Source organism: Kosakonia sp. MUSA4 (assembly GCF_013085925.1).
GTDB classification, from domain to species: Bacteria; Pseudomonadota; Gammaproteobacteria; order Enterobacterales; family Enterobacteriaceae; genus Kosakonia; species Kosakonia sacchari_B.
The window spans coordinates 1,720,308-1,777,978 of record NZ_CP025697.1; the positions used below are offsets into that span (position 1 = coordinate 1,720,308).

General features: G+C 54.4%; 51 protein-coding genes and 1 tRNA gene (2 of these 52 cut by a window edge). 29 read left to right on the top strand and 23 right to left on the bottom strand.

Annotation, left to right across the window (positions count from 1 at the left end):
- From msbA to C0557_RS08125, 6 genes are all read left to right on the top strand, one after another.
- On the top strand, window positions 1–240 hold the final stretch of the coding sequence (gene msbA / locus C0557_RS08100) for a lipid A ABC transporter ATP-binding protein/permease MsbA (RefSeq protein ID WP_208658095.1). It extends 1,509 nt beyond the left edge of the window; 240 of the gene's 1,749 nt are visible here — the last part of the coding sequence; the start codon falls outside the window, past its left edge; the stop codon is at window positions 238–240.
- Window positions 237–1,214, top strand: coding sequence for a tetraacyldisaccharide 4'-kinase (gene lpxK, locus C0557_RS08105; RefSeq protein ID WP_208658096.1), 978 nt, complete (start codon window positions 237–239; stop codon window positions 1,212–1,214). Before msbA ends, lpxK begins: the two co-directional genes overlap by 4 nt.
- A gap of 45 nt (window positions 1,215–1,259) precedes the next feature.
- Window positions 1,260–2,489, top strand: a complete 1,230-nt coding sequence (locus tag C0557_RS08110; RefSeq protein WP_208658097.1) for a winged helix-turn-helix domain-containing protein — start codon at window positions 1,260–1,262, stop codon at window positions 2,487–2,489.
- Between the two features lie 53 nt (window positions 2,490–2,542).
- Window positions 2,543–2,725, top strand: coding sequence for a protein YcaR (gene ycaR / locus C0557_RS08115; RefSeq protein ID WP_007374147.1), 183 nt, complete (start codon window positions 2,543–2,545; stop codon window positions 2,723–2,725).
- Window positions 2,722–3,468, top strand: coding sequence for a 3-deoxy-manno-octulosonate cytidylyltransferase (kdsB, locus tag C0557_RS08120; RefSeq protein ID WP_208658098.1), 747 nt, complete (start codon window positions 2,722–2,724; stop codon window positions 3,466–3,468). Before ycaR ends, kdsB begins: the two co-directional genes overlap by 4 nt.
- A 135-nt stretch (window positions 3,469–3,603) precedes the next feature.
- A complete protein-coding gene (locus C0557_RS08125) occupies window positions 3,604–4,497 on the top strand; it encodes a YcbJ family phosphotransferase (protein ID WP_208658099.1) in 894 nt (297 codons plus the stop codon).
- Here the strand turns inward: C0557_RS08125 and elyC are convergent.
- Window positions 4,474–5,253, bottom strand: coding sequence for an envelope biogenesis factor ElyC (elyC, locus tag C0557_RS08130; protein ID WP_208658100.1), 780 nt, complete (start codon window positions 5,251–5,253; stop codon window positions 4,474–4,476). The two genes, C0557_RS08125 and elyC, sit on opposite strands and share 24 nt — an antisense overlap.
- A gap of 118 nt (window positions 5,254–5,371) precedes the next feature.
- Between elyC and cmoM the strand changes: the two genes are divergently transcribed.
- The 7 genes from cmoM (at window position 5,372) to C0557_RS08165 (ending at window position 16,002) form a co-directional block, all read left to right on the top strand.
- A complete protein-coding gene (cmoM, locus tag C0557_RS08135) occupies window positions 5,372–6,166 on the top strand; it encodes a tRNA uridine 5-oxyacetic acid(34) methyltransferase CmoM (protein ID WP_208658101.1) in 795 nt (264 codons plus the stop codon).
- Window positions 6,159–7,481 (top strand): chromosome partition protein MukF, encoded by a 1,323-nt coding sequence (gene mukF, locus C0557_RS08140; RefSeq protein ID WP_074775630.1) that lies wholly within the window; start codon window positions 6,159–6,161, stop codon window positions 7,479–7,481. The genes cmoM and mukF overlap by 8 nt, the downstream gene beginning before the upstream one ends.
- Window positions 7,462–8,166: a chromosome partition protein MukE gene (mukE, locus tag C0557_RS08145; protein ID WP_043954037.1), complete on the top strand. Its 705-nt coding sequence runs from the start codon at window positions 7,462–7,464 to the stop codon at window positions 8,164–8,166. Before mukF ends, mukE begins: the two co-directional genes overlap by 20 nt.
- On the top strand, window positions 8,166–12,614 hold the full coding sequence (gene mukB, locus C0557_RS08150; RefSeq protein WP_208658102.1) for a chromosome partition protein MukB: 4,449 nt from the start codon (window positions 8,166–8,168) through the stop codon (window positions 12,612–12,614). Before mukE ends, mukB begins: the two co-directional genes overlap by 1 nt.
- 184 nt (window positions 12,615–12,798) lie before the next feature.
- Window positions 12,799–14,601, top strand: a complete 1,803-nt coding sequence (gene ldtD / locus C0557_RS08155) for a L,D-transpeptidase (RefSeq protein WP_208658103.1) — start codon at window positions 12,799–12,801, stop codon at window positions 14,599–14,601.
- A 188-nt stretch (window positions 14,602–14,789) separates the two neighbouring features.
- Window positions 14,790–15,338: a YcbK family protein gene (locus tag C0557_RS08160; protein WP_208658104.1), complete on the top strand. Its 549-nt coding sequence runs from the start codon at window positions 14,790–14,792 to the stop codon at window positions 15,336–15,338.
- 16 nt (window positions 15,339–15,354) lie between these two features.
- Window positions 15,355–16,002 carry an MBL fold metallo-hydrolase gene (locus tag C0557_RS08165; protein ID WP_208658105.1) on the top strand — a complete coding sequence of 216 codons (648 nt, stop codon included), beginning with the start codon at window positions 15,355–15,357 and terminating at the stop codon, window positions 16,000–16,002.
- A 45-nt stretch (window positions 16,003–16,047) separates the two neighbouring features.
- Here the strand turns inward: C0557_RS08165 and C0557_RS08170 are convergent, their stop codons facing one another.
- The 4 genes from C0557_RS08170 to pncB all read right to left on the bottom strand — a co-directional run bounded on the left by C0557_RS08170 (window position 16,048) and on the right by pncB (window position 21,900).
- Window positions 16,048–17,238, bottom strand: coding sequence for an amino acid aminotransferase (locus C0557_RS08170; protein ID WP_064567477.1), 1,191 nt, complete (start codon window positions 17,236–17,238; stop codon window positions 16,048–16,050).
- A 187-nt stretch (window positions 17,239–17,425) separates the two neighbouring features.
- The gene (locus tag C0557_RS08175; protein WP_305798050.1) at window positions 17,426–18,535 is read right to left on the bottom strand and encodes a porin; all 1,110 of its coding nucleotides are present in this window, start codon (window positions 18,533–18,535) and stop codon (window positions 17,426–17,428) included.
- 601 nt (window positions 18,536–19,136) lie between these two features.
- A complete protein-coding gene (gene asnS / locus C0557_RS08180; protein ID WP_074775642.1) occupies window positions 19,137–20,537 on the bottom strand; it encodes an asparagine--tRNA ligase in 1,401 nt (466 codons plus the stop codon).
- Between the two features lie 160 nt (window positions 20,538–20,697).
- Window positions 20,698–21,900 (bottom strand): nicotinate phosphoribosyltransferase, encoded by a 1,203-nt coding sequence (pncB, locus tag C0557_RS08185; RefSeq protein WP_208658106.1) that lies wholly within the window; start codon window positions 21,898–21,900, stop codon window positions 20,698–20,700.
- 264 nt (window positions 21,901–22,164) lie between these two features.
- Between pncB and pepN the strand changes: the two genes are divergently transcribed.
- Complete coding sequence (pepN, locus tag C0557_RS08190) at window positions 22,165–24,777, top strand: aminopeptidase N (protein ID WP_074775645.1); 2,613 nt, start codon at window positions 22,165–22,167, stop codon at window positions 24,775–24,777.
- 95 nt (window positions 24,778–24,872) lie between these two features.
- Here the strand turns inward: pepN and ssuB are convergent, their stop codons facing one another.
- The 5 genes from ssuB to ssuE are packed head-to-tail and all read right to left on the bottom strand — an operon-like array spanning window position 24,873 to window position 29,111.
- Complete coding sequence (gene ssuB / locus C0557_RS08195) at window positions 24,873–25,649, bottom strand: aliphatic sulfonates ABC transporter ATP-binding protein (protein WP_208658107.1); 777 nt, start codon at window positions 25,647–25,649, stop codon at window positions 24,873–24,875.
- A complete protein-coding gene (ssuC, locus tag C0557_RS08200) occupies window positions 25,646–26,434 on the bottom strand; it encodes an aliphatic sulfonate ABC transporter permease SsuC (protein WP_208658108.1) in 789 nt (262 codons plus the stop codon). Before ssuC ends, ssuB begins: the two co-directional genes overlap by 4 nt.
- 7 nt (window positions 26,435–26,441) lie before the next feature.
- Window positions 26,442–27,587: an FMNH2-dependent alkanesulfonate monooxygenase gene (ssuD, locus tag C0557_RS08205; RefSeq protein ID WP_208658109.1), complete on the bottom strand. Its 1,146-nt coding sequence runs from the start codon at window positions 27,585–27,587 to the stop codon at window positions 26,442–26,444.
- Window positions 27,584–28,543 carry a sulfonate ABC transporter substrate-binding protein gene (locus tag C0557_RS08210; RefSeq protein ID WP_208658110.1) on the bottom strand — a complete coding sequence of 320 codons (960 nt, stop codon included), beginning with the start codon at window positions 28,541–28,543 and terminating at the stop codon, window positions 27,584–27,586. The genes ssuD and C0557_RS08210 overlap by 4 nt, the downstream gene beginning before the upstream one ends.
- Window positions 28,536–29,111, bottom strand: a complete 576-nt coding sequence (gene ssuE / locus C0557_RS08215) for an NADPH-dependent FMN reductase (protein ID WP_007374170.1) — start codon at window positions 29,109–29,111, stop codon at window positions 28,536–28,538. The genes C0557_RS08210 and ssuE overlap by 8 nt, the downstream gene beginning before the upstream one ends.
- Before the next feature lie 247 nt (window positions 29,112–29,358).
- Between ssuE and pyrD the strand changes: the two genes are divergently transcribed.
- Window positions 29,359–30,369 (top strand): quinone-dependent dihydroorotate dehydrogenase, encoded by a 1,011-nt coding sequence (gene pyrD, locus C0557_RS08220; RefSeq protein WP_007374172.1) that lies wholly within the window; start codon window positions 29,359–29,361, stop codon window positions 30,367–30,369.
- 166 nt (window positions 30,370–30,535) lie between these two features.
- Complete coding sequence (gene zapC / locus C0557_RS08225) at window positions 30,536–31,078, top strand: cell division protein ZapC (protein ID WP_074775653.1); 543 nt, start codon at window positions 30,536–30,538, stop codon at window positions 31,076–31,078.
- Here the strand turns inward: zapC and C0557_RS08230 are convergent.
- Complete coding sequence (locus C0557_RS08230; protein ID WP_208658111.1) at window positions 31,075–32,184, bottom strand: YcbX family protein; 1,110 nt, start codon at window positions 32,182–32,184, stop codon at window positions 31,075–31,077. The two genes, zapC and C0557_RS08230, sit on opposite strands and share 4 nt — an antisense overlap.
- A gap of 100 nt (window positions 32,185–32,284) precedes the next feature.
- Between C0557_RS08230 and rlmKL the strand changes: the two genes are divergently transcribed.
- The 6 genes from rlmKL to rmf all read left to right on the top strand — a co-directional run bounded on the left by rlmKL (window position 32,285) and on the right by rmf (window position 40,214).
- The gene (gene rlmKL / locus C0557_RS08235) at window positions 32,285–34,393 is read left to right on the top strand and encodes a bifunctional 23S rRNA (guanine(2069)-N(7))-methyltransferase RlmK/23S rRNA (guanine(2445)-N(2))-methyltransferase RlmL (RefSeq protein WP_208658112.1); all 2,109 of its coding nucleotides are present in this window, start codon (window positions 32,285–32,287) and stop codon (window positions 34,391–34,393) included.
- 12 nt (window positions 34,394–34,405) lie between these two features.
- Window positions 34,406–36,313, top strand: coding sequence for an ABC transporter ATP-binding protein (locus tag C0557_RS08240; protein WP_208658113.1), 1,908 nt, complete (start codon window positions 34,406–34,408; stop codon window positions 36,311–36,313).
- Window positions 36,314–36,324: 11 nt separating this feature from the next.
- Window positions 36,325–37,593, top strand: coding sequence for a membrane integrity-associated transporter subunit PqiA (gene pqiA / locus C0557_RS08245; RefSeq protein ID WP_208658114.1), 1,269 nt, complete (start codon window positions 36,325–36,327; stop codon window positions 37,591–37,593).
- The gene (gene pqiB / locus C0557_RS08250) at window positions 37,583–39,223 is read left to right on the top strand and encodes an intermembrane transport protein PqiB (protein WP_208658115.1); all 1,641 of its coding nucleotides are present in this window, start codon (window positions 37,583–37,585) and stop codon (window positions 39,221–39,223) included. Before pqiA ends, pqiB begins: the two co-directional genes overlap by 11 nt.
- Window positions 39,220–39,792, top strand: a complete 573-nt coding sequence (pqiC, locus tag C0557_RS08255) for a membrane integrity-associated transporter subunit PqiC (RefSeq protein WP_208658116.1) — start codon at window positions 39,220–39,222, stop codon at window positions 39,790–39,792. The genes pqiB and pqiC overlap by 4 nt, the downstream gene beginning before the upstream one ends.
- Before the next feature lie 254 nt (window positions 39,793–40,046).
- Entirely contained in the window at window positions 40,047–40,214 is a 168-nt protein-coding gene (gene rmf, locus C0557_RS08260; protein WP_017456222.1) for a ribosome modulation factor, read from the top strand.
- 69 nt (window positions 40,215–40,283) lie between these two features.
- Here the strand turns inward: rmf and fabA are convergent, their stop codons facing one another.
- Both fabA and C0557_RS08270 read right to left on the bottom strand, forming a co-directional pair.
- Window positions 40,284–40,802 carry a bifunctional 3-hydroxydecanoyl-ACP dehydratase/trans-2-decenoyl-ACP isomerase gene (gene fabA / locus C0557_RS08265; protein ID WP_074775667.1) on the bottom strand — a complete coding sequence of 173 codons (519 nt, stop codon included), beginning with the start codon at window positions 40,800–40,802 and terminating at the stop codon, window positions 40,284–40,286.
- 69 nt (window positions 40,803–40,871) lie between these two features.
- Entirely contained in the window at window positions 40,872–42,632 is a 1,761-nt protein-coding gene (locus tag C0557_RS08270) for a Lon protease family protein (protein WP_208658117.1), read from the bottom strand.
- Between the two features lie 182 nt (window positions 42,633–42,814).
- Here C0557_RS08270 and matP point away from each other — a divergent pair, with 182 nt between their 5' ends.
- The gene (gene matP, locus C0557_RS08275; RefSeq protein ID WP_007374182.1) at window positions 42,815–43,267 is read left to right on the top strand and encodes a macrodomain Ter protein MatP; all 453 of its coding nucleotides are present in this window, start codon (window positions 42,815–42,817) and stop codon (window positions 43,265–43,267) included.
- A 77-nt stretch (window positions 43,268–43,344) separates the two neighbouring features.
- Here matP and ompA read toward each other — a convergent pair whose 3' ends face one another.
- On the bottom strand, window positions 43,345–44,394 hold the full coding sequence (ompA, locus tag C0557_RS08280; RefSeq protein ID WP_074775671.1) for a porin OmpA: 1,050 nt from the start codon (window positions 44,392–44,394) through the stop codon (window positions 43,345–43,347).
- Between the two features lie 366 nt (window positions 44,395–44,760).
- On the bottom strand, window positions 44,761–45,270 hold the full coding sequence (gene sulA / locus C0557_RS08285; RefSeq protein ID WP_074775673.1) for an SOS-induced cell division inhibitor SulA: 510 nt from the start codon (window positions 45,268–45,270) through the stop codon (window positions 44,761–44,763).
- Between the two features lie 217 nt (window positions 45,271–45,487).
- Here sulA and C0557_RS08290 point away from each other — a divergent pair, with 217 nt between their 5' ends.
- Complete coding sequence (locus C0557_RS08290) at window positions 45,488–46,108, top strand: TfoX/Sxy family DNA transformation protein (RefSeq protein ID WP_074775675.1); 621 nt, start codon at window positions 45,488–45,490, stop codon at window positions 46,106–46,108.
- Here the strand turns inward: C0557_RS08290 and yccS are convergent.
- On the bottom strand, window positions 46,102–48,231 hold the full coding sequence (gene yccS, locus C0557_RS08295) for a YccS family putative transporter (protein WP_208658118.1): 2,130 nt from the start codon (window positions 48,229–48,231) through the stop codon (window positions 46,102–46,104). The two genes, C0557_RS08290 and yccS, sit on opposite strands and share 7 nt — an antisense overlap.
- Before the next feature lie 17 nt (window positions 48,232–48,248).
- Entirely contained in the window at window positions 48,249–48,695 is a 447-nt protein-coding gene (locus C0557_RS08300; protein ID WP_074775679.1) for a YccF domain-containing protein, read from the bottom strand.
- 122 nt (window positions 48,696–48,817) lie between these two features.
- Between C0557_RS08300 and helD the strand changes: the two genes are divergently transcribed.
- Window positions 48,818–50,872: a DNA helicase IV gene (gene helD, locus C0557_RS08305; RefSeq protein WP_208658119.1), complete on the top strand. Its 2,055-nt coding sequence runs from the start codon at window positions 48,818–48,820 to the stop codon at window positions 50,870–50,872.
- A 26-nt stretch (window positions 50,873–50,898) separates the two neighbouring features.
- Here the strand turns inward: helD and mgsA are convergent, their stop codons facing one another.
- Window positions 50,899–51,357, bottom strand: coding sequence for a methylglyoxal synthase (gene mgsA / locus C0557_RS08310; protein ID WP_074775683.1), 459 nt, complete (start codon window positions 51,355–51,357; stop codon window positions 50,899–50,901).
- A 136-nt stretch (window positions 51,358–51,493) separates the two neighbouring features.
- Here mgsA and C0557_RS08315 point away from each other — a divergent pair, with 136 nt between their 5' ends.
- Complete coding sequence (locus tag C0557_RS08315; protein ID WP_064567431.1) at window positions 51,494–51,907, top strand: CoA-binding protein; 414 nt, start codon at window positions 51,494–51,496, stop codon at window positions 51,905–51,907.
- A 29-nt stretch (window positions 51,908–51,936) separates the two neighbouring features.
- Here C0557_RS08315 and hspQ read toward each other — a convergent pair whose 3' ends face one another.
- Together hspQ and rlmI are read right to left on the bottom strand one after the other, a co-directional pair.
- Entirely contained in the window at window positions 51,937–52,254 is a 318-nt protein-coding gene (gene hspQ / locus C0557_RS08320; RefSeq protein WP_007374192.1) for a heat shock protein HspQ, read from the bottom strand.
- A 60-nt stretch (window positions 52,255–52,314) separates the two neighbouring features.
- Window positions 52,315–53,505, bottom strand: coding sequence for a 23S rRNA (cytosine(1962)-C(5))-methyltransferase RlmI (rlmI, locus tag C0557_RS08325; RefSeq protein WP_074775687.1), 1,191 nt, complete (start codon window positions 53,503–53,505; stop codon window positions 52,315–52,317).
- A gap of 91 nt (window positions 53,506–53,596) precedes the next feature.
- On the opposite strand from rlmI, the gene yccX reads away from it, so the two are divergent.
- Window positions 53,597–53,878 (top strand): acylphosphatase, encoded by a 282-nt coding sequence (gene yccX, locus C0557_RS08330; RefSeq protein ID WP_208658120.1) that lies wholly within the window; start codon window positions 53,597–53,599, stop codon window positions 53,876–53,878.
- Here the strand turns inward: yccX and tusE are convergent.
- Together tusE and yccA are read right to left on the bottom strand one after the other, a co-directional pair.
- A complete protein-coding gene (tusE, locus tag C0557_RS08335) occupies window positions 53,875–54,204 on the bottom strand; it encodes a sulfurtransferase TusE (protein WP_208658121.1) in 330 nt (109 codons plus the stop codon). The two genes, yccX and tusE, sit on opposite strands and share 4 nt — an antisense overlap.
- An 88-nt stretch (window positions 54,205–54,292) precedes the next feature.
- Entirely contained in the window at window positions 54,293–54,952 is a 660-nt protein-coding gene (gene yccA, locus C0557_RS08340; RefSeq protein ID WP_007374196.1) for an FtsH protease modulator YccA, read from the bottom strand.
- Between the two features lie 273 nt (window positions 54,953–55,225).
- Here yccA and C0557_RS08345 point away from each other — a divergent pair, with 273 nt between their 5' ends.
- Window positions 55,226–56,854: an ABC transporter substrate-binding protein gene (locus C0557_RS08345; RefSeq protein ID WP_208658122.1), complete on the top strand. Its 1,629-nt coding sequence runs from the start codon at window positions 55,226–55,228 to the stop codon at window positions 56,852–56,854.
- Between the two features lie 141 nt (window positions 56,855–56,995).
- Window positions 56,996–57,083: transfer RNA gene (locus tag C0557_RS08350), tRNA-Ser, on the top strand.
- A gap of 164 nt (window positions 57,084–57,247) precedes the next feature.
- On the opposite strand, the gene C0557_RS08355 is transcribed toward C0557_RS08350, so the two are convergent.
- Window positions 57,248–57,671, bottom strand: partial view of a GlxA family transcriptional regulator gene (locus C0557_RS08355; RefSeq protein ID WP_208658123.1) — the 3' portion only. 587 nt of this gene lie beyond the right edge of the window; the window shows 424 of its 1,011 coding nt (coding positions 588–1,011); its start codon lies beyond the right edge, outside the window; it ends in the stop codon at window positions 57,248–57,250.

Below are 57,671 nucleotides of genomic sequence, written 5' to 3' on the forward strand. Positions count from 1 at the left end.
CTTGATGAGGCTACGTCAGCACTGGATACCGAATCTGAACGCGCGATTCAGGCTGCGCTAAATGAGTTGCAGAAAAACCGTACCTCTCTGGTTATCGCCCACCGCCTGTCTACCATTGAACAGGCCGATGAAATTGTCGTGGTGGAAGATGGCTGTATCGTTGAGCGCGGCAGTCATGCCGAGCTGTTGGAGCACCGTGGCGTTTACGCTCAGCTTCATAAAATGCAGTTTGGCGCATGATTGCACGTATCTGGTCCGGTGAATCCCCGCTGTGGCTACTGTTATTGCCGCTCTCCTGGCTTTACGGCCTGGTGAGTGGCGCAATCCGTCTGGCTTATCGTCTGGGGCTAAAAAAAGCCTGGCGCGCCCCGGTTCCGGTGGTGGTGGTCGGTAACCTGACGGCCGGCGGTAACGGTAAAACACCGGTGGTTGTCTGGCTGGTTGAACAGCTTCAGCAGCGTGGTATCCGCGTGGGGGTAGTTTCGCGAGGTTATGGTGGGAAAGCAGAACGTTACCCGCTATTACTGACGTCTGATACCACCACGGAAGAGGCGGGCGACGAACCTGTGCTGATTTACCAGCGCACCGGCGCGCCGGTTGCTGTTTCTCCCAACCGCCGTGAGGCGGTGGAAGCCATTCTGGCACAACATTCCGTGCAGATAATCGTCACTGATGATGGCCTGCAACACTATCGCCTGGCGCGAGACAAAGAGATTGTGGTCATTGATGGCGTCAGACGTTTTGGCAATGGCTGGTGGCTTCCTGCGGGTCCGATGCGTGAACGCGCTTCACGTCTGAAGACGGTTGATGCGGTGATCGCCAACGGCGGCGTGGCAAGAGCGGGTGAGATCCCGATGCGCCTGATTCCGGGGCTGGCCGTTAATTTGCGCACCGGTGAACGGCGCGAAGTACGCGATCTGGCACCTTGCGTGGCGATGGCCGGTATTGGCCATCCCCCGCGTTTTTTCGCTACGCTCAGTGAGTGCGGCGTGACGCCGGAACAGACTTTTGCGCTCGCCGATCATCAGGCATTAACCCGGGCGGATGTTCAGGCGATGGTCAAATCGGGACAGGCGTTGGTGATGACCGAAAAAGATGCGGTGAAATGTCGGCCCTTCGCTGAAGATAACTGGTGGTATTTGCCTGTGGACGCGCAACTGGAAGGCGAACAGGCGAACAAGCTGCTGCAGGAATTGCTTACTCTGGCGCGCTGACGATTGCTGCATCGGCTGCGCCCTGTTAACTGAACAGGAATCTCCATGTCTGTGCCGCAACTCTCGTTAACATCTGCCCGTCATTTACATCTCGCCGCGCAAGGTTTACTGCGCAAACCTGCCAGACGCGTCACACCTTCCGATATTCTCTCTACGATCCAGCGTATGTCGCTGCTGCAAATCGACACTATCAACATTGTTGCCCGTAGCCCTTATCTGGTGCTGTTCAGCCGCCTCGGACCGTATCCACAGCACTGGCTTGACGACGCGCTACGCCGCGGTGAACTGATGGAATACTGGGCACATGAAGCCTGTTTCTTGCCGCGCGATGATTTTGCCCTTGTGCGCCACCGCATGCTGGCGCCTGACACAATGGGCTGGAAGTATCGTAAAGAGTGGATGCAGGAGCATGTCGAAGAGATTGAGCAGCTTGTTGCCCATATCGAGCAAAATGGGCCGGTGCGCTCAGCCGATTTTGAACACCCGCGTAAGGGTGCCAGCGGTTGGTGGGAGTGGAAACCTCACAAGCGTCATCTGGAAGGATTGTTTACGGCCGGGAAAGTGATGGTTGTCGAACGCCGTAATTTCCAGCGTGTCTATGATCTTACGCAGCGGGTAATGCCGCACTGGGATGATGAGCGGGACCCGCTGTCGCAGGAGGTTGCGGAGTACCGAATGCTGGAAAACAGCGCCCGCAGTCTCGGGGTGTTTCGCGCTCAGTGGCTGGCAGATTACTACCGTTTGCGTCAGCCGGCATTGCCGTTGCTGCTGGAGCAGTTGCAGGAAGCCGGGCAAATTTATCCGGTCAATGTTGAAACCCTTGGCCCGGCCTGGCTGCACGCCTCGCTATTGCCGCTGCTGGCAACGGCGCAGGAGGATAAACTCACTGCTACGCACAGCGCGGTGCTGTCACCGTTTGATCCGGTGGTCTGGGATCGCAAACGGGCAGAGCAGTTTTTCGATTTCAGCTATCGCCTGGAGTGCTATACCCCGGCGCCTAAGCGGCAGTTTGGCTATTTCGTGTTGCCGCTGCTCCATCGTGGGCGGCTGGTGGGGCGCATGGATGCCAAAATGCACCGCAAAGAGGGCGTACTGGAAGTGATTGCGCTCTATCTTGAAGATGGGGTTAAGCCTGGCCGCTCGCTGGAAAAGGGGCTACAAAATGCCATTACGGAATTTGCCCGCTGGCAGGGGGCCCGAAGGATCACGTTTGCGCGTCTGCCGGATGGGCTGTTTTCTGCCTGCCGCAGCGGGCTGGAAATAGACGCGGTGTAAGAAATGAATGTGATAAGCTTAATTCATTAATTGTCGGTGTATCAGGAGGAAAGATGGATCACCGTTTGCTTGAAATTATTGCCTGTCCGGTGTGTAACGGCAAACTTTACTACAGCCAGGATAAGCAAGAGCTGATCTGTAAAATCGACAGTCTGGCCTACCCGGTGCGGGAAGGCATTCCGGTCTTGCTGGAAACCGAAGCGCGTTCGTTAACTGCGGAAGAGAGCCGGCCATGAGTTTCGTTGTGATTATTCCTGCGCGTTACGCCTCCACGCGTTTGCCGGGAAAACCTTTGGTGGATATCAACGGCAAACCGATGGTGGTGCACGTGCTGGAACGCGCGCGTGAATCCGGCGCCGATCGCATCATTGTGGCAACGGACAACGAAGAGGTGATGCGCGCGGTGCAGGCGGCTGGCGGTGAAGTCTGCATGACCCGCGCCGATCACCAGTCCGGAACCGAGCGCCTGGCCGAAGTGGTTGAAAAATGCGGCTTCAGCGACGATACGGTGATAGTGAATGTCCAGGGCGATGAGCCGATGATCCCGCCAGCGATTATTCGTCAGGTGGCTGAGAATCTCAGCATTCGCAATGTTGGTATGGCAACGCTCGCCGTGCCTATTCACAGCGCAGAAGAGGCGTTCAATCCCAACGCCGTTAAAGTGGTGATGGATGCCGAAGGTTATGCACTGTACTTTTCCCGCGCCACGATCCCGTGGGATCGTGACCGTTTTGCACTTTCCCGTGAAACGATAGGTGACACCTTCCTGCGCCATATCGGTATTTACGGCTATCGCGCCGGGTTTATCCGCCGCTATGTCAGTTGGCAAACCAGCCCGCTGGAGCAAATCGAAATGCTGGAGCAGCTTCGTGTGCTCTGGTATGGCGAGAAGATCCATGTTGCCGTGGCAAGCGTTGTGCCGGGTACGGGCGTGGATACGCAAGACGATCTTGAACGCGTTCGCCTGGAGCTGCGTTAAGCCTTTCATCCCCTCTGTCCGGAGGGGATTTTCCGTTTCCCGCCAAATTCCTGCGCTGTTTTGATCTTACCAGGGTGACATCCGTCCTGCGGGCGCTCATTATAAAAGCAGTCGTTTTTGTGAGGGCATTCTGCTATGGAACAACTGCGCGCTGAACTGAGCCATCTGCTGGGAGAAAAACTGAGCCGCATGGAGTGTGTCAGCGAAAAGCCTGATTCTGTACTCTGGTCGCTGTATGACAGCCAGGGAAATCCGATGCCGCTGCTGGCCCGGAGTTTCTCTACGCCGGGCATTGCTCGCCAACTGGCCTGGAAGATCTCAATGCTGGCAAGGAGCGGTGCAGTGCGGATGCCGGTGGTATACGGGGTGATGACACATGAAGAACATCCCGGCCCCGATGTGTTGCTGATTGAGCGTCTGCGCGGCGTGCCTGTTGAAGCCCCGACGCGCACGCCGGAGCGCTGGGAACAGTTAAAAGATCAGATCGTTGAAGCGCTGCTTGCCTGGCACCGCCAGGACAGCCACGGTTGTGTCGGCATGGTCGACAGCACCCAGGAAAATATCTGGCCATCATGGTATCGCCAGCGCGTGGAGGTGCTGTGGACGACCCTCAATCAATATCAGAATACCGGGCTAACCATGCAGGATAAACGGTTGTTGTTCCGTACCCGCGAATGCCTGCCCGCGCTGTTTGATGGTTTCAATGATAACTGCGTGCTGGTGCACGGCAGCTTTAATTTGCGCAGTATGTTGAAGGATGCCCGCAGCGATCAGCTCCTGGCGATGGTGGGCCCAGGCATTATGCTGTGGGCGCCCCGTGAATATGAGCTGTTTCGTCTCGTTGATGGGCCGCAGGCGGAAGGGCTGCTCTGGCACTATTTACAGCGCGCGCCAGTGGCGGAATCTTTCCTCTGGCGGCGCTGGCTCTATCTGCTTTGGGACGAAGTGGCGCAACTGGTGAACACCGGCAGATTTAACCGCGCCAATTTTGATCTCGCCTCGAAATCACTGCTCCCCTGGCTGGTCTGAACGGCCTTTCAGCCACTGCCAGATACGCCCCAGCGTTTCATAGCCTACCCGGTCGCTGTGCATCAGCCAGACCGGGGAAGGAATAACGCGTTCCCAGGGATTCAGCGGCGACGCAATCGCCATCTGGTTTGCCGGCGCGGGGAGCGGATGCAGCCCTGCATGCTGAAAGAAAATCATCGCTCGCGGTAAATGGGATGCGGAGGTCACCAGCAGAAATGGCGCATCGCCGATGGCCAGCTTCACCGCTGCCGCTTCTTCTTCCGTATCTTTTGGATCATTCAGCGTGATAATTTCGCTGCGCGGGACGCCAAGGCTTTCCGCCACGCGCGCGCCAGCTTCTGCCGTGCTGACCGGATTGGTTTTCGCTGCCGCGCCGGTAAAGATCAGTTTCGCGCCCGGATTGGCCTGCCAGAGGCGAATCCCTTCATTCAGGCGGGGCAGACTGTTATTAATCAGGTTTGAGCTGGGCGCCCAGGCATCATTCCAGGTGTAACCACCGCCGAGGACGACGATATACTTCACCGGCTGTGTGCCGCGCCAGGTGGGATATTTCGCTTCGATAGGTTTTAGCAGACCATCCGCGACCGGTTGCAGGCTTAACAGCAGCAAAACCAGCCAGCCGAAAGTAATACATGTCTTACCCGTTTTCTGCCAGCGGCTGAACCAGACAAGCATAACCCCCAGCCCGATCACCAAAAGCAAAAAAGGCAGGGGAAGCAACAGGCCGCCCAGGAATTTTTTTAGGGTGAAAAGCACCGGAACCGTCTCCTTTTTGAGCATACAGCAAGTGATTTCAGCCGATCTTACACCAGATGGGTTCATTCTCGTCACGGCTGTGACAAAATAGCTGTTTTGCCAAAAGCGTGGAGCGTGCATGCAGGATCGTAACTTCGACGATATCGCGGAGAAATTCTCGCGCAACATCTACGGCACCACCAAAGGGCAGTTGCGCCAGGCGATCCTGTGGCAGGATCTTGACGCTCTGCTGGCAACGTGTGGCAATGTTCCGTTGCGGGTTCTGGATGCTGGCGGAGGGGAAGGGCAAACGGCGATTCGGATGGCGCAGTTGGGCCACCACGTTACCCTGTGCGATGTGTCAAAAGAGATGATCGCGCGCGCGCAAACCGCAGCAGAGGCGAAAGGTGTGAGCGGTAACATGCATTTTGTACAATGCGCCGTTCAGGATGTGGCTGAGCATTTGGAATCGCCCGTTGATCTGATATTGTTCCATGCTGTGCTTGAATGGGTGGCAGAACCAGTATTTGCGTTAGGAATATTATGGTCGGTACTGCGCCCGGGCGGCGCGTTGTCATTGATGTTTTATAATGCCGACGGTCTGCTAATGCACAATATGGTGGCAGGGAATTTCGACTACGTGAAAGCAGGTATGCCAAAACGTAAAAAACGCACCCTTTCCCCGGACTATCCGCGTAATCCTGCGGATGTTTACGGCTGGCTCGAACAGATTGGCTGGCGCATTACCGGTAAAACCGGCGTACGGGTTTTTCACGATTACCTGCGTGAAAAACATCAACAGCACGACTGTTTTGACGCATTGCTCGAGCTTGAAACACGCTTTTGTCGTCAGGAGCCGTATATCAGCCTTGGCCGCTATATTCACGTGACAGCGCTTAAGCCGCAAATCGATGGAAGGACAAACGATGAGTGAATTTTCCCAGACAGTCCCCGAACTGGTTGCCTGGGCCAGGAAAAATGATTTCTCCATCTCGCTGCCGGTCGACAGGCTCTCCTTTTTGCTGGCTGTTGCCACGCTCAACGGTGAGCGTCTTGATGGCGAGATGAGCGAAGGTGAATTGGTCGACGCGTTTCGTCACGTCAGTGAGGCGTTTGAGCAAACCAGCGAAACCATCGTTCAGCGCGCCAATAACGCTATCAATGACATGGTGCGTCAGCGTTTGTTAAACCGCTTTACCAGCGAACTGGTGGAAGGCAATGCGATCTACCGTCTGACGCCGCTCGGCATCGGCATCACTGATTACTACATCCGCCAGCGTGAATTTTCCACGCTGCGCCTCTCTATGCAGTTGTCGATTGTGGCCGGCGAGCTAAAACGCGCTGCTGACGCGGCGGAAGAAGACGGCGACGAATTTCACTGGCATCGTAACGTCTTTGCGCCGCTGAAATATTCGGTGGCGGAGATTTTCGACAGCATCGATTTGACCCAGCGCCTGATGGATGAACAGCAGCAGCAGGTGAAAGATGATATCGCCCAGTTGCTGAATAAAGACTGGCGGGCGGCCATCTCCAGCTGTGAACTTTTGCTGTCAGAAACCTCCGGTACACTGCGTGAGTTGCAGGATACGCTGGATGCCGCCGGAGACAAACTTCAGGCGAATCTGCTGAGCATTCAGGATGCCACCGTCGGCCGCGACGATCTGGAGTTCCTCGATCAACTGGTGTTCAACCTGCAAAGCAAGCTGGATCGCATCGTGAGCTGGGGCCAGCAGTCGATCGATTTGTGGATCGGTTACGACCGTCACGTGCACAAATTTATCCGTACCGCTATCGATATGGATAAAAACCGCGTCTTCGCTCAGCGTCTGCGCCAGTCGGTGCAGTCTTATTTTGATGCGCCGTGGGCATTGACCTACGCCAACGCCGACAGGCTGCTGGATATGCGCGATGAAGAGATGGCGCTGCGCGATGAAGAGGTGACCGGTGAACTGCCGCCGGATCTGGAATTCGAAGAGTTTAACGAAATCCGCGAGCAGCTGGCGGCAATGATTGAGCAGCAACTGGCGATTTATAAAACCAAAGGTGTGCCGCTGGATCTTGGGCTGGTCGCCCGCGAATATCTGACGCAGTATCCGCGTGTCCGGCATTTCGACATCGCGCGTATTGTGGTCGATCAGGCGGTACGTCTTGGCGTAGCGCAAGCAGATTTCACCGGACTGCCGCCGAAATGGCAGCCGATTAATGATTACGGAGCCAAGGTACAGGCGCATGTCATCGACAAATATTGAACAAGTGATGCCGGTTAAACTGGCGCAGGCGCTGGCTAACCCACTGTTTCCGGCGCTCGATAGCGCATTGCGCTCAGGACGGCATATCGGCCTTGACGAGCTGGATAATCACGCCTTTTTGATGGATTTTCAGGAATATCTGGAAGAGTTTTACGCACGTTACAACGTGGAGCTGATCCGTGCGCCGGAAGGTTTCTTCTATCTGCGCCCGCGCTCCACCACGCTAATTCCGCGTTCGGTGCTTTCTGAGCTGGATATGATGGTGGGCAAAATTCTTTGCTACTTGTACCTGAGCCCGGAGCGTCTGGCGAATGAAGGGATCTTCACGCAGCAGGAGTTGTACGACGAACTGCTGTCGCTGGCCGATGAACCGAAACTGTTGAAACTGGTCAACAACCGCTCAACCGGCTCCGATCTTGACCGGCAGAAGTTGCAGGAAAAAGTACGCTCCTCGCTCAACCGTCTGCGTCGCCTTGGCATGATCTGGTTTATGGGCAATGACAGCAGCAAATTCCGCATCACGGAATCGGTGTTCCGCTTTGGCGCAGATGTCCGCTCCGGCGACGATCCGCGCGAAGCGCAACTGCGTATGATCCGTGACGGTGAAGCCATGCCAGTCGAAAACCACCTGCAGCTCAATGATGAGCCTGAAGAAAATCAGCCGGATAGCTCGGAGGAAGAGTAATGATCGATCGCGGTAAATTTCGTTCGCTAACGCTGATTAACTGGAACGGCTTTTTTGCCCGCACCTTTGACCTGGATGAGCTGGTTACCACGCTTTCCGGGGGGAACGGCGCCGGGAAATCCACCACCATGGCGGCGTTTGTCACGGCGCTGATCCCCGATCTGACGCTGCTGCACTTCCGTAATACCACCGAAGCGGGCGCGACCTCTGGCTCCCGTGATAAAGGGCTGCACGGTAAGCTGAAAGCCGGTGTCTGTTATTCGGTGCTGGATGTGATCAACTCCCGCCATCAGCGTGTGCTGGTGGGGGTGCGTCTGCAACAGGTCGCGGGGCGCGATCGTAAAGTAGATATTAAACCTTTCGCCATTCAGGGCTTGCCGACCTCCATATTGCCGACGCAGTTGCTGACCGAAACGCTGAACGAGCGCCAGGCGCGCGTGCTGTCGTTGCAGGAAGTGAAAGATAAACTGGATGCGATGGAAGGGGTGCAGTTTAAACAGTTCAACTCCATCACCGATTACCACGCGCTGATGTTCGATCTGGGCATCGTCGCGCGTCGTCTGCGTTCCGCATCGGATCGCAGCAAATTCTATCGCCTGATCGAAGCCTCGCTGTACGGCGGGATCTCCAGCGCCATCACCCGCTCGCTGCGCGACTATCTGTTACCGGAAAACAGCGGCGTGCGTAAAGCGTTCCAGGATATGGAAGCGGCGCTGCGCGAAAACCGGATGACGCTGGAAGCGATTCGTGTGACCCAGTCGGATCGCGATCTGTTCAAACATTTGATCAGCGAAGCCACCAACTATGTGGCGGCGGATTATATGCGCCACGCCAATGAGCGCCGCGTGCATCTGGATAAAGCGCTGGAGTTCCGCCGGGATCTGTTTACCTCGCGCCAGCAGCTGGCGGGCGAGCAGTATAAGCATGTCGATATGGCGCGCGAGCTGGCGGAACATGCCGGTGCGGAAGGCGATCTGGAAGCCGATTACCAGGCGGCCAGCGATCATCTGAACCTGGTGCAAACGGCGCTGCGCCAGCAGGAAAAAATCGAACGCTATGAAGCGGATCTCGAAGAGTTACAGATTCGCCTCGAAGAGCAGCATGAAGTGGTGGCTGAAGCCGCCGAGCGCCAGGAAGAGAACGAAGCCCGCGCTGAAGCCGCCGAGCTGGAAGTGGATGAGCTGAAAAACCAGCTTGCCGATTACCAGCAGGCGCTGGATGTGCAGCAAACCCGCGCTATCCAGTACAACCAGGCGTTGCAGGCGCTGGAGCGGGCAAAAGAGCTGTGTCGCCTGCCGGATCTGACGTCGGAAACCGCTGACGAATGGCTGGAAACTTTCCAGGCCAAAGAGCAGGAAGCGACCGAAAAACTGCTGTCGCTGGATCAGAAATTAAGCGTTGCGCAGACCGCGCACAGCCAGTTCGAGCAGGCTTACCAACTGGTGGCCGCCATCAACGGTCCGCTGGCGCGTAATGAAGCCTGGGAAGTGGCGCGCGAGTTGCTCCGCGATGGTGTAAACCAGCGCCATCTGGCTGAACAGGTGCAGCCGCTGCGCATGCGTCTGAACGAGCTGGAACAGCGTCTGCGTGAGCAGCAGGAAGCCGAGCGCCTGTTCGCCGAGTTCTGCAAGCGTCAGGGCAAACAGTATGACGTCGAAGAGCTGGAAAATCTGCATCAGGAACTGGAAGCGCAAATCGCTGCGCTTTCCGATAACGTTGCCGCCGCCGGTGAACAGCGTCTTACGCTGCGCCAGGAGCTGGAACAGCTGCAATCGCGCATTCAGACGCTGACCAAACGCGCGCCGGTATGGCTGGCGGCGCAGAACAGCCTGACTCAACTGAGCGAGCAGTGTGGCGAAGCGTTCGAATCTGGCCAGCAAGTGACGGAATACCTGCAACAATTGCTGGAGCGTGAGCGCGAAGCGATCGTTGAGCGTGATGAAGTCGGCGCGCGTAAACGTGCCGTCGATGATGAAATTGAACGTTTAAGCCAGCCTGGCGGTGCGGAAGATAGTCGTCTGAACGCGCTGGCGGAACGTTTTGGCGGTGTGCTGCTGTCGGAAATTTATGACGATGTCAGCATTGACGATGCGCCCTATTATTCAGCGCTGTATGGCCCGTCGCGTCACGCCATCGTGGTTCCTGATCTGTCGCAGGTTGCGGAGATGCTGGAAGGGCTGGAAGATTGCCCGGAAGATCTCTATCTGATCGAAGGGGATCCGCAATCCTTCGATGACAGCGTGTTCGCCGTTGACGAGCTGGAAAAAGCGGTGGTGGTGAAAATCGCCGATCGCCAGTGGCGTTATTCGCGTTTCCCGACGCTGCCGCTGTTTGGCCGCGCGGCGCGTGAAAGCCGTATCGAAAGCCTGCACGCCGAGCGTGAAGCGCTGGCCGAGCGTTTTGCCACGCTCTCTTTCGATGTGCAAAAAACGCAGCGTCTGCATCAGGCATTCAGCCGCTTTATCGGCAGCCATCTGGCGGTTGCGTTTGAGGACGATCCGGAAGCGGAAATCCGCGCGCTCAACAGTCGCCGCGGCGAGCTGGAACGGGCTATCAGCAACCATGAAAACGACAACCAGCAAAACCGCGTGCAGTTTGAACAGGCGAAAGAGGGCGTTGCCCAGCTTAACCGCCTGCTGCCACGCGTGAATTTGCTGGCTGACGATACGCTGGCCGATCGCGTTGATGAAATACAGGAACGCCTGGACGAAGCGCAGGAAGCCGCGCGCTTCATTCAGCAGTTTGGTAACCAACTGGCAAAACTGGAACCGGTCGTTTCGGTATTGCAAAGCGATCCGGAACAGTTTGAGCAGTTAAAAGCCGATTATGCCGCATCCCAACAGGTGCAACGCGACGCTCGCCAGCAAGCGTTTGTGCTGGCGGAAGTGGTACAGCGCCGCGCGCACTTCAGCTACTCCGATTCCGCGGAGATGTTCAACGGTAACAACGATCTGAACGAGAAGCTGCGTCAGCGTCTGGAGCAGGCGGAAGCCGAACGTACCCGGGCGCGTGAAGCGATGCGCAGCCATGCCGCGCAGTTCGGCCAGTACAATCAGGTGCTGGCCTCGCTGAAAAGTTCGTTTGATACCAAAAAAGAGCTGCTTAACGATCTGCAAAAAGAGTTGCAGGAGATCGGCGTACGCGCCGACGGCGGTGCGGAAGAGCGGGCGCGTATTCGTCGTGATGAACTGCATGCGCAACTCTCCACGAACCGCGCGCGTCGCAATCAACTGGAAAAAGCGCTCACCTTCTGTGAAGCGGAGATGGATAACCTGACCCGCAAACTGCGCCGCCTGGAGCGTGATTATCACGAAATGCGCGAGCAGGTGGTAACGGCAAAAGCGGGCTGGTGCGCGGTAATGCGCATGGTGAAAGACAATGGCGTCGAGCGCCGTCTGCACCGTCGCGAGCTGGCCTATCTTTCGGCTGACGAACTGCGATCCATGTCGGATAAAGCGCTGGGTGCGCTGCGTCTGGCGGTAGCGGATAACGAACACCTGCGCGATGTGCTGCGGATGTCGGAAGATCCGAAGCGTCCGGAACGTAAGATCCAGTTCTTTGTGGCGGTGTATCAGCATCTGCGCGAACGTATCCGTCAGGATATTATTCGCACTGACGATCCGGTGGAAGCGATCGAACAGATGGAGATCGAGCTGAGCCGTCTGACGGAAGAGCTGACCTCGCGCGAGCAGAAGCTGGCTATCAGCTCCCGCAGCGTAGCGAACATCATCCGCAAAACCATTCAGCGCGAGCAGAACCGTATTCGCATGCTGAACCAGGGGCTGCAAAGCGTTTCGTTTGGTCAGGTCAACAGCGTGCGGCTGAACGTGAACGTGCGTGAAACCCATGCGACGCTGCTGGCGGTGCTTTCTGAACAGCATGAGCAGCATCAGGATCTGTTTAACAGTAACCGCCTGACCTTCTCGGAAGCGCTGGCGAAACTCTATCAGCGTCTGAATCCGCAAGTTGATATGGGCCAGCGGACGCCGCAAACCATCGGTGAAGAGCTGCTCGACTACCGCAACTATCTGGAGATGGAAGTGGAAGTTAACCGTGGTTCCGACGGCTGGCTGCGTGCGGAATCGGGCGCGCTGTCGACCGGTGAAGCGATCGGTACCGGGATGTCGATTTTGGTGATGGTGGTGCAGAGCTGGGAAGACGAAGCCCGTCGTCTGCGCGGCAAGGACATTTCGCCGTGTCGTCTGCTGTTCCTCGACGAAGCGGCGCGTCTTGATGCCCGCTCCATCGCTACGCTGTTTGAGCTGTGCGAACGTCTGGAGATGCAGCTGATTATCGCGGCACCGGAAAATATCAGTCCGGAGAAAGGCACCACCTACAAACTGGTGCGTAAAGTCTTCCAGAATCATGAGCATGTACACGTCGTGGGGCTGCGTGGTTTTGCCGCCCAACTGCCGGAAACGCTCCCTGGTACGGCGGATGCCTCTTAACGGTAGGGCAGATGACAAAGGCGACAGCGATGTCGCCTTTTTTATTACGGGAAGGGCCGCTGCGGCCTGCATTTCATCTTTAAATTTCTTTACATTAGGTAAGGCAAATGCTTTTTTGTCTTTATATACTGAGAAAAGGTGACGCACACGTCACGCGCAATGTGAGAGAAACAGGGGGCAAGGGATGTTGCTTAAGAAGTTAAATGGTCGTCGGATGTCAGCGCTGAGTTTGTGTCTGGCACTGGCATTTGCTCCACTGTTCAGCGTACAGGCCGATGAGCCTGAAATGGTGCCGGTTGATAGTTCCGCCACGCCGGGCGATCAGCCGACCGTGTTACAGCAGCCGCAGGCACAATCGCCTGCTACCGCCATGTTAATCGGCGTGAAGCCTTATCCTGCTGGTGTTTCTGTGGCAGATGTTCGCGCACAGTTGCAGTCGCAATTGCCTGCCAACTGGACGCCCGTCTATATGAATCAACTGGCGGCCCTGTATGCGGCGCGCGGCCAGAAACCCATGTGGGATAACCGCGATGCGGTGCAGGCGTTTCAACAGCAACTGGCGGAAGTGGCGATTGCCGGTTTCCAGCCGCAATTTACCACCTGGGTTGAGCTGTTAACCGATCCGGGTGTTTCCGGTATGGCGCGTGATGTCGTGCTCTCTGACGCCATGCTGGGCTATCTGCATTTTGTTGCCGGTATTCAGGCGAAAGGTCAGCGCTGGCTTTATAGCGACAAACCCTATGCGCTGGCAACGCCGGCGATTTCAGTGATCAATCAGTGGCAACTGGCGTTGGATAACGGTTCGCTGCCGTCATTCATTCAGAGCCTTGCGCCACACCATCCGCAATATGCTGCCATGCACCAGTCATTGCTGACGCTGGTGGGGGATTCTCGTCCGTGGCCGCAAATCGCCAGTAACGTCACGCTGCGACCAGGGCAGTGGAGCAACGATGTTCCTGCGTTGCGCGAGATCTTGCAACGTACCGGCATGCTGGAGGGCGGGCCGAACATCGTGCTGCCTGGCGATCAGGTCGCAGTCAGCACCTCAGTTGCGTCGCCCAGGAAAAAAGTACCGACGCGTGCGGCTTACGATCGGCAACTGGTTGAGGCCGTAAAACGCTTTCAGGCCTGGCAGGGGCTGCATGCCGATGGCGTGATTGGCCAGGGCACGCGTGACTGGCTGAATGTCAGCCCGTCGCAGCGTGCTGCATTGCTGGCTCTCAATATCCAACGGTTACGTTTGCTGCCAGCGACGCTTTCCACCGGCATTATGGTGAATATTCCGGAGTACTCGCTGGTTTATTATCTCAACGGCAGCCAGGTGCTGGCATCGCGGGTCATTGTCGGACGCCCCGATCGCAAAACGCCGATGATGAGCAGCGCACTGAACAATGTGGTGGTCAATCCGCCGTGGAACGTACCGCCGACGCTGGCGCGCCAGGATATTCTTCCGAAGGTTCTGAACGATCCGACATACCTTGAACGCCACGGTTATACCGTGCTGCGCGGCTGGAACAGCAAAGAGGCGATCGATCCGTCAATGGTTGATTGGGCGACGATTACGCCATCGAATTTACCGTTCCGTTTCCAGCAGGCGCCGGGCGTACAGAACTCCCTTGGTCGTTACAAATTCAATATGCCGAGCTCTGATGCCATCTATTTGCATGACACGCCGAACCATAACCTGTTCCAGAAAGAGACGCGGGCGTTGAGTTCTGGCTGCGTGCGGGTGAATAAGGCGTCTGAACTGGCAAATATGCTGTTGCAGGATGCCGGATGGAACGATACGCGTATCTCCGATGCCTTAAAGCAGGGTTATACCCGTTATGTGAATATTCGACACAATATCCCCGTTAATCTCTACTATCTGACCGCGTTTGTGGGGGCTGATGGTCGCACGCAGTATCGTACAGATATTTACAATTACGATCTTACTGCGCGATCGGGCGCACAAATCTTGCCAAAAGCTGAACAATTAATCAGATAAATGAAGCAGTTTGGCAAATAGCATTGTCGTAATAACTGGCAATAAACGGGCTTTGTAAGCTACAAAGCCCGTGGTTGCTGGGGGGAGGCTGCCTTGACGCGGCGTTTGTAGCCCGGTAAGGTGCCTTTCGTGCGCTAAAGAAGTGCATAAATTACGTTTAACTTTGCTTATCTATAGAATTTATTATCATGGATAAATTTGACGCTAATCGCCGCAAACTGCTGGCGTTGGGTGGGGTTGCTCTTGGCGCAGCCATGTTACCAACGCAGGCGTTTGCTACCCTTTCCACGCCACGACCGCGTATTCTGACGCTGAATAATCTGAATACCGGAGAGTCTATTAAAGCTGAGTTCTTTGATGGCAGAGGCTATATTCAGGATGAATTAGCAAAACTGAATCATTTTTTCCGTGATTACCGCGCGAATAAAATTAAAACCATCGATCCTCAGCTGTTTGACCATCTCTTTCGCCTGCAGGGGCTGCTGGGAACACGCAAGCCCGTGCAACTCATTTCCGGCTATCGTTCTATTGATACCAATAATGAACTACGCGCGCACAGCCGTGGCGTGGCGAAACAGAGTTATCACACCAAGGGCCAGGCCATGGATTTCCATATTGAAGGGATTGCTCTGAGTAATATTCGCAAAGCAGCGTTATCTCTGCGCGCGGGTGGTGTAGGATACTACCCCAGCAGCAACTTTGTGCATATTGATACCGGGCCGGTACGGCACTGGTAAACCTCAGAGGAGCAGTATGAACTATCGTATTATTCCGGTTACCGCGTTCTCACAGAATTGTTCATTAATCTGGTGTGAACAGACTCAACTTGCCGCTGTGGTCGATCCTGGCGGTGATGCACAGCGTATTATCGCCGAAGTGGATGCTTCCGGCGTGACGTTGACGCAAGTTCTGCTCACGCATGGTCATCTTGATCATGTGGGTGCGGCAGCCGAAGTGGCGCAGCATTACGGTGTGCCGATTATTGGCCCGGAAAAAAATGATGAGTTCTGGTTGCAGGGGCTGCCCGCCCAAAGCCGGATGTTTGGTCTGGATGATTGCCTACCGCTGACACCCGACCGCTGGTTAAGTGAAGGCGATACGGTTACCGTCGGTAAGGTGACATTACAGGTATTGCATTGCCCGGGGCATACGCCGGGACATGTGGTGTTTTTTGATGCGCAGTCGCGTTTGCTGGTTTCTGGCGATGTGATTTTTAAAGGCGGCGTTGGGCGCAGCGATTTCCCGCAGGGGAATCATGCGCAGTTGATTGATTCAATCAAACGTAAATTGCTGCCGCTTGGCGATGACGTTACCTTTATTCCTGGCCACGGGCCAATGTCGACGCTGGGTAATGAACGGCTGCACAACCCGTTCCTGCAGGATGAATTACCGGTGTGGTAAATAAAAAAGGGTCGCTTCGGCGACCCTTTCTGTATGCGTTACATTTTACAGCACGGCGACAATCGCTTCGCACAGCGGCGACATATTATCCGGCGTCATGCCTGCGACGTTGATACGCCCGGAAGCGACAGCGTAAATTCCAAACTCTTCGCGCAAACGCAGTACCTGCTCTTTGGTCAGGCCGCTGAACGAAAACATACCGTTCTGACGGGTAATAAAGCTGAAATCGCGGTTTGCCCCTTTCTCCTGCAACGTATTCACAAACAGCAGGCGCATACGCTGAATGCGCTGGCGCATATCGGTCAGTTCTTGTTCCCAGATCGCGCGCAGCGCGTCATTGCTGAGAATGGTTGCCACGATAGAAGCGCCGTGTGCCGGTGGGTTTGAGTAGTTGGCGCGGATCACGGATTTCATCTGGCTGAAGGCGCGATCGGCGTTTTCTGCATCCGCCGCGACCAGCGTACAGGCACCGACACGCTCGCTGTAGAGACCGAAGTTTTTGGAGAATGAGCTGGCGACGAGAAACTCTTTATGCAGCGCAGCAAACGCGCGCAGGCCTTCAGCATCTTCTTCCAGGCCACGGGCAAACCCCTGATAGGCGAAATCGAACAGCGGCAACCAGCCTTTCTCAATGGAGAGCTTCGCCAGCGTTTCCCACTGCTCAAGCGTAGGATCGATACCCGTCGGGTTATGGCAGCAACCATGGAACAGCACCACATCGCCAGCCTGCGCATTGTTCAGGCTCGCCAGCATACCGTCGAAATCCAGTGCATGATTCTGCGCATCGTAATAGTTATATTCGCAGACTTCGAGTCCTGCGGAGTTAAAGACGCCTTTATGGTTCGGCCAGCTTGGATTGCTTACCCAGACGCGTTTAACGGCGGTGTTTTTAGCAAGGAAATCTGCCGCGACGCGCAGCCCGCCGGTGCCGCCCGGAGTCTGTGCGGTTCGTGCACGTTTGTCATTGATAATCGCGCTGCCTTTGCCGAACAGCAGTTCCTGGGTGCAACGGCCAAACTCAGGAATACCATCAATGCTGAGGTAGTTCTTGGTGGCTTCATTTTCCAGCAGGTACTGTTCTGCTTTCTTCACGCTGGTTAATACCGGGGTCTTGCCGGTTTCATCTTTATAAACACCGATCCCTAAGTTGATTTTATTGGGGCGTTCATCGGCGCGAAACAGATCGGCCAGACCCAGAATAGGGTCGGCAGGGGCAGCGGTTATATTCTCAAACATGACGAGGTTCCATTTTGATGACAGAAGGGAAATCCGCTATCAGGGTAACGGCTGACGCACAAATTGCCAACCGTTTGCGATAAAAAGCGCGATGCTTTTCAAAAGTCGTCGGCATTTTTGTTTCAGGCATAAAAAAACAGGGCCGGAGCCCTGTTTGATATGCATATAACAGTCGAGGGGTGACTGATTAGAACTGGTAGGTCACGCCAACAGCAGCCATGTCGTCGTTGCCGTTGATGCCGCCAACAGATTCAGCATAGGCAGAATCTTTGTCCAGCAGGTTGATGTAGTAGTCAACCCACACGTTGAAGTTTTTGTTGAAGTAGTAGGTTGCGCCAACCTGGATGAATTTAGCCAGGTCTGCATCGCCACCGGTAAAGGTACCGCTTGCGGCCAGATCTTTACCTTTGGTCTGCACGTAAGAGATTGCCGGACGCAGGCCGAAGTCGAACTGGTATTGAGCTACAACTTCGAAGTTCTGAGTTTTGTTAGCGAAACCAGCATCACCATCGGAACCAGTACGAGTGGTGTTACGGGTTTCAGCGTAGGTGCTCGCAAGGTAGATGTTGTTTGCGTCATATTTCACGCCAACACCCCAAGTTTCAGCTTTATCGCCCTTGCCATCAGCTTTCTGTGCAACAGTACGGTTTGCATTGCTGTAAGCAGCGATCAGACCAACACCGTTACCGAAATCATAGCCAGCGGAGTAACCAACGCCGTCACCATTGGATTCTTCAACGTCATCTGTACGTTCGTTTTTACCCTGGTACTGAACGCCGAAGCTCAAACCATCAACCAGACCGAAGAAGTTGCTATTACGGTAGGTCAACAGGCCAGTAGAACGGCTGGTTTGGAAGTTATCAACATAGTTGCCACCCCAAGTCATACCGGAGTAAGACGGTGCCATATCGGTGAAAGATTCAACATCGTATGCGATACCGTAGTTACGGCCATAATCGATAGAACCTGCATCCTTAACTTTCAGACCAGCAAAGGCAAGACGGTTGCGGGTAGCGGTGCCAGAAGTACCTTCAGCACCGTTTGCTTTTGCACGGTATTCCCATTGGCCATAACCAGTCAGGATATCATTAATCTGAGTTTCGCCTTTGAAACCAATCTGTGCATAAGTCTGATCGCTGTTATTCGTATCACCACTAGTAGTGAAATCGTGTTCAGCGTTAACTTTACCGTAGAAATCCAGTTTGTTGCCGTTTTTGTTATAGATCTCAGCAGCGTTAGCTGCACCCGCTACCAGCAGGGCAGGGATAACCACTGCCAGGATATTGCGCTTCATCATTATTTATTACCCTCATTGGTTTTTTTTGAACACCTGCCACTGCCGCCAATAATTTCCGTCAATAAAAATTTACGGAACTATTGATGAGAGTTTGGTGTCTTTCTGTGTCTGAGTGGCATCTTTCCAAACATATAATCGTTTCGCTAGCCTGAAAGTGCTACAAATGTCTTAAAGCAGTAACAAAAAGAAATATTGTGTAAAAAAGTATGAATTTGAGGGAACTTTGTGAACCATCTCAAAGTTCAGCACCAACCGCTGATAAAAACGGCGCTCCCATTCCTATTTATATGAATTACTTATATTTAATTGAGATAACAGCTTTTCCTGTTCCGGAACCGTTCTCATCTTGCTTTTTCTTATGACAGGGTTTAGCCATCCGGATGGCTGTGTGTTTTTTGTCCAAATGTGCTAATTAACAGCCAGACATATCCCGCAATAATTCGCGGGTTATTTTTTGTGCAGACTTATTTCAGGCGTAAAAATGTGCAAAGAAAGGTAAGGGTGACGGGAGTACCGACGATGATGTCGAAAAGTTGTTAACGAAAGTTGACAGGAAAAGGATAAGAAAAAGGCCAGCGCTGAAGCTGGCCTTTTATGTTTATCAGAATGTCGCGCTGCGCGGCGTGCGCGGGAACGGAATCACGTCACGAACGTTCTGTACGCCAGTGACATAGGCGATCAAACGCTCGAAACCAAGACCGAAACCAGAGTGCGGAACCGTGCCGTAACGGCGCAGATCGCGATACCACCAGTAGTCTTCTTTATTCAGACCCATTTCGGCCATACGCGCATCCAGCACATCAAGACGCTCCTCACGCTGCGAACCACCGATGATTTCACCGATGCCCGGCGCCAGCACGTCCATCGCGGCCACGGTTTTACCGTCATCGTTCAGGCGCATGTAGAATGCCTTAATATCTTTCGGGTAGTTTTTCACCACCACCGGCGCTTTAAAGTGTTTCTCTGCCAGATAGCGTTCATGTTCGGAGGCCAGGTCAACGCCCCAGTAAACCGGGTTCTCGAATTTCTCGCCGCATTTTTCAAGAATAGCGACGGCATCGGTGTAATCCACCTGCGCGAAATCCGCTGCGATGAAACGCTCAAGACGGCCAATTGCGTCTTTATCGACGCGCTCTTCGAAGAACTTCAGATCGTCGAGACGCTCTTCCAGCACCGCTTTGAAGGCATATTTCAGCATGGCTTCTGCCAGACGGGCGTTATCGTCGAGATTGGCAAAAGCGATTTCCGGTTCCAGCATCCAGAATTCTGCCAGGTGGCGGCTGGTGTTGGAGTTTTCAGCGCGGAAGGTCGGGCCGAAGGTATACACTTTTGACAGCGCGCAGGCATATGTTTCGGCATTCAACTGGCCAGAAACGGTCAGGAAAGCTTCTTTGCCGAAAAAGTCCTTATCAAAATCGACTTTGCCTTCTGCGGTACGCGGCAGGTTTTCCATGTCCAGCGTGGAGACGCGGAACATTTCGCCGGCACCTTCGGTATCCGATGCGGTAATCAGCGGTGAGGAGACCCAGAAGAAGCCCTGCTCATCGAAGAAACGATGCAGCGCCTGCGCCAGCGTATGGCGAACGCGGGCCACCGCGCCAATCAGGTTGGTGCGCGGACGCAGGTGCGCAACTTCCCGCAGATATTCAATGCTGTGGCGCTTTGCCGCCATCGGATAGGTATCCGGATCGTCAACCCAGCCGGTCACTTCAACGGCGGTGGCCTGAATTTCCAGACTCTGGCCTTCACCCGGAGACGCAACCACTTTACCGGTGACGATTACTGAGCAGCCGGTGGTCAGACGCAAAACGTCCTGATTGTAATTGGGCAGAGAATTATTAATAACGGCCTGTACAGGATTAAAGCAGGAGCCGTCATAAACGGCGAGGAAGGAGATACCAGCTTTAGAATCTCGGCGGGTGCGTACCCATCCGCGCACGGTGACTTCACTGTCAACGGCAACGCGGCCATGGAATACGTCGGCTACAGGCACAACGCTCATAATATTCTCTCTATTGATAGTCGGAAAAAATAAACACTTTGTCCGCCCAAAAAGACGGGGTTTTCTATGTTACCTGGCGTGCGCCATCAGACAAGCAGAATTAGCAAGGAAGCATTAATAAATTATCGGAAAAAGAAGGGAGCCGTCGGCTCCCTTGTGATTAGCTGGCCTTTCTGACCTGCGGCAGGTCGAAGGCTTCGCGCAGCGCGCGGACGAAGGCTTTATCGTGGCAGATGGTTTTCCCGGGGCTGTCAGATAATTTCGCCACCGGTTTTCCGTTGCACTCCACCAGCTTGATAACAATATTCAGCGGCTTCACGCCCGGAATATCGCAGGTGAGGCGCGTCCCGATGCCAAAACCGAGTTTAACGCGGGAGGCAAAGTGACGATAAAGATCGAGTGCTTTTGTCAGATCGAGGTTATCGGAGAAAATCAGCGTCTTCGACAGCGGATCGATACCGAGTTTTTCATAATGAGCAATGGCTTTTTCGCCCCATTCGACCGGATCGCCTGAATCATGGCGCAGGCCCTGGTAACGCGTGGCGAATTCCGCACCGAAGTCGCGTAAAAACGCATCCATCGTAATGCAGTCGGTCAGCGCAATCCCCAACTGGTTGGGATACTCCTCCAGCCATGCAGCTAACGCCGCGCGCTGGCTGGTAGCCAGATCCGGGCTGATTTGCTGGTGCGCCTGGAACCATTCATGCGCCTGTGTACCCATCGGCGTCAGCGACAGGCGACGCGCCAGATCGTAATTACTGGTGCCAATAAACCACGGTTCCTGTTGCAGGCGTTCCACAATCGCTTGCTGCACATCGCGGGAGAAGCGACGGCGGGTGCCGAAATCCATCAACCGGAAACCGGACATATCCAGTTGTTCTGAGCGAACAGCAAAATCCGCCAGTTTTTCTTCCAGATTCAGCAGAGCCTGCTCCACGCCAGCCTGCGGCGAACGGCAGCGGTGAACCACTTCACTGATCACCGCCAGCAGCGGAACTTCCCACATAATGACTTCACGCCACGGCCCGGAAAGGCGGATATGCAGCTTGCCGTTGTCATTGGTGATCGTCACCTGTTGCGGGTCGTAACGGAACTTCCGCAGCCAGTTGAGGTAATCGGTTTTGAAGAAGGGGAGGCCGGAGAGCCACTGGTACTCGTCATCCTGCAAGCGCAGATGCTGCATCGCATCAACTTGTTCGCGGATAGCATCGGCGTAGATACCCAGCAGATCGTCGCCGCGGCAGCGGAATTCAGCCGTGACGTGCACGTCGTAATAATGATGGAACACCGCTTGCTGCATGTGCAGCTTATAGGCGTCGGTATCCAGCAGCGTTTGCAGACCAGGGAAAGCGAGTTGAGTCATGGTGCGCAGTAGCATCCTCTTACAGGAGCGTTTAGTACAATAAACAAAGCAGGTCGTTGCTGGAGTATACCTTGTTTACCAGGTTATTGAACCCTGATCACACCATATCGTGCTGAAAGGGTCGATGGCATTTTGTGCCTCTTGTTATAAAAATGTAGCAAGCAGAGCTTTTCCCTCTGAAAAGATGAACATTCTACATGGCGTGATTTGGGCAACCGGAATAGACTGGAGTCGTAACCAAACAGAAGATGCTAAAGGTTTTTTATGACACAACAGCCACAAGCCAAATACCGCCACGATTACCGTGCGCCGGATTACCTGATTAGCGATATTGACTTGACCTTTGATCTTGATGCCGCAAAAACCGTCGTTACCGCATTAAGTACCGTGTCACGCCATAGCGCCTCTGCGACGCCGCTGCGCCTTGATGGCGGCGAGCTGAAACTGATTTCAGTACATATCAATGATGAACCCTGGACCAACTATAAAGAAGAAGGCTCCCAGCTGGTTCTCGACGGCCTGCCAGAACGCTTTACTCTGCGCATTGTGAATGAGATCAGCCCTGCGGCGAACACCGCGCTGGAAGGGCTTTACCAGTCCGGCGAAGCGCTATGCACGCAGTGTGAAGCCGAAGGTTTCCGCCACATTACCTGGTATCTCGATCGCCCGGACGTGCTGGCCCGCTTTACCACCAAACTGATCGCCGATAAATCCCGCTATCCGTTCCTGCTGTCGAACGGCAACCGCGTGGCGCAGGGTGAGCTGGAGAATGGCCGTCACTGGGTACAGTGGCAGGATCCGTTCCCGAAACCATGCTATCTGTTTGCGCTGGTAGCCGGTGATTTCGACGTCCTGCGCGATACCTTTACTACCCGCTCCGGGCGTGAAGTCGCGCTGGAGCTGTATGTCGATCGCGGTAACCTCGATCGCGCGCCGTGGGCGATGACCTCGCTGAAAAACTCGATGAAGTGGGATGAGCAGCGTTTCGGTCTGGAATACGATCTCGACATCTATATGATCGTCGCTGTCGACTTCTTTAATATGGGGGCGATGGAGAACAAAGGGCTGAATATCTTCAACTCTAAATATGTTCTCGCCCGCACCGATACCGCTACGGATAAAGACTATCTCGATATTGAGCGCGTTATCGGCCACGAATATTTTCACAACTGGACCGGCAACCGCGTGACCTGCCGCGACTGGTTCCAGCTCAGCCTGAAAGAGGGGCTGACCGTCTTCCGCGATCAGGAGTTCAGCTCCGATCTGGGTTCCCGCGCGGTTAACCGCATTAACAACGTTCGCACCATGCGCGGCCTGCAATTCGCCGAAGACGCCAGCCCGATGGCGCACCCGATCCGTCCGGACAAAGTTATTGAAATGAATAACTTCTATACCCTGACGGTGTATGAAAAGGGTGCGGAAGTGATCCGCATGATGCACACGCTGCTTGGCGAAGCGAATTTCCAGAAAGGGATGCAGCTCTACTTTGAACGTCATGACGGCAGCGCAGCGACCTGCGACGACTTCGTGCAGGCGATGGAAGATGCGTCGAATGTCGATCTGTCGCACTTCCGCCGCTGGTACAGCCAGGCTGGTACGCCGATTGTAACGGTGTCTGACGATTACAACCCGAATACCGAGCAGTACACGCTGACCATCAGCCAGCGCACGCCGCCAACCGCCGAGCAGCACGAGAAACAGCCGCTGCACATTCCGTTCGATATCGAGCTGTACGATAACGAAGGCAAAGTGATTCCGCTGCAGAAAGATGGTCACCCGGTTCATCATGTGCTGAATGTCACCCAGGCCGAGCAGACCTTTATTTTCGACAATGTCTACTTCCAGCCGGTGCCATCGCTGCTGCGTGAGTTTTCTGCGCCGGTGAAACTGGAATATAAATGGAGCGATCAGCAGTTAACCTTCCTGATGCGCCATGCCAGCAACGATTTCTCTCGCTGGGACGCGGCGCAAAGCCTGCTGGCTACGCACATCAAACTGAATGTTGCGCGCCATCAGCAGGGCCAGGCGCTGTCGCTGCCGCTGCATGTTGCCGATGCGTTCCGCGCTATTTTGCTGGATGAGCAGATCGATCCGGCGCTGGCCGCTGAGATCCTCACGCTGCCATCGGCGAACGAAATTGCCGAACTGTTTGACATCATCGATCCGCTGGCGATTGCCACCGTTCGCGAAGCGTTAACCCGCACGCTGGCGACAGAGCTGGCCGATGAGTTCCTGGCGATTTATCACGCTCACAAACTCGACAGCTACCAGGTTGAACATGCCGATATCGGCAAGCGTTCCCTGCGTAACACCGCACTGCGCTACCTGGCGTTCGGCGATGCGCAACTGGCCGACAAACTGGTCAGCCAGCAGTACCACGATGCGGACAATATGACGGATGTGCTGGCAGCGCTCTCCGCTGCTGTTGCCGCGCAGCTTCCGTGCCGCGATGCGCTGATGCAGGAATATGATGACAAGTGGCATCAGGACGGTCTGGTAATGGATAAGTGGTTTATTCTGCAGGCGACAAGCCCGGCGGATAACGTGCTGGAAACGGTACGCAGCCTGCTGAAACACCGCTCTTTCACCCTGAGCAACCCGAACCGCATCCGCTCGCTGATCGGCGCCTTTGCCGGCAGCAACCCGGCGGCGTTCCATGCGCAGGATGGTAGCGGCTATCAGTTCCTGGTCGAAATGTTAACCGAACTGAACAGCCGCAACCCGCAGGTGGCGTCGCGTTTGATTGAGCCGCTGATCCGCCTGAAACGTTATGACAGCAAACGTCAGGCGCTCATGCGTGCGGCGCTGGAACAACTGAAAGCGCTGCCGAATCTCTCCGGCGATCTGTTTGAGAAAGTCAGCAAAGCGCTGGCGTAACGGGGTAAGCATAATGCCGGATGGCGGCTGCGCCTTATCCGGCCTACGTGAAGTTGTAGGCCCGATAAGCATCGCGCCATCGGGCAACAAGCGGGTTAAGCGTGGCGAGTCCGGGGCAATGCAGTTAGTTCCGACTCGCCGCGTTTCATCACCCGGTTCAGTACCTCTTCTTCCAGTTCCGCCAGCCTTACCGATCCCAGCCGACGCGGGCGCGGCACATCGATGGTCAAATCGAGGCCGATTTTTCCTTCCTCTATTAATAACACCCGATCCGCCATCGCCACCGCTTCACTGACATCGTGCGTCACCAGCACCACGGTAAAACCATAGGTTTGCCACAGTTCGGTGATCAGCGCCTGCATCTCCAGCCGGGTTAAGGCATCCAGCGCGCCTAACGGTTCATCCAGCAATAGCAATCCAGGTTGATGCACCAGCGCGCGTGCCAGCGCGACGCGCTGTTTTTGCCCGCCGGAAAGGGCGGCAGGCCATTCACTGGCCCGTTGTTCCAGCCCCACCGACTGCAACGCTTGTTGTGCAGCTTCGCGCCAGCGGCCTTTCAACCCCAGCCCGACGTTATCAATCACCGATTTCCATGGCAGCAGACGCGCATCCTGAAACATCATGCGCGTGTCATGCTGAATTTCTGCAAGCGGTGTATTGCCGGCCAGCAACTCTCCGCCGTTCGGCGACTCCAGCCCGGCCAGCAGGCGCAGCAGAGTGCTTTTCCCGCCGCCGCTGCGTCCCACCACGGCAATAAACTGCCCGGCGGCGATATGCAAATCCAGCGCATTCAGCACCAGGTTATTGCCGTAACGTTTGCTGACGCCGTTAAGTAACAACGGGATCCCCTGATTCAGTCGGGCAGTGTTCATGCGGTGACCTCTTTGGTGTGGTAAGCGGGATGCCAGCGCAGCCACAGGCGTTCCAGCAGTTGTGCGCTGACATCTGCCAGTTTGCCAAGCAGGGCATAGAGAATAATGGCGACCACCACGACATCGGTTTGCAGGAACTCGCGGGCGTTCATCGCCAGATAACCGATCCCGGCGTTGGCGGAAATGGTTTCCGCCACAATTAATGTTAACCACATCAAACCGAGCGCAAAACGCACACCCACCATTATCGACGGTAGCGCGCCGGGCAGGATCACATGGATGAAAAGGCTAAAGCCCGAAAGGCCGTAGCTGCGCGCCATCTCCAGCAGACCCTGGTCAATATTACGGATGCCATGCCAGGTGTTGATATAGATGGGGAATAGCGTACCGAGCGCCACGAGGAATATTTTGGCGCTCTCGTCGATACCGAACCATAAAATCACCAGCGGGATCAGCGCCAGATGCGGCACATTACGCAGCATCTGAATGGACGTATCCAGCAGGCGCTCTCCCCAGCGCGACAGGCCGCTGATAAGCCCGAGCGTCAACCCAATCGAGCCGCCGATGGAAAAGCCAATCACCGCCCGCCACGAACTGATGGCCAGGTGCTGCCACAACTCGCCGCTGGCGCTCAGCGTCCAGAACGCTTTTACGACGCCTTCCGGTGAAGGCAGGATGCGCGTGGATAACCAGCCGGTAGAGGAGGCGATTTGCCAGACCACCACAAGCCCGGCAGGCAGCAGCCACGGAGCGAGATACAGTAACCACCTGTTTTGTTGAGCCATACAAACCTCAGCTTTGCGCCACTTTGCGGGGAATGAACTCATTTGCCACCGTTTCGCCCTGCAATTTCAATGGCTGTGGCTGCGGGATCTCCGGGATGGCGACATCGAGATGCGGGAACAGCAGTTCGCCCACCCGGTATGCCTCTTCAAGATGCGGATAGCCGGAGAGGATAAAACTGTCGATCCCCAGCGCGGCGTATTCATTAATCCGCGCGGCGACCGTCGGGCCATCGCCGACCAGCGCAGTTCCCGCGCCGCCGCGAACCAGGCCGACGCCCGCCCACAGGTTCGGGCTGATTTCCAGTTGATCGCGCTTACCGCCGTGTAGCGCCACCATGCGTTGCTGGCCGACGGAATCCTGACGCGCAAAAGCGGACTGCGCTTTGGCGATGGTCTCTTCATCAAGATGGGAAATTAGGCGATCCGCTGCCTGCCAGGCTTCGGCAGTGGTTTCACGAACGATGACATGCAGGCGAATACCAAACCGCACCTTACGGCCATGGGCTGCGGCTTTGGCGCGCACCTGGGCAATCTTCTCTTTTACCCGCTCAGGCGGTTCACCCCAGGTCAGATAGAGATCGACCTGTTCCGCAGCCAGATCCTGCGCCACATCCGAGGATCCGCCAAAGTAGAGCGGCGGACGTGGCTGCTGCACTGGCGGGAAAAAGAGTTTCGCCCCGCGAACATGAATATGCTTGCCTTCGTAATCCACCGTGTCACCCTCCAGCAGGCGGCGCCAGACATGGGTGAATTCGGACGAGACTTCATAGCGTTCGTTGTGATCGAGAAAGACGCCATCACCGGCCAGTTCCTGCGGATCGCTGCCTGTGACCAGGTTAAACAGCGCGCGGCCGTTGGAGAGCCTGTCCAGCGTTGCCGCCTGACGCGCCGCGACGGTTGGTGAGACCACGCTTGGACGCAGCGCCACCAGAAATTTTAACCGCTGAGTGACCGGGATCAGCGAGGCGGCCACCAGCCACGCATCTTCGCAGGAGCGGCCAGTAGGAATTAACACGCCGCTAAAACCCAGTCGGTCGGCAGCCTGCGCGATTTGCTGCAAATAGTTATGATCCACCGGGCGTGAGCCCTCGTCGGTGCCAAGATAGTGGCCGTCGCCGTGCGTCGGTAAAAACCAGAACAGATTCAGGCTCATGATTTCGCTCCTTCTTTAGTCGGTTGCCAGATACGGGTACGGATATCGACCTTCTTCGGCACCAGGTGGTTGTCATAAAAGAGATCGGCAGTTTGTTGCTGCAACGCCGCAGTGGCTTCATTAACAGGTGCGATTTTGGTTGGCGGGCGATGATCGAAATAGGTGGAAATCACCGCAGGCGGCAGCCCCATGGTTTTTGCCAGCAGCGCCACGCTTTCGTCGCGGTGGCTGATAGTTAACGCATCGGCTTCGCTAAAGGTATCCAGCACGCCCTGCAGGAATTCGCCGTTCTTTTCCGCATACGGACGAGCAGCTAAATAGAAGGAACCGGTCTGTTTGAGTGTGGTGCCGTCTTTCAGTACCCGCACGCCGCCCTGCAACAAGGCCGCAGAGTAGTAAGGATCCCAGATTGCCCACGCATCCACATTCCCTTGCTGGAAAGCCGCGCGCGCATCGGCAGGCGTCAGAAACACCGGTTGAATATCACTGAATTTCAGCCCGGCCTGTTGCAGAGCGCGCAGCAGCAAGTTATGGGAGCTGGAGCCTTTTTGGAACGCCACTTTATGTCCTTTCAGATCGGCCACCGTTTTGATTGGGCTGTTTTCCGCCACCAGAATCACTTCGGCTTTCGGTTTCGGCGGCTCTACCCCGACATACACCAGATCCGCGCCCGCTGCCTGCGCAAAGATGGGGGGAATATCGCCAGTGCTGCCAAGATCAATACTGCCGACATTAAGCGCTTCCAGCATCTGCGGACCTGCCGGAAATTCAACCCAGGAAATGTTGGTGTTCGGGTAGCGTTTTTCCAGCAGCTCATGGCTTTTCGCCAGCACCATACTGACGCTGCCTTTTTGGTAACCAATACGCAGCGCGTCCGGTGCGGGATCTGCGGCCTGCGCTAAAGCGGAAAACGACAGCAACCCGGCCAGTGCCAGCCAGGGGAAACGATTAAACATGAGCAATTCCTTGTGGGCGGTGAAAATCCGGTGCCTGAATCTCCCGGCGGTGCAGCGCCTGCCAGAAGGTTTCCAGCGCGTTATCAAGGCGCATTTGCAGGTTCGGTGTCAGGCTGGGTTTGTGCTGGTAATCCAGCACCTGGGTATCGTCGGCAAACACGCCGTGCAGGATCTCTTGCGCTTTCAGGGCGCTGAGAACCGGTTTCAGGGCATAATCCACCGCCAGCATGTGCGCCACGGTGCCGCCGGTTGCTAATGGCAATACGACTTTGCCTTCCAGCGCCCGCTCAGGGAGCAGATCAAGCAGGGCTTTTAGCGCTCCGGCATAAGCCGCTTTGTAAACAGGCGTGGCGACAATCAGTCCGTCTGCTTCTTTTAGTTGTTCAATAAAGGTTTGCAGGGCAGGGCTATCGAAACGCGCATAGATGAGGTCTTCCGGCGCAAAGTTTTGCAGGTGCCAATGGCAGACTTCGACGTCTTGCGCGTTGAGGCGCTCGCGGGCATATTCCAGCAGCGCGCTGGAGCGGGAGGGAAAGCGTGGGCTTCCCGCCAGGGTGACAACTCTCATAATCGCTCCTTATAACTAATTGTTTGCTTTTAGATAACATTCATAACAATTCCCTCCAGTGTGGCAGAGGCGATTTATTCCACTAAATGATTTATTCGAAGAAAAATTGCTAAAAAATGCATAAAGCAAAACGAGGAGAGAAAACGATTGCGTCGGATGCGCTTTTTTTGCCGCAGGTCAATTCCCTTTCGCGGCACTTTCACCGATAATACGCCCCCGGTTTGCACCCGGGAATTCAGGAGAGTTCATGTACTACCCTTTCGTTCGTAAAGCCCTTTTTCAGCTCGATCCAGAGCGCGCCCATGAATTGACCTTCCAGCAGTTGCGCCGTATTACCGGAACGCCTTTTGAGGCGCTGGTTCGTCAGCGCGTGCCGGAAAAACCTGTGCAGTGCATGGGACTGACGTTTAAGAACCCGCTGGGGTTGGCGGCCGGGCTGGATAAAAACGGTGAATGCATTGATGCGCTGGGGGCAATGGGTTTTGGCTCCATTGAGATCGGTACCGTTACGCCTCGCCCACAGCCGGGAAATGACAAGCCGAGGATCTTCCGCCTGGTGGATGCTGAAGGTCTGATCAACCGCATGGGGTTTAATAATCTTGGCGTGGATAACCTGGTCGAGAACGTCAAAAAATCGCATTTTGACGGCGTACTGGGCATCAATATCGGTAAAAATAAAGATACGCCGGTCGAGCAGGGGAAAGATGACTATCTGATTTGCATGGAAAAAGTCTATGCCTATGCCGGTTATATCGCCATTAATATTTCCTCACCGAATACCCCAGGTTTACGCACGCTGCAATATGGCGAAGCGCTGGACGATCTTTTAACGGCGATTAAAAATAAGCAGAACGATCTGCAAAATATCCACCATAAATATGTTCCGGTGGCGGTGAAGATCGCGCCCGATCTTTCTGAAGAAGAATTGATCCAGGTGGCCGACAGTTTAGTTCGCCACAATATTGATGGCGTTATTGCCACCAATACCACGCTGGAAAGATCGCTGGTGCAGGGAATGAAACACTGCGATGAAACCGGTGGTTTAAGTGGACGTCCGCTGCAATTAAAAAGCACGGAAATAATCCGTCGCCTGTCGCAGGAATTAAATGGTCGTTTGCCAATTATCGGCGTCGGCGGCATTGACTCAGTGATTGCAGCCCGTGAGAAGATCGCTGCGGGTGCGTCTATCGTGCAAATTTATTCCGGCTTTATTTTTAAAGGCCCGCCGCTGATTAAAGAAATCGTCACCCATATCTAATCTTTTTTTGTCAGTATGTATCCAGGGCTTTATTTCCGGCCCTGGTTGTTTTATATTCCCTCATTGTTGCTAATTTGTACATTGTGGTCTTTTATTATTAGAGCAATAAACGAGACGGCGACAGGATAAAAAAGCGACAGGCAGTTTAAGGGGAGGGGAGAGAACAATGCGAATTAAACCTGATGATAATTGGCGCTGGTATTTTGATGACGAGCACGATCGTATGATGCTCGATTTAGCCAATGGTATGTTATTTCGCTCCCGCTTTGCCCGAAAAATGCTGACGCCGGATGCATTTTCACCCTCCGGTTTTTGTGTTGATGACGCTGCTTTATATTTCTCGTTTGAGGAAAAATGCCGCAACCTCGATCTCTCTAATGAGCAGCGTGCGGAACTGGTGCTTAATGCGCTCGTCGCTATTCGCTTCCTGAAACCGCAAATGCCGAAAAGCTGGCACTTTATGACCCACGATACGCTCTGGTCGCCAGCAACTGGTGAAGGTGCCTGTGTCTGGCTGAGCGACACCCAGCAGTGCGTAAACCTGCTGGTGGTTGAGCCGGGCGAAAATGCCGCGCTGTGCCTGCTGGCGCAACCCGGTGTGGTGATTGCCGGGCGCACGATGCAACTGGGTGATGCAATTAAGGTAATGAACGATCGCCTGAAACCCCAGCTTCACTCCGAGAGTCTCCGTTTCGAACAGGCGGTTTAAGCCTCCAGTCGCAGTGCCGTTTTCGGAATACAACTGCAGCAGAGGATGGCGCCGTCCTGCCTGATAGCCGATTTTTTCATCGCGCTCACTTCACCTTCAACCAGCTTGATCTGGCAACAACCACACACGCCTGCGCGGCAGGAATAGGGTACGCGGATCCCCTGGTTCTCCAGTTGCTCCAGCAGCACCTGCTGATTGTTGCCAATAAATGTTTGCCCCTGCCAGCTGATCTCTACTGTTCCCGCCGCCTGAACTTCCGGTTGCAGCGCTTCTGCAACGGCGCCCGCGCCGTAAATTTTTGCAGGTGCGGTCGCCAGCACGGCCACTTCGTCGCCCACGCGGATGACGCCGCTGTTGCGTGCAATCAGGTTCTGCCCGAAATCGACTGCACCGTTATCCTGCGCGGTACGAAAACCTTGCAGCGTGGCTAACGGTTCGCCGGTCGGGTGTTTTTGCCCACGCTCCGGGCTGACGGTGGTAAACACGCAGCGGCTACACGGTTTAACCACATCAAACACCACATCGCCGATACGCACGACTTTCCAGCTATCCTCTTCCCACGCTTGCGCGCCGGTCACCACCAGGTTGGGGCGAAACTGCTCCATCTTCACGCTGGCCGGGCAGCGGTTTTGCAAATCACGCAGCGAGGCTTCGTTGGTCAACAAATAAGGGAAACCATCGGCAAACGAGAGCGGCACATCTTCATAACGCTTAACGCGACGGGTTAATTCCGGGCCGACCCAGCGCAATTGCACTTCACGGGCGAAAAAGCCGCTGAGCCAGCGATTAATCTCATCCGGTGCTATTAGCGCGGTAAAATGGTTGCCCCACACTTCCGTTGGCGCGCCGTCAGGCGCAAAATCGGTAAAACGAATTATCGCGCTACTGCCGTCCGGTGCGGTCAGATGCAGGCCATCGGTTAATGGCGATGGCGTAAAGCGCACCATCTGCGGGTACTGACGCGCGGTAATAAAAGTGCCATCGGGCTGAGTGACCATAAAAATACGGTCAAAAGCAAAGCCGCTGGCATCGGCAAGCGCATGCGTCAGCCCAATACCGCGCATGGATTTCACCGGATGGATAAAGAGACGCGAAATCGTTGGCACGTCCTGCTCCCTGTAAGTCGAAAATAAGCCCTCAACTTTATGACATGACCGCCAGATTAGCTATAATGCGCAACAATTTTCGTTGAGTATAAGTGACATTATGATTTCTCTGTTTGCCAGTACGGCCCGCGGGCTGGAAGAGCTGTTAAAAACTGAACTGGAAAAACTCGGCGCGCAGGAGTGCCGCGTGGTTCAGGGTGGTGTCCATTTTGAAGGTGACACGCGGCTTCTGTACCAGAGCCTGATGTGGAGTCGCCTGGCTTCGCGCATTATGCTGCCGCTCGGGGAGTGCAAGGTTTATAGCGATCTTGACCTTTACCTCGGCGTGCAGGCGATCAACTGGACAGAGATTTTCAATCCTGGCGCGACGTTCGCCGTGCACTTTAGCGGCCTGAATGATGAGATCCGCAACAGCCAGTACGGCGCGCTGAAAGTGAAAGACGCTATCGTTGACAGCTTCACCCGCAAAAACCTGCCGCGCCCGAACGTTGAGCGTGAACAGCCGGATCTGCGCATCAACGTCTGGCTGAATCAGGAGACGGCGAACATCTCCCTCGATTTGAGCGGTGAAGGTCTGCACCTGCGTGGTTACCGCGATCGTACCGGTATCGCGCCGATCAAAGAGAACCTGGCGGCAGCCATTGTGATGCGCTCCGGCTGGCAGCCGGGCACACCGCTGCTCGATCCTATGTGCGGTTCCGGCACGCTGCTGATCGAAGCGGCCATGGCCGCAACCGATCGCGCGCCGGGTTTGCATCGCGGTCACTGGGGTTTTGGCGGCTGGGCGCAGCATGATGAAGCACTGTGGAAAGAGGTGAAAGCGGAAGCGCAAACGCGCGCACGGCAGGGGCTGGCGGGTTATGAATCTCGTTTTTATGGCTCCGATAATGATGCGCGCGTCATTGAACTTGCCCGCAGCAACGCCCGCCGCGCCGGGATCGGCGAGCTGGTGACCTTTGAAGTTAAAGATGTCGCCCAGCTCAGCAACCCGCTGCCGAAAGGCCCGTACGGTACGGTGATCAGTAACCCGCCGTACGGTGAACGTCTGGAGAGCGAACCGGCGCTGATCGCGCTGCATAGCCTGCTGGGCCGTTTGCTGAAAGCGCAGTTCGGCGGCTGGCAGCTGTCGCTGTTCAGCGCCTCTGTCGATCTGCTTAACTGCCTGCAACTGCGTGCTGAGCGCCAGTTTAAAGCCAAGAACGGTCCGCTGGATTGCGTACAGAAAAACTATCATCTGGCGGAAAATACCGGCGAAGCGAAAGCGCCAGCAATGGCGGAAGACTACGCTAACCGTCTGCGCAAAAACGTTAAGAAACTGGAGAAATGGGCGCGCCAGGAGGGCATTGAATGCTATCGCCTGTACGACGCCGATCTGCCGGATTACAACGTGGCGGTCGATCGCTATGCCGACTGGGTAGTGGTGCAGGAGTATGCCGCGCCGAAAACTATCGATGCGCAAAAAGCGCGCCAGCGCCTGTTTGATATTATCGCCGCTACTATCCAGGTGCTGGGTATCGCGCCGAACAAGCTGGTGCTGAAAACCCGCGAGCGGCAGAAGGGCACCAATCAGTATCAGAAAATGAACGAGAAGGGCGACTTTATGGAGGTGAGCGAGTATAACGCACGCCTGTGGGTCAACCTGACGGACTATCTGGATACCGGCCTGTTCCTCGACCACCGTATTGCTCGCCGTATGCTGGGGCAGATGAGCAAGGGTAAAGATTTCCTCAATCTCTTCTCTTACACCGGCAGCGCCAGCGTGCATGCCGGGCTGGGCGGCGCGCGTTCCACCACCACGGTGGATATGTCGCGCACTTATCTGGAGTGGGCCGAGCGTAACCTGCGCCTTAACGGCCTGAGCGGCCGCGCACATCGCCTGATTCAGGCCGATTGTTTGAGCTGGCTGCGCGAGGCCGATGAGCAGTTTGATCTGATCTTTATCGATCCGCCGACCTTCTCCAACTCCAAACGTATGGAAGACTCTTTTGATGTGCAGCGCGATCATATGCGTCTGCTGCAGGATCTGAAACGCCTGCTGCGCAAAGGCGGCACCATTATGTTTTCCAATAACAAACGCGGTTTCCGTATGGATCTCGACGGGCTGGCGAAACTGGGTCTGCAGGCACAAGAAATTACCCAAAAAACGCAGTCGCAGGATTTTGCCCGCAACCGTCAAATCCACAACTGCTGGCTGATTACCGCAGCCTGAAAGGATAAATAAATGTCATTAATCAGTATGCATGGCGCGTGGCTGTCGTTCAGCGATGCGCCGCTTCTCGATAATGCTGAACTGCATATCGAAGAAAATGAACGCGTCTGTCTGGTTGGCCGTAACGGCGCAGGTAAATCGACGCTGATGAAGATCCTCAACCGCGAACAGGGGCTGGATGATGGCCGCATTGTTTACGAACAGGATCTGATTGTTTCGCGTCTACAGCAGGACCCGCCGCGTAATGTCACCGGTAGCGTCTATGACTTCGTTGCGGAAGGTATTTCTGAACAGGCTGAGTATCTGAAGCGTTATCACGAAATCTCCCATCTGGTGATGACCGACCCGAGTGATAAAAATCTCAACGAACTGGCGAAAGTGCAGGAGATGCTGGATCACCACGGCCTGTGGCAGCTGGAAGACCGTATCAATGAGGTGCTGGGGCAACTCGGTCTGGAGCCGGATATGGAGCTGTCGGCGTTATCTGGTGGCTGGCTGCGTAAAGCGGCGCTGGGCCGTGCGTTGGTCAGCGGGCCTAAAGTACTGCTGCTGGACGAACCGACGAACCACCTGGATATTGAAGCGATCGACTGGCTGGAAGGCTTCCTGAAAACCTTTAGCGGCACCATTATCTTCATCTCGCACGACCGTTCGTTTATCCGCAATATGGCGACGCGCATTGTCGATCTCGATCGCGGCAAGCTGGTTACCTATCCTGGTGATTACGATACCTACCTGCTGGAGAAAGAAGAGAACCTTCGCGTCGAAGAGCTGCAAAATGCTGAGTTCGACCGCAAACTGGCGCAGGAAGAAGTGTGGATCCGTCAGGGGATTAAAGCGCGCCGTACCCGTAACGAAGGCCGCGTCCGTGCGCTGAAAGCGATGCGTCGCGAGCGCAGTGACCGCCGTGAAGTGATGGGTAGCGCGAAGATGCAGGTCGAAGAGGCTTCACGCTCCGGCAAAATCGTCTTTGAGATAGAAAACGTTAATTATGGCGTGGAGGGCAAAGTGCTGGTGCGCGACTTCTCCACGCAGGTTCAGCGCGGCGATAAAATTGCGCTGATTGGCCCGAACGGCTGCGGTAAAACCACCTTGCTGAAGCTGATGCTGGATCAACTGAAAGCCGACAGCGGCCGCGTGCACGTTGGTACCAAGCTGGAAGTGGCGTACTTCGATCAGCACCGTGCTGAACTTGATCCGGATAAAACGGTGATGGACAACCTGGCTGAAGGCAAGCAGGAAGTGCTGGTGAACGGCAAGCCGCGCCATATTCTGGGCTATCTGCAGGACTTCTTGTTCCATCCGAAACGGGCGATGACGCCGGTACGTGCGCTCTCCGGTGGGGAACGCAACCGTCTGTTACTGGCGCGTTTGTTCCTGAAACCCAGCAACCTGTTGATTCTCGATGAACCGACCAACGACCTGGATGTGGAAACGCTGGAGCTGCTGGAAGAGCTGATTGATAGTTATCAGGGCACTGTTCTGTTGGTGAGCCACGATCGTCAGTTTGTGGATAATACCGTGACTGAATGCTGGATTTTCGAAGGCGAAGGCCGGATTGGGCAGTATGTCGGCGGTTATCACGATGCCCGTGGTCAGCAAGCGGCTTCGCAGGCCTTTAAACAGGCGGCAGCGACGAAAACGGTGGAAGTTCCAGTAACCAAAGCAGAAAGTGTTAAACGCGGCAGTAACAAACTAAGCTATAACCTGCAACGAGAACTGGAACAGCTGCCGCAAAAGCTGGAACAACTGGAAGCGGAACTGGGTGATTTGCAGGCGCAGGTCGCCGATGCCAGCTTCTTTAGCCAGCCACACGATCATACGCAAAAAGTCTTAGCTGATATGGCTGCGGCGGAACAGGCGCTGGAAGAGGCGTTTGAACGCTGGGAGTATCTGGAGGCTTTGAAAAACGGCGCATAAAGGGAGTCTGTATGTGTGAACACCACCACGCCACACGGCACATTCTTTGTTCGCAATGTGACATGCTGGTGGCGCTGCCGCAGTTGCAGCATGGTCATAAAGCGACTTGTCCGCGCTGTGGTACAACACTGACAACCGAATGGGACGCGCCCCGGCAGCGTCCCACAGCTTATGCCATCGTGGCGTTGTTCATGCTGCTGCTCGCCAACCTTTTTCCCTTCGTCAATATGCAGGTCGCCGGTGTCGCCAGCGAGGTCACACTGCTGGAAATCCCCGGCGTGCTCTTTTCTGAAGATTACGCCAGCCTCGGCACTTTCTTCCTGCTGTTCGTACAACTGGTTCCGGCCTTCTGCCTGGTGACTATCCTGCTACTGGTGAATCGTGTGCCGATGGACTTTCGCCTTCGCGTCAATCTGGCGCGGGTGTTATTCCACTTAAAAAGCTGGGGAATGGCGGAGATCTTCCTCGCAGGCGTGCTGGTGAGTTTTGTTAAGCTGATGGCCTATGGCGATATTGGCATTGGCAGCAGTTTTATTCCCTGGTGTCTGTTCTGTTTGTTGCAATTGCGCGCTTTCCAGTGCGTTGATCGTCACTGGTTGTGGGATGACATTGCGCCAGCGCCGCAGCCGCAACAGGCATTGCGCGTTGGTGTGCCGGGGATCCGTCAGGGGCTGCGTTCCTGCTCCTGCTGTACGGCGATTGTCGCGATCGATCAACCCGTTTGTCCGCGCTGCCACACACGCGGACACGCCCGGCGACGCAACAGTATTCAGTGGACGCTGGCGCTGTTGATGACCGCGGTGATGCTCTATCTGCCCGCCAATATTCTGCCGATCATGGTGACCGAACTGCTGGGCGATAACACGCCATCGACCATTCTCTCCGGAGTGATTTTTCTGTGGAGCGAGGGTTCTTACCCGGTGGCGCTGGTGATTTTTATCGCCAGTATTATGGTGCCGACGCTGAAAATGATAGGCATTGCCTGGCTCTGTATTGATGCAAAAGGCCATGGCCGACGAGACTGCGAGCGGATGCACTTTATTTATGAAGTGGTGGAGTTTGTCGGGCGCTGGTCAATGATTGACGTGTTTGTGATTGCCGTACTCTCCGCGCTGGTGCGGATGGGCGGGCTGATGAATATTTATCCTGCGATGGGTGCGCTGATGTTTGCGCTGGTCGTTATTATCACGATGTTTGCGGCAATGACTTTCGATCCGCGCTTGAGCTGGGATCGTGAGCCACAAACGCACCATGAGGAGTCGTTAGAGCATGGAGAATAAGAGTGGGGAAGCCAACGTGCAAAAGGTGAGAAACTGGGCGCCGGTGTGGATTTTCCCGATTGTTACGGCGCTGATCGGCGCATGGATCCTGTTTTATCATTACAGCCACCAGGGGCCGGAGGTGACACTGATCACCACCAATGCCGAGGGAATTGTCGGCGGTAAGACCACCATCAAGAGCCGCAGCGTTGATGTCGGCGTGGTGGAAAGCACAACGCTGACTGACGATTTAACCCATGTGGAAATCAAGGCACGGCTTAACTCCGGGATGGAAAAGTTGCTGCATGACGACTCTGTTTTCTGGGTTGTGAAACCGCAGATCGGCCGTGAAGGGATTAGCGGCCTGGGCACGCTGCTTTCGGGTGCTTATATCGAACTGCAGCCGGGCGCAAAAGGCAGCGCGCCGGAGCGTTATAACTTGCTCGATTCCCCGCCGCTGGCGCCGCCTGACGCCAAAGGCATCCGCGTGATCCTCGACAGCAGCAAAGCCGGGCAACTGAGTCCCGGCGATCCGGTACTGTTCCGTGGTTATCGCGTCGGTTCGGTTGAGGCCAGCACGTTCGATACGCAAAAACGCACGATGAGTTATCAGTTGTTTATTAATGCGCCGAACGATCGGCTGGTGACCAGCAATGTGCGTTTCTGGAAAGACAGCGGCATTGCCGTTGATTTGACCTCCGCCGGGATGCGCGTGGAGATGGGCTCGCTGGCCACGCTGTTTGGCGGCGGCGTCAGTTTTGACGTTCCGGAAGGTGTGGATCTTGGTCAGCCTGTGGCCGAGAACGCCGCTTTCACGCTGTATGACGATCAGCGCAGCATTCAGGAGTCGCTCTATACCGCTCACATTGACTATCTGATGTTCTTCAAAGATTCGATTCGTGGCCTGCAACCTGGCGCGCCGGTTGAATTCCGCGGCATTCGTCTGGGCACGGTAAGTAGGGTGCCGTTCTTCACTACCGGCATGCGTCAGGCGCTGAATGATGATTACCGCATTCCTGTGCTGGTCCGTATTGAACCGGGGCGTTTGATTAATGAACTGGGCGAAGATCCCGACGTGAGCGCGCGTCTGAATGAACTGCTCAAACACGGCCTGCGCGCTTCGTTGAAGACCGGGAATATTATTACTGGCGCACTGTATGTCGATCTCGACTTCTACAACAATGTACCTGCCGTAAGTGGCATGCGGGAGTTTGCGGGCTACCAGATCATTCCAACCGTGAGCGGCGGACTGGCGCAAATCCAGCAGCGTCTGATGGATACGCTGGATAAGATCAACAATCTGCCGTTGAATCCGATGATCCAGCAGGCGACGTCAACGCTTTCTGAAAGTCAGCAGACGCTTAAACGTCTGCAAACGACGCTGGATAATCTCAACAAGCTGACGGCCAGCCAGTCGATGCAACAGCTTCCGGCGGATATGCAGTCTACGCTGCGTGAACTGAATCGCAGCATGCAGGGCTTCCAGCCTGGCTCTGCTGCCTATAACAAGATGGTGGCGGATATGCAGCGCCTGGATCAGGTACTGCGGGAATTGCAACCGGTGCTGAAAACACTCAACGACAAGAGCAATGCGCTGGTATTCGAAGCGAAAGGGAAAGACGATCCGCAGCCGAAGAGGGCGAAACAATGAAAAAGAGCGCGCTAATAATTGTGGCGCTGTTGCTGACGGCATGTAGCAGCAGCGGTGACAATAAGAGTTATTACCAGTTACCGTCGCCGCCGCAAACGGCTGTACAGGCCAGCACCGGGCAGAGCCAGGGCAATCGTCAGTTATGGGTCGAGCAGGTTTCAGTGCCGGATTACCTGGCGGGTAACGGTGTAGTGTATCAAACCACGGATGTGCAATATGTTATTGCGAATAACAATCTGTGGGCCAGCCCGCTTGACCAGCAGCTGCGCAATACGCTGGTCGCTAATCTGAGCAATCAGTTGCCGGGTTGGGTTGTGGCATCGCAGCCGCTGGGCAGTGAGCAGGACACGCTGAATGTTACGGTGACCGGTTTTCACGGGCGTTATGATGGTCGCGTTATCGTCAGCGGCGAGTGGTTGCTCAAACACCAGGGGCAACTGATTAAGCGACCGTTCCATATTGAGCTCAAGCAGCAGCAAGACGGGTATGACGAAATGGTGAAAATGTTGGCTCAAGGCTGGCAGCAGGAGGCGGCGAGTATTGCGGCACAGTTAAATCGTCTGCCATAAGAAAATTTAATCAAAAATGAACCGTCATGGCTAAAAACCGTGGCGGTTTTTTTTTGTCAGGATGCTCCGTACATTAGTTGTGCTGGCTCACATTTTTTGTACAAATGAATTTCCGGGTAGCTCACATTTATGACACTGGCGTGAATTTTGCGCATTGACGACAACGTCTATTCAAGGTATTCGTTACCTGTGGTTGCGCATTAAGTAACCACTGTTTTCTTTTCCACCAGATCAAAGAATGAGGGAAACGAGGCATGAAGAGACAAAAACGAGATCGCCTGGAACGGGCACATCAACGTGGTTATCAGGCTGGTATTACCGGACGCCCGAAAGAAATGTGTCCGTACCAAACCCTGAATCAAAGGTCCGAATGGCTGGGAGGCTGGCGAGAGGCCATGGAAGACAGGGCAGTTATCGCCTGATTCTGTCTCTTTAAAAAGAAACCTCCGCATTGCGGAGGTTTCGCCTTTATAGCGGATGAGAATTCGCTATCAGAAAGTGGAGGTGTCCTGGAACAGACCCACTTTCAGGTCGGAAGCAGTGTAGATCACGCGACCATCGACCAGAACTTCACCATCGGCCAGACCCATGATCAAACGACGGTTCACAATGCGTTTGAAGTGGATACGGTAAGTAACGGTTTTTGCTGTCGGCAGAACCTGACCGGTAAATTTCACTTCACCGACGCCCAGCGCACGGCCTTTACCTTCGCCGCCAAGCCAGCCGAGGTAAAAACCAACCAGCTGCCACATAGCATCCAGACCGAGGCAGCCAGGCATAACCGGATCGCCGATGAAATGGCAGCCGAAGAACCACAGGTCCGGATTGATATCCAGCTCAGCTTCGACATAACCTTTATTAAAGTTACCGCCGGTCTCGGTCATTTTGACCACACGGTCCATCATCAACATATTTGGTGCCGGCAATTGTGGGCCTTTTGCACCAAACAGTTCGCCGCGACCAGAGGCAAGAAGATCTTCTTTTGTATAGGATTCGCGTTTATCTACCATGTTCTCAGTAAGCCTTATTTGTAATTTCGGACGCAGGATAGCTAACACGTGTACGCTGAACAAGTCCGATCAGTTTTGGTTAAACCAATTCAACCAGCGCAGCGGCCACGGGAAACGGTGGCGTGCATCCTGTTGCGTCGCCTGTGCGATACGTTCCTGAATGAGTTGCTTGAGGTTGTTTTGTCCTTCAGCTTCCCACGGCAGGCCTGTTAATAAAGGTAGCGCATCACGAACATCATCTACGGCCCAGATAAAAAATTGTTGCGCCTGAACCGCATCCAGCAGTTCCTGATGCAACGAGAGATGACGCACATTTGCTGAAGGAATAATCACCCCTTGCTTACCTGTGAGCTCCCGCTGTTGGCAAATGGCGAAAAAGCCTTCGATTTTTTCATTCAACCCGCCAACTGGCTGTGAACGACCGAACTGATCCACGGAGCCGGTGATCGCCAGACTCTGATTGATGGGCACTTCTGCAAGGGCGCTCATTAAGGCGCACAGCTCCGCCATCGAGGCGCTGTCGCCATCAACTTCGCTGTAAGATTGCTCAAAGGTGAGCGAGGCAGAGAAGGGAAGCTGCTGTTCCAGCTCCAGTTCCGCCATCAGGAACGCTTGCATGATCATCATGCCTTTCGCGTGGATATTGCCGCCCAGTTCTGCTTTGCGTTCAATATCGTTAAACTCGCCGTCACCGACATGAACGACGCAACTAATACGTGAAGGCTCACCGAATGCACGTGGGTGACCAGGAAACTCGATGACTGACAGCGCGTTGATCTGACCAATCTGCTCGCCTTCGGTTTCGATGAGGATTTGTTCCAGCAGAATTTCGTCCTGCATCCGTTCAGCGAGAAACCCTTCGCGCCATTCACGTTGAGCAAACATCGAGCGAAGCTCATCGCCATTGAACGTAGCGCCTGTGGCTATCGCCGCGACTTCCCGCAACTGGCGCGCCAGCCATAATGGGCAGAGCGGCAACGTCTCCTGATCGCCGGTATAGCGTACTGCTTCACGAATTAACGGCTGCCACGCATCGGTACCGGGTGAGGGGAGCTGAGCGCTGTGTGCAACCTGCTCGACCCATTGACGCCAGGTTCCAATTGTTTCGGTATCCACAATTTGCAGTGTTTCTTCATATTCGCTGTAAATTGCCTGCGCACCCAGATCGGGCTCCATCTCCTGGAAATCAGCCAGCGATTCGCGTTCCCCAACAAGAATCACTTTCAGATCCAGTGGCATAGACGGGATACTGACCGGCAGAGGGCGAGATTCGTCGAAGGAGACCCAGTCAAAACGGCGCTGCGTCACCATTGTTTTCAGACGCATCCACAGCAGCGGTTGCGCAAGCAGCGTGCGCAGGGAAATGATCAGCACCCCGCCGTTTGCCTGATGTACCAGACCCGGCTGCAAAGTAATTTCATGATTGAACTGACGCAAACAACCAAACAGTTGCTCCGCTTCGATCCACTCAGCAATCGCTACTGGCTTGCTTCCTGTGAAAGTAGATTGTGCACTGGTTGCCAGGTCAAAACTTACCGATGCGCCGTCGATGTGGTATTGCCCCCCGGCAAGCGGGCGGTCCTGAGGAATCATTTCTTCGGTAGCGTAAGCAATAAGTGCCAGGTATTCAGCTTCTTCTGGCGCTTTTGCCAGTAAAAAGCGTGACGTTGCCTGCGGATAGAGCAGTTGCTCCAGCGCGTACTGTAATCGGGGTTGCGTATCGGCCAGCGAGAAGTCCGCTTCGGGCGCTGATTCGGACGATTCAAAAACTTCCTGATAGCTTTCAGTATCAGGAACCAGGTCGTTCCATTCAAGTTTTGTAATGGTCAAAGTCGTTTTTTTGGTCTGATGTAAAAGGCGAGATTATACCGTAAACCCTTCTTTAACACACCGGGATTACGCGCTTTCGCGATGCGAAGCTGGACGATAGCTCACAGCGGACGATTTCTTTTAAGCAGAGTGACAAAAAACTGATATTCTGAACTGAGTTACACGGTAACGTTGAGAGAGCAATGAAATATCAACAACTGGAAAACCTCGAAAGCGGCTGGAAATGGAAGTATCTGGTTAAAAAGCACCGTGAAGGGGAACTGATCACGCGTTATATAGAAGCCAGTGCTGCGAAGGAAGCCGTCGATGTATTGTTGACCCTCGAAAATGAGCCGGTACAGGTGAATGAATGGATTGGTCTTCATATCAATCCGGCACTGGTTAATCGAATGAAGCAGACTATTCGCGCCAGGCGTAAACGCCATTTTAACGCGGAGCACCAGCATACGCGTAAAAAGTCAATCGACCTGGAGTTTGTCGTCTGGCAACGACTTGCGGGGCTGGCGCAGCGACGGGGAAAAACACTGTCTGAAACGATTGTGCAACTGATTGAGGATGCGGAACATAAAGAGAAGTACGCTTCGCAGATGTCCACACTGAAACATGATTTGCAGGCGCTGTTAGGTAAAGAGTGAGTTTTCTCTAAGACGTGACAGGATTTCAGGCAATAAAAAACCCCGCGCTCTGGCGGGGTTTTTGCTAAGACGTAAACTTAAGCCTGCGGCTGAGTTACAACGTCTTTGCTGCCTTTCACTTCGATCTCTACACGACGATCCGGTGCCAGGCAATCGATCAGCGCTGCGCGTGGTTTCACGTTGTCGCAGGTGCTGCCGGTAACCGGGTTGGATTTGCCCATACCACGTGCGGAGATTTTGTTCGCCGGGATACCTTTAGAGATCAGGTAATCAACAACGGACTGAGCACGTTTCTCGGACAGACCCTGGTTGTAAGCGTCAGAACCGATACGGTCGGTGAAGCCCAGAACCACTACTGAACCGTCTTTCGGATCCAGGTTGCTCAGCTGACCATACAGCTGATCCAGCGCCTGCTGACCTTCCGGTTTCAGAGTTGCTTTGTTGAAGTTGAACAGAACGTCAGACTTCAGGGTGAAGTGTTTGGTCTGCACTTCCGGAGCCGGAGCCGGGGCCGGAGCTGCAACTACTGGAGCTGCATCTTCCTGCTGGCCGAAACGGTAGGAAACACCTACGCTCAGCATACCGTTATCCGGGCGAGCACCAACGGTGCTTGCGTCACCGATGTTGTTAACCCACTGGTATTCCAGACGGGTAGCAATATCACGAGTCAGTGCATACTCAACACCACCAGCGAAGACCGGAGAAACACCGGTATCGTGATCTTTGAAGCCCTGGTTGCTCTGACCATCAGCACGCCATACCATACCACCCAGACGGGTATAGATATCCAGATCGTCAGTGATCGGGTAACCCAGTTTAGCAGTCAGTTGAACGCCCTGAGCTTTGAACGCGCCGTTAACGGTGTCGCCTTTGTACGGCATACGGCCCAGCCAGTCATAACCCAGTTCGAAACCAACGTACGGGTTAACCTGGTAGCCACCGAACGCACCAGCACCCAGTTGGCTTTCGTGGGTCGGGCCATCGTTCTGCCATACCGCACCTGTGTCATGATACTGGGACCAACCCAGTTTGCCACCTGCATACCAGGTGTTATCTTTCGGAGCGGCCTGCGCTACGGTAGCGAAACCAGCCAGTGCCACTGCAATCGCGATAGCTGTCTTTTTCATTTTTGCGCCTCGTTATCATCCAAAAATCGCCATGGTTATCTCTCAGAGATGCCACGGTTAAATCCTTCACCGGGGGCGTTGCTCACTAACTATTCAGCAGATATCTTTACCGATATCTTTGGCTTATGCCGAGCACCCCTGGCGATGTAAAGTCTACAACGTAGTTGGAAACTTACAAGTGTGAACTCCGTCAGGCATATGAAAAAAAAGGCTTTGTGTACACAATATTTAACAATTCCGCTGCTATTTTGTCCGATGCTATTAGGCTGAAAAGCGCGCCACACAGGCTTTGTCGCTGTATTTTGCGGATAAAATGCAAAAGCAAGCTTCAGGCAAAAATAATCCCAGGAATACTCTTAAATTTACTCAATGATACAAATTTGAGTGAATTTTTATCCCGGAATGCTGTCTCGCAGCCAGAGGATCATGACGTACTGGACGCATAACGAAGCCGATCGCGTTGCCTTCTTCTGCTGCCATCACCAGTCGGCGGTGTTCATCTTCGGTTAATTCTTCCGCATGCCAGCCAATTACGACGCTATAGTTCCCGGTGCGTAATGCGCGGATCATTGATTCCAGCGTCAGGCAAGGTGAAAGCTGGTTAACCTGCATCACCTTGGTGAGTGGCAGACCAACGGATTGCACCCATTCACGGCTCAGTTTCTGTTGTGGCGTGAGCCATAACTGCCAGCGGGACTGTTGGCCGAGTTGCTGCAACAAGGGTAATAAAAGAAGCTGCGTCATTCCTGGCTGATCTTCGCGATAAACCACTTCGCTAATAAGCCCGGACGCAATGCGGGAGGGTTCAGCATGATTTAACGTAGTGAGTGCGGAATCGAATGTCGTTGAACGCTTAGCATAGCCTGAAGTGTACATAATCAATCCAGCCCTGTGAGTTACTGTATAAACATACAGTAACCCCTGAATGTTCAAAGATCAACCTCAATTTCTGAAACTATCTCGCATTTTTGTTTTGTCTTTACCGCACAACGCAAAATTCGCTTGCTGTCCCGCCCACAGTTGCCTATGTTCCTGCCTAACGAAACAGCTAACATCGTAGTGGCTTTACTGTGTGATTTATAAGGAAAAAATCATGGAAGACCTTTCTTATCAGTGTATACATCAATCATGTGAATATCTCACATCCCTTGGAGAAATTCGTCACCGTGCCCATTTTGGCGGTTATAGCTTGTCGGTGGAGGACACGGTTTTTGCGATGGTGGCCGAAGGAGAGCTTTACCTGCGGGCCTGTGAACAAAGCGCTCAATATGCAATAACGCACCATGCGCCACTTTTAATATTCAACAAACGTGGACGGGAGGTTTCGTTAAATTACTATTTTGTGGATCAGGCTTTATGGAACGATCGCCCTATGCTGCTGGAACTTTCGGCATATTCTCTCGATGCTGCCCGGCGTGAAAAAGTGCAGCGCAGCGCCCGAAAACGTCTGCGCGATCTCCCTAATCTGACGTTTCAGCTCGAAATGCAGCTTCGTGATGCCGGGATTATGGATGTACAGACGCTGCGTCTTCTTGGCGCAAAGGCCAGTTGGCTCAGGCTGCGGAAAGCGAATCGCCACCTGGGTGTGAAAATTCTTCTGGCGCTGGAAGGCGCTATCGCTGGGTTGCACGAAGCGGCGCTCCCGGCGCAGACGCGCCAGGAACTGATGGAGTGGTTCGCTATTGTGATGAAGAAAACGGCCAATCCTCACTGAACCAGTTGGCTTTTCAGACGGCAAACTTCCGGCAATAAGGCGATAAGCAGGCCTATCTGTTGAAGGACCAGCGGCTCTTTGCTATCCGGGCGCGGATCTAAATGTTTAATGCGCTGCGACAGGGAACTTAGCGTTTCCTGTACGCGCGCATGATCAGAAGGAAGGTGATGCAGGGCGTCGTCTACATAACAGACGGCGTCATCAAGCAGATGCAAAATATCGGGATGGGTGAGCTGCTCGCGATGCGCGCCAAGTGCAGAAATATAGCTGGTAAAGGTGTGGTTCAGGCACAGCAAACGGAATGCCACATCGCGGAGCTCAGGTGATGCGCCGGGTTCTGAAGACATATTGGATACGACCGACGCCAGCTCAGCATCACGGTTATAGGCATTGCGCCGGGCAATACGGTACGCCAGTCGGTTGTCGCGTCCCTGATGGTACTGTTCCAGAATCGCGTCGAGGTAACGGCAGTTAGCATCGAGAGCCTGCTCTGTCACGCGTGGCAGGTGGCGAAAACGCCAGTCGGGCCAGATAAAGCTTACCGCCGCCCAGGCAATCACGCAGCCTATCAGCGTGTCGATGATACGGGGAATCGCTACTTCAAAGCCCTCACCGAGCAGATTAAAGCAGAGCAGCACCAGCAGGGTGATAAACATCGTAGCATGCGCGTATTGCACGGTGCGAAAAGCAAAAAACAGTACGCCGGTAATCACGATCAGCACCAGTTGCCCTTCATGGGAAGGAACGAAATAGAGCACCGGTAAACCTATCGCCACACCTACCAGCGTGCCGATGACGCGCAGGGTCAGGCGATGGCGGGTGGCGTTATAGTTGGGTTGGCAGACGAAAAGACTGGTCAGCAGGATCCAGTAACCATGCTGTAAGCCGGTTACCTGAATAAATGCGTAGCCAACACACAGTACCAGCGACATACGTACGGCGTGGCGGAAAAGTGCAGACTCCGGCGTCAGATTATTGCGCAGCCGTAACCAGATATCGCTAAAGCTATTCAGGCTGTCATCGGCTAACTGGTTTTCTGTCTCATTCAGAAACTGGGACTGCGGTTGTTCCGTTTCGATCGTAGCTAATTGTGCGTCAATCGCGCGCAGGTTATCGAGCAGAAAACCCAGGGCTTTCAGATGATCGGCTGACGTCACACCGCTGGCGCGGATGCGATCTAACGCGGCATCAAGATGCGTAAACGCACGCTCGAAGCGGGAATCATGTTGATAGGGCGTGCGCAGCAGAATGGCGTGTGAAAGCCTGTCACAGGCCTGCGATTGCATTGATAACAGACGCTGAAAGCGGAACATCACATCGCTGTAACGGAAATGTTCGCGCAGCGTCTGGTATTGAATGTGCGATGAGCTGGCGCGCTCATGGATATCCTGTGCGGCAAAATAGTAATGCAGGGACTGGCGCGTGCTTCGTTGTCCACGATCGCCACGCAGGCGCGTCAGCAATGTTGCTTTGGTCTGGTTGAGCGTCGCGACGAGCTGACCGTTTGCCAACGCCAGATCGTAAAGCGGCGCCTGACTTTCATCTTCAATATCCGGATCAAACAGGCGTGATTTCAGTTCAAGATAGTGCGCCAGTTGTCCGTAACTGCGTGAAAGATTGTCCTGCAAAGCGCGAACGGGGAAAACCAGGTGCCCGACCAGCGTCAGGAAGTTAAACCAGACGGCGCCTGCCAGCAACAGCAGCGGTTGCTGATACCACTGGTCGAAAAGCGAAATCCCCAGCATGGTGTAAACAGCAATCAGTAAGGCACCAAAGGCAATGGTGGCGTAGCGCTGCCCAAGCCCGCCCAACAAGATAAAACCGCAGGTGGAGCTGACAAGCCCGATAGCAAACAGCCACGGCCACGGGAACAGCAATTCGACGGAGGCGGAAGCAATAAAAAAGGAGATCAGCGTGATAATCAGGTTCTTCAGCCGTCCGCTCAGGCGATCGTCCAGATCGGCCAGCGCGGCAGCCACGACGCCCAGCGTTAAGGGGATGGTCAGTTTGACCTCGCCAAGCAGCCAGGGGAGCGCTGCTGTACCGCAGAGGGCGATAAAAATTCTGACGTTATACAGCCAGGCGCTATTCCATGTGTAACGACGAAGCAGAGGGCTTAACATAGCGGCATTCGGTCCGGTTACTGAAAACGACGACGGGCGTTAGCTTCGCGGGCTGCGCGGGCGGTTTCGACGGAAACCACACGACGACCCACCGGCCAGAGCGCAATCGCCGCAATTTTAAAATTCGCCACGCCTACCGGGATGCCGATAATAGTGATGCACTGCGCGATACCGGCGGCAATATGCATAACGCATAACCACCAGCCAAACAGCACAAACCAGATGATATTCAGAGCCGTTCCCCCCGCGTTCAGCAGGCTATTCTGGCGCTCGGGTTCCAGTTCATCTATATGGATCGCTTCATTTCCCCACGGAATAAGCGAGAGTTTCGTGATTTCCCAGCAGGAACGCGTCAGCGGCAGCGTTACAATTAGCACGATACTGGCCACGGTTGCCAGCAACCAGCCCAGTGTGGTGGCGAAACCACCAAGAACAAAGTTCAGAATATTCAGAACAGTACGCATAAAACCTCAGAACAACCCTATGAGTGGTGTATCCCGGCAATTGTAACGACTTTTTGCACTGGAGCGCCAATTCTCTGGCAGGTAAACTGGCTTTTATTGTCACAGGCTGAGAACGATAAGTCATGGAACTGAAAGCGACTTCACTGGGAAAACGGTTAGCCCAGCACCCGTACGATCGCGCGGTAATTCTGAACGCGGGCATTAAAGTCACGGGCGACCGGCATGAATACCTTATTCCTTTTAATCAGTTGCTGGCAATTGAGTGCAAACGCGGGCTGGTCTGGGGCGAGATGGAGTTTCAGCTTGCCGACAAAAAAGTGGTGCGCCTTCACGGTACGGAGTGGAACGAAACCCAACGTTTTTATCACCATCTTAATGAGCGCTGGAGCAAATGGGGCGCGGAGATGAGCGAAGTGGCGGCTGGTGTGCTATCGGAGCAGCTTGAGCTGATTGCCGGGCGTGTCGATCGGGCGAAATGGTTGACGCGCAAACAGCTTACCGGGCTACAACAGCAATTGCAGCAGGCTTTTACTGCGCTGCCGATGCCCGTAAGCCGACTGGCGGAATTTGAGAACTGCCGCGAGCTCTGGCAGCAGTGCCAGGCATGGCTGAACGATGTTGAAGAACGAAGGGCGCAGCATAATAAGGCCTATACCGAGGCGATGCTCACGCAATATGCCGCCTTTTTTGAGCAGATAGAAAGTTCCCCGCTCAATCCTTCACAGGCGCGAGCCGTGGTGAATGGTGAACAGTCGCTGCTGGTGTTGGCCGGAGCGGGCAGCGGTAAAACTTCCGTGCTGGTGGCGCGCGCTGGCTGGCTGCTTACGCGCGGCGAGGCGGCTGCCGATCAGATTTTATTATTGGCTTTTGGCCGTAAGGCTGCCCAGGAAATGGATGAGCGCATCCGCGAACGGCTGCACACCGAAGAGATTACCGCGCGGACTTTCCATGCGCTGGCGCTGTATATCATCCAGCAGGGCAGTAAAAAAGTACCTGCGCTGAGCGAACTGGAGAACGACACTGCCGCGCGTCTGGCGCTGCTTACGGAAACCTGGTGTCAGCAATGCAGCGAGAAAAAAGCGCAGGCAAAAGGCTGGCGGCAATGGCTGGAAGAGGAGATGGCCTGGGACGTGCCGGAAGGCAATTTCTGGGAAAATGACAAACTTCAGCGCCGCATCGGGCCGCGTCTCGATCGCTGGATCGGCCTGATGCGAATGCATGGCGGTGCGCAGGCTGAAATGATTGCCGACGCGCCAGAAGAGGTACGCGACCTGTTCAGTAAACGTATTAAGCTGATGGCTCCGCTATTGAAAGCCTGGAAAACAGCGCTGAAGGCGGAAAACGCAGTCGATTTCTCCGGTCTGATCCACCAGGCCATCAATGTGCTGGAGAAAGGGCGTTTTATCAGCCCATGGAAGCATATCCTGGTGGATGAGTTTCAGGATATTTCCCCACAGCGAGCGGCGCTGCTGGCGGCTTTGCGTAAACAAAACTCGCAGACTACGTTGTTTGCCGTCGGCGATGACTGGCAGGCTATCTACCGGTTTAGCGGGGCGCAGCTTTCGCTGACCACCGCATTTCATGACTACTTTGGCGAGGGCGATCTTTGTGCGCTCGATACCACTTACCGTTTCAATTCACGCATCGGTGAAGTGGCAAATCGCTTTATTCAGCAAAACCCGTGGCAACTGGCGAAACCGCTTAACAGCCTGACGGCGGGAGATAAACACGCGGTAACGTTGATGGCTGAGGATCAGCTCGACGCCTTACTGGATAAACTCAGCGGCTATGCGACGCCCGAGGATCGCATCCTGGTGTTGGCGCGCTACCATCATCGTAAACCGGCAAGCCTCGCGAAGGCCGCAACCCGCTGGCCAAAGTTACAGCTCGATTTTATGACCATTCATGCCAGTAAAGGTCAGCAGGCTGATTATGTGATCGTGGTGGGGCTAGATGAAGGGCAGGACGGTTTTCCTGCTCCGGCACGCGAGTCGATTATGGAGCAGGCGCTGTTACCTCAGACAGAAACGTTTCCTGACGCGGAAGAGCGGCGATTGCTGTACGTGGCGATAACGCGCGCGCGTAAGCGTGTCTGGCTGCTGTTTAATAAAGAAAACCCGTCGCGTTTTGTCGATATCCTCAAATCGCTGGATGTTCCTCAGGCGAGAAAACCCTGAACACAGGCGGCGTCTGCCGCCTGTGTTTACTTCAGCCGTTCGGCCAGATAGCGTTGATAATCGGGGATCAGAATGTCGACGCTCTCGTTGAATTGCGGCGAGGCGATAATAAAGTCCGCCGTCGATAAGTTAGTCGCCACCGGGATGTTCCAGACCGTCGCCAGACGCAGCAGCGCTTTGACATCCGGATCGTGCGGAACGGCATTCAGTGGATCCCAGAAGAAAATCAGCACGTCGATTTTCCCTTCTGAAATCAACGCGCCTACCTGTTGGTCGCCGCCCATAGGGCCGCTCAGCATGGCGTTTACTTCAAGACCTGTCGCGCGCTGAATCAAATTACCGGTCGTGCCGGTGGCATAAAGTTCATGTTTTGCCAGCACCGGCTGATGCCGCTCTACCCACTTCATTAACGATTGCTTGCAGTGATCGTGCGCCACCAGCGCGATATGTTTGCGCACGGGTAGGGTGCGAGTTGTTGATTCCATCATCGGTTCCCGTCAGTTATTTTCGCTACAGATTACTGGAAGCGCCTGATGCTGCAAGAGAAGTAGATAAAAAAATCTGAAAATGGTTGAGAAGCCTTGTTTGACGTACACTTTGGGAAATCGCCCGGAGGAAACCATGAAAGAAACCGATATCGCCGATATTTTACAATCGACCCAGACTATTGCGCTGGTGGGGGCAAGTGATAAGCCTGACCGCCCGAGCTACCGCGTTATGAAATACTTGCTGGATCAGGGGTATCACGTGATCCCCGTTTCGCCAAAAGTCGCCGGGAAAACACTGCTTGGGCAGCAGGGATATGCAACGCTCGCGGAAGTGCCGGAAAAAATCGATATGGTGGATGTCTTCCGCAATTCTGAAGCGGCCTGGGGTGTGGCGCAGGAAGCCATTGCTGCTGGTGCGAAAACGCTGTGGTTGCAGTTGGGGGTGATTAACGAACAGGCGGCAGTGCTGGCGCGTGAGGCAGGATTACGGGTGGTGATGGATCGTTGCCCGGCGATTGAAATACCCCGGCTGGGCCTGGCGAAGTAAAAAAATACCCCGCAGTCGGCGGGGTATGTTCAGTTACGCAGGCGTGGCGCCTGAAGTTGTCTGCGGATGGTGCGCGCCAGCTCGTCCATTGAGGGTTGTTCCGGGTGCTCATCCATCACTTCACTGGTGAGTTGCGCCTCTGCAAGGTAGGTATGAACCGCCTGGCCGTCGTCATCTTCCATAACGACATGATACCAGGGCAGAGCACGTAACTCGTCATTCACCGCCAGCTCATCCGCCGACGGCTCCTCAAGTGAATATTCAGGGTCGATATCGACCACCACGCCAAGATATCCCAGCAGCGAATGGCGAACCTGCTGACCGATACCGAATTTGCTGGCTATCATTGTCACCTCCCGGGAACCTTCTGTTCCCTCAGATATGAGGGTGCGGCTCCAAAATTCAAGTTACATGACGCGACAGGCAAACCCTTTCAGATACAGCCCTTCCGGGTAGGGAGCGATCACTGGATGATCGGCGGCCTGACGGAACTGTTCTATAAATTGTACATCACGGCCCGCATCTATTGCGGCATCGGCGATGATTTTCTGAAATAAATCGGTGGTCATCAAACCAGAACAGGAAAAGGTCAGCAGTACGCCGCCCGGGTTCAGCAACTGAATCGCCAGCATGTTGATGTCTTTATAACCGCGACATGCGCCCATCAACTGGCTCTTGTTTTCAACGAACTTCGGCGGGTCCATCACAATCACATCGAAGGTTTCGCCCCGATCGCGGTATTTGCGCAGCAGCTTGAACACATCATCGCGGACAAACTCGGCCTTACTCAGATCAAGCTTGTTGAGCGTGACGTTCTGCTTCGCGACATCCAGTGCTTCCTGGGAAGTATCCACGCTGACAACCTGACTGCAGCCGCCCATTAATGCAGAAACGGCAAAGCCGCCGGTATAGGAGAAACAGTTCAGAACGCGTTTATCAGCGACATAGCGGCGGGTCGCCAGGCGGCTGTCGCGCTGATCAAGGTAGTAGCCGGTTTTATGGCCGCCCTGAATATCGACATACAACTTCATGCCGTTCTCTTCGATGGGCAGCAACGCAGGCGGCAGCTCACCGAGTACCGGGCCCTGCGTCAGTTCCAGCCCCTCTTTTTTGCGCACTGCGACATCGCTGCGATCGTAAACAGAACATTGCGGATAGAGGGTTTGTAGCGCGGAGAGAAGTGCCGGACGCTGGTATTCCGCGCCTGCGCTCAGCAACTGCAATACAAGGAAATTGCCAAAGCGGTCGATAGTCACGCCGGGCAGCCCGTCGGATTCCCCGGCAATCAGGCGATAGCTGTCCAGCCCGTCGCGCTGCGCCAGCCAGTCACGCCACTGCTGAGCCTGTTGCAGTCGACGCGTAAAGAAAGCGATATCAATGCTTTCATCTTTATCGAACGTCCAGACGCGAGCGCGAATTTGCGAGGCAGGCGACAATGCTCCGCGCGCCAGCCATTTACCCTGGTGATCGACGATATCAACGGTTTCACCGAGGCTGGCTTTACCCTCCATCCGTGCGACTGCACCGGAGAAAACCCAGGGATGACGGCGCAGTAACGATTTCTCGCGCCCTTTGGCTAACACTAAACGTACGCTCATATTCGGCTATTCTGTAAACTGAAGAAAATGGGCGCTATTGTCACGGGTTCGCCGGTTAAATGCAACGCGCCAGCACAGAAAGGGGAACAAGATGGCACAAGTTTGCACAATTGCCTGGGTACACGGAATGGTGCAGGGCGTCGGATTTCGTTACAGCACGCAGCATGAAGCTCAGCGTCTGGGGCTAACGGGATATGCACGCAATCTGGACGACGGCAGTGTCGAGGTGGTGGCTTGCGGAGAGGCGGAAAACGTCGACAAACTGATGGCATGGCTGAAAGCGGGGGGACCGCGCAGCGCCCGGGTTGACAGAGTGCTGACTGAACCGCATCAACCCGGCAGAGAATGGACGAACTTTGGCATCCGCTATTAAATACATTTCACCGGTTTAGGCAGGCCGGCGATTTTCGTCGCCTGTTTTGCCGGGCCTTTCGGGAACAGGCGGTACAGATAACGACTGTTGCCTTTCTCTTCGCCAAATTTATTCGCCATCGCTTTTACCAGCATGCGAATAGCCGGTGAGGTATTAAATTCCAGATAGAATTCGCGCACAAAGCGCACCACTTCCCAGTGTTCCGGGGAGAGTGTAATGCTCTCTTGTTGCGCAATAACCTCTGCCAGAGCTTCGCTCCAGAGGGTGGTATCTTTCAGATAGCCTTCGCTATCGGTTTCAATTTCTTTGCCTTCAAACATCAACATAGTTTTTCACAACGTCAGCCAACAACGGCGGCAGTGTAGCAAAAAACAAAGCCCCGCATAAGCGGGGCTTGTTGCACAGAAGTGCCGTTTAGTCTCTGCTGGCAAAACCCAGAATGCTCAGCAGGCTGACAAAGATGTTGTACAGCGAGACATACAGGCTGACGGTTGCGCGAATATAGTTCGTTTCACCGCCGTGAATGATGTTGCTGGTTTCAAACAGAATCGCGCCGCTGGAAATCAGGATAAACACGGCGCTAATTGCCAGGTGCAGTGCCGGCAGTTGCAGGAAGATGTTCGCCACCATACCGATCAGCACAACCACTACGCCCGCCATCAGCATACCGCCGAGGAAGGACATATCTTTGCGTGTGGTCAGCACGTAAGCCGAGCAGCAGAAGAACACCAGCGCAGTGCCGCCGAGCGCCAGCCCGATCACATCGCCCATACCGGCTGACAGGTAGGCATTCAGGATGGGCCCAAGGATATACCCCAGGAAACCGGTGAACGCGAACGCCGCCAGAATACCGGTCGGTTTGTTGGCCAGTTTATAGGTCAGGAACATCAAACCATACATTCCCACCAGCGTCAGGATCAGCCCCGGCGAAGGCAGCATCAGAACGGTGCTGGCTGTGGCGGTGATAGCGGAAAACGCCAGCGTCAGGCTGAGCAGAAAATAGGTATTGCGTAAAACTTTGTGCGTGCTGAGCAGGGAACTGCGGTCACGCGATGAAGTAATAATACGATCCATGAGTCACTCTCTTATGACAGATGTAATTGTTTGCCGAGTCTAGAAAAGACTGGCTTTGTAACAAAGTTGTTTTACCCATCTTTACTCATAAAGCAAGGGTACCAGCACAATATTTCCTGCGACGAAATGTGCTCCAGTCAGCATAAAGGGATTAATGTGAAGCAGAACCATATTGGTGTCTTATATGTCACTGAAATCTATTGCTATATAAATCTTTGGGCGCTAAGAGTGTAAACGCGTCGGCATACTATAAATGAATAAGGCGAAAAGGACATGAAACCACAACCACGTAATCATATTGCACTTTCTCTCCTGGCTGTCGGCATTCTGAGCGCATGCAGTGGCGCGTTTGCCGCAACCGTGCCAGCAGGAACTGTGCTGGCAGAAAAACAGGAACTGGTACGCAACAATGGCAGCGAGCCCTCTTCACTGGACCCGCATAAAGTAGAAAGCGACGTCGAATTTAATATTATCAGCGATATCTTCGACGGGCTGGTGGCAGTCAGGAACGACGGTTCCATCGGACCGCGCCTCGCGGAAAAATGGGAGAACAAGGACAACACGGTCTGGGTATTCCATCTGCGTCCGGGCATCACCTGGTCAGATGGCACCGCCATCACCGCGAAAGATGTGGTCTGGAGCTGGCAGCGTCTGGTCGATCCGAAAACCGCATCGCCTTACGCCAGCTATCCTGGCAACATGCACATTCTGAATGCGGCGGAGATTGCATTAGGTAAAAAATCGCCTGATACGCTGGGGGTGAAAGCGCTGGATGATTCAACGCTGGAAGTCACGCTGACGCAGCCAACAGCCGCGTTCCTGGCGATGCTGGCGCACCCGTCGCTGGTGCCGGTCGATCCGGTGCTGATTAACCGTTTTGGCGATAAGTGGACCAAACCGGAGCATATCGTTACCAGCGGCGCGTATAAGGTTACCGATTGGGTGGTCAACGAACGCATCGTTGCCGAGCGCAACGCGCGCTACTGGAACAACAAACAGACGGTAATTAATAAAGTCACCTATCTGCCTATTAATGCCGAAACGGCGGATGTTAACCGCTACAAGGCGGGTGAAATCGATATTACTTACACCATTCCGGTGAATCAGTTCGCGCAGCTACAGCAAACGCTGGGCGATCAGGTACATGTCGCACCGCAACTGGCGACCTATTATTACGAGTTTAATACCACCAAAGCACCTTTTAACGATCCGCGCGTACGCCGGGCGCTGAATATGGCGCTGGATAAGGACATCATCGCCGATAAAGTGATGGGGCAGGGGCAGCGTCCGGCATGGGTTATCAGCCAGCCGCAAATCGGCGGCGTGAAAATCGCGTCGCCGGATTATGCGTCATGGCCGCGTGAAAAGCGGATAGCCGAAGCGAAAAAACTGCTTAACGAAGCCGGGTTCAACGCGTCGCATCCGCTGAGCTTCAATCTGCTTTACAATACCATGGAGACGCATCAGCGTATTGCCATTGCCGCCAGTTCGATGTGGAAGAAAAACCTCGGCGTGGAAGCGAAGCTGCAAAATCAGGAGTGGAAAACCATGCTGGATACCATGCATACCGGTAATTTTGATGCGGTACGCTACGCATGGATTGCCGACTATGATGATGCCGCGACCTTCCTGAATAACTTCCGTACCGGCGACAGCGAAAACACCAGCAAGTACAGTAATCCGGCCTATGACGAAGCGATGCAAAATGCGGCGAAAGCGAAAGACGTTGCTGAACGCGGGAAATACTACCAGCAAGCGGAAGATCTCCTCGGGCAGGATGTTCCGGCCATTCCGGTCTACCATTATGTGCGTACGCATCTGGTGAAACCGTGGGTCGGGGGTTTTGCGCCTGACAGCCTCGGCGTCTATCTGACGAAAGATTTGTACATCAAGAAACACTAAGTTTTGCCGGGAAGCGTGCTGAATAAACGATCATAACGCTGATATTTCAGACAAATAACACGGTTTTGATTGTTTTTCAGGCAAACAAACATTCTCAGGCTTTACAGACGACCCGGGGATGTTTATAGTGCGCCTCATTCCGGAAGTGTGGCCGAGCGGTTGAAGGCACCGGTCTTGAAAACCGGCGACCCGAAAGGGTTCCAGAGTTCGAATCTCTGCGCTTCCGCCAGATTAAACAAGGGGTTACCGAAAGGTAACCCCTTTGTTTTTCTGGCTTCTGTCTACTTGCCTGAGAAATTTTCCCTTCCCTGCGATCATTTTCCTTTTATATCAGCGTGAAAAGGGATATCCAGCCATCGAGAAGGCTCTCCCTGCGACAGGAAAGATCCTGTATCAGGGCTGCTGTAAGCCGCTTCGTTGTTTAATCCACTCTTTATATCTGCCGGGTGACATGCCCATCACGCTAATGAAGGCGCGTCGAAAGGCCGTTTCGTCACTGTAACCGCATTCGCCGGCAATCTGCGCTAACGTTTTTCCCGGTTTTTCCAGCAGCACGGCTGCGTTTTCAATGCGCACCCGGGTGATAAAACTTTTGGGCGTTTCCTGTGACAATTCACCCATTTTCCTGTGCAACGTCCGTGAAGACATATTCAGTTGTTCGGCGAGTTGCTCAACGGAGATAGCGATGTTTTGGTAACGAACAATATTTTCGGCTTTGATAAGTAATGGATGTACCGAATTCAGAAATCCACCAGGCGCATAAATATGCTGTGAGAGTGGCTGGCTGTCAGCGACGGCCATATCTGCTGTCATTCTT

Coding starts and splice junctions, on each gene's coding strand:
- lpxK (WP_208658096.1), top strand. CDS start 237: ATGATTGCACGTATCTGGTCCGGTGAATCCCCGCTGTGGCTACTGTTA.
- C0557_RS08110 (WP_208658097.1), top strand. CDS start 1,260: ATGTCTGTGCCGCAACTCTCGTTAACATCTGCCCGTCATTTACATCTC.
- ycaR (WP_007374147.1), top strand. CDS start 2,543: ATGGATCACCGTTTGCTTGAAATTATTGCCTGTCCGGTGTGTAACGGC.
- kdsB (WP_208658098.1), top strand. CDS start 2,722: ATGAGTTTCGTTGTGATTATTCCTGCGCGTTACGCCTCCACGCGTTTG.
- C0557_RS08125 (WP_208658099.1), top strand. CDS start 3,604: ATGGAACAACTGCGCGCTGAACTGAGCCATCTGCTGGGAGAAAAACTG.
- cmoM (WP_208658101.1), top strand. CDS start 5,372: ATGCAGGATCGTAACTTCGACGATATCGCGGAGAAATTCTCGCGCAAC.
- mukF (WP_074775630.1), top strand. CDS start 6,159: ATGAGTGAATTTTCCCAGACAGTCCCCGAACTGGTTGCCTGGGCCAGG.
- mukE (WP_043954037.1), top strand. CDS start 7,462: ATGTCATCGACAAATATTGAACAAGTGATGCCGGTTAAACTGGCGCAG.
- mukB (WP_208658102.1), top strand. CDS start 8,166: ATGATCGATCGCGGTAAATTTCGTTCGCTAACGCTGATTAACTGGAAC.
- ldtD (WP_208658103.1), top strand. CDS start 12,799: ATGTTGCTTAAGAAGTTAAATGGTCGTCGGATGTCAGCGCTGAGTTTG.
- C0557_RS08160 (WP_208658104.1), top strand. CDS start 14,790: ATGGATAAATTTGACGCTAATCGCCGCAAACTGCTGGCGTTGGGTGGG.
- C0557_RS08165 (WP_208658105.1), top strand. CDS start 15,355: ATGAACTATCGTATTATTCCGGTTACCGCGTTCTCACAGAATTGTTCA.
- C0557_RS08170 (WP_064567477.1), bottom strand. CDS start 17,238: ATGTTTGAGAATATAACCGCTGCCCCTGCCGACCCTATTCTGGGTCTG.
- C0557_RS08175 (WP_305798050.1), bottom strand. CDS start 18,535: ATGATGAAGCGCAATATCCTGGCAGTGGTTATCCCTGCCCTGCTGGTA.
- asnS (WP_074775642.1), bottom strand. CDS start 20,537: ATGAGCGTTGTGCCTGTAGCCGACGTATTCCATGGCCGCGTTGCCGTT.
- pncB (WP_208658106.1), bottom strand. CDS start 21,900: ATGACTCAACTCGCTTTCCCTGGTCTGCAAACGCTGCTGGATACCGAC.
- pepN (WP_074775645.1), top strand. CDS start 22,165: ATGACACAACAGCCACAAGCCAAATACCGCCACGATTACCGTGCGCCG.
- ssuB (WP_208658107.1), bottom strand. CDS start 25,649: ATGAACACTGCCCGACTGAATCAGGGGATCCCGTTGTTACTTAACGGC.
- ssuC (WP_208658108.1), bottom strand. CDS start 26,434: ATGGCTCAACAAAACAGGTGGTTACTGTATCTCGCTCCGTGGCTGCTG.
- ssuD (WP_208658109.1), bottom strand. CDS start 27,587: ATGAGCCTGAATCTGTTCTGGTTTTTACCGACGCACGGCGACGGCCAC.
- C0557_RS08210 (WP_208658110.1), bottom strand. CDS start 28,543: ATGTTTAATCGTTTCCCCTGGCTGGCACTGGCCGGGTTGCTGTCGTTT.
- ssuE (WP_007374170.1), bottom strand. CDS start 29,111: ATGAGAGTTGTCACCCTGGCGGGAAGCCCACGCTTTCCCTCCCGCTCC.
- pyrD (WP_007374172.1), top strand. CDS start 29,359: ATGTACTACCCTTTCGTTCGTAAAGCCCTTTTTCAGCTCGATCCAGAG.
- zapC (WP_074775653.1), top strand. CDS start 30,536: ATGCGAATTAAACCTGATGATAATTGGCGCTGGTATTTTGATGACGAG.
- rlmKL (WP_208658112.1), top strand. CDS start 32,285: ATGATTTCTCTGTTTGCCAGTACGGCCCGCGGGCTGGAAGAGCTGTTA.
- C0557_RS08240 (WP_208658113.1), top strand. CDS start 34,406: ATGTCATTAATCAGTATGCATGGCGCGTGGCTGTCGTTCAGCGATGCG.
- pqiA (WP_208658114.1), top strand. CDS start 36,325: ATGTGTGAACACCACCACGCCACACGGCACATTCTTTGTTCGCAATGT.
- pqiB (WP_208658115.1), top strand. CDS start 37,583: ATGGAGAATAAGAGTGGGGAAGCCAACGTGCAAAAGGTGAGAAACTGG.
- pqiC (WP_208658116.1), top strand. CDS start 39,220: ATGAAAAAGAGCGCGCTAATAATTGTGGCGCTGTTGCTGACGGCATGT.
- rmf (WP_017456222.1), top strand. CDS start 40,047: ATGAAGAGACAAAAACGAGATCGCCTGGAACGGGCACATCAACGTGGT.
- fabA (WP_074775667.1), bottom strand. CDS start 40,802: ATGGTAGATAAACGCGAATCCTATACAAAAGAAGATCTTCTTGCCTCT.
- matP (WP_007374182.1), top strand. CDS start 42,815: ATGAAATATCAACAACTGGAAAACCTCGAAAGCGGCTGGAAATGGAAG.
- ompA (WP_074775671.1), bottom strand. CDS start 44,394: ATGAAAAAGACAGCTATCGCGATTGCAGTGGCACTGGCTGGTTTCGCT.
- sulA (WP_074775673.1), bottom strand. CDS start 45,270: ATGTACACTTCAGGCTATGCTAAGCGTTCAACGACATTCGATTCCGCA.
- C0557_RS08290 (WP_074775675.1), top strand. CDS start 45,488: ATGGAAGACCTTTCTTATCAGTGTATACATCAATCATGTGAATATCTC.
- yccS (WP_208658118.1), bottom strand. CDS start 48,231: ATGTTAAGCCCTCTGCTTCGTCGTTACACATGGAATAGCGCCTGGCTG.
- C0557_RS08300 (WP_074775679.1), bottom strand. CDS start 48,695: ATGCGTACTGTTCTGAATATTCTGAACTTTGTTCTTGGTGGTTTCGCC.
- helD (WP_208658119.1), top strand. CDS start 48,818: ATGGAACTGAAAGCGACTTCACTGGGAAAACGGTTAGCCCAGCACCCG.
- mgsA (WP_074775683.1), bottom strand. CDS start 51,357: ATGGAATCAACAACTCGCACCCTACCCGTGCGCAAACATATCGCGCTG.
- C0557_RS08315 (WP_064567431.1), top strand. CDS start 51,494: ATGAAAGAAACCGATATCGCCGATATTTTACAATCGACCCAGACTATT.
- hspQ (WP_007374192.1), bottom strand. CDS start 52,254: ATGATAGCCAGCAAATTCGGTATCGGTCAGCAGGTTCGCCATTCGCTG.
- rlmI (WP_074775687.1), bottom strand. CDS start 53,505: ATGAGCGTACGTTTAGTGTTAGCCAAAGGGCGCGAGAAATCGTTACTG.
- yccX (WP_208658120.1), top strand. CDS start 53,597: ATGGCACAAGTTTGCACAATTGCCTGGGTACACGGAATGGTGCAGGGC.
- tusE (WP_208658121.1), bottom strand. CDS start 54,204: ATGTTGATGTTTGAAGGCAAAGAAATTGAAACCGATAGCGAAGGCTAT.
- yccA (WP_007374196.1), bottom strand. CDS start 54,952: ATGGATCGTATTATTACTTCATCGCGTGACCGCAGTTCCCTGCTCAGC.
- C0557_RS08345 (WP_208658122.1), top strand. CDS start 55,226: ATGAAACCACAACCACGTAATCATATTGCACTTTCTCTCCTGGCTGTC.